We start from the raw sequence: 55,776 nt of genomic DNA, 5'->3' as shown, positions 1-55,776 counted from the left end.
ACGGTTCCAGCCCGGCGATGCGGTACATGCTGAAGGTGCCGTACTTGGAACTGCTCGCCACCAGTACGACCTGGGACGCCGATTGCATTGCCACTTGCTTGACCTCGACTTTCAGCGCTGAGGGGGTGGTGATGCCTCGGTGCAAATCCCAGGAGCTGGTGGACACAAAGGCGATGTCCGTGACTACCTGGCGCAAGGTCGCCACCGCCAGCCCGCCGACCGAAGAATGGTTGTCATGGTCCAGTTGGCCGCCGGTGTGGATCACAGTGACCTGCGTCGCATCCATCAAGGCCTGTACGATCCCGAAGTCGTTGGTGACCACCGTCATCCCCGACAGCGCCTTGATGTAAGGGACGATCTCCAGCGTGCTGGTGCCTGCATCCAGGTACACCGTCATGTCCGCGTGCAGCAACCGCGCGGCCAGTCGTGCCATCGCCTGCTTTTGCGGCAATTCCACCACGGCTTTGGATTGATGGCTGGGCTCGCTGTGCAGCTGGCTGGCGATCCTGACCCCTCCGGTGACGGAGTACGCCCGGCCTTCCTGCTCCAGCAGTGCAATATCACGGCGCACGGTCATGTGCGAGCAGTCGAACATCTCCATCAACTGGTGCACGCTCATCACCTGATGCTTGCGCAACTGCCGCAGGATTTGTTCGCGACGCTGCTCGGGGATCATCGGGGTGCTGCTGTCGGCGGCCGTGTCCTTGGGGGTGGGCATTAAGGCTCCAAAGGTAAGGTGCGGGGGAGTGCGTGGCTATAGTAGCCAATACACGCCCCCGCAAGCGACCCCGGTGTGACGGCGGTTAGAACTTGAACCGCCCCACCAAGCCCTTGAGCTGACCCGAAATATCCGTCAACCGACCTGACCCGGTCTGCGCCGAGTGGGCGAATTCTTCAACCAATTGCGCATCGGCATGGATCTGCGCGATGTGCCGGTTGATCTCTTCGGCCACTTGGTGTTGTTCCTCGGCGGCCGTTGCGATCTGGGTATTCTGGTCGCGGATCGAGTCCACCGAGCCACGGATCTTGTCGAAGCTGTCGCGGGCCTGCTGGATGCGTTCCACGCTGGTGTGGGACACCTGCAGGCTGCCTTGCATCTGCTGCGTGACTTCCTGGGTGCGGCGGGCGAGGTTACCGAGCAGGCTGTCGATTTCACCGGTGGAGTCGGCGGTGCGGCGCGCCAGGGCGCGGACTTCGTCGGCGACCACGGCGAAGCCTCGGCCCTGGTCACCGGCGCGCGCGGCTTCAATCGCGGCGTTGAGCGCCAGCAGGTTGGTCTGTTCGGCAATCGAACGGATGGTGTCGAGGATGGTGTTGATGTTTTTGCTGTCCTGCTCCAGCAGTTGCATGGTCTGGGTCGACTTCTGCAGGTCCTCGCTGAGCTTGAGCACGCTGCCGGTGGCTTCGCCGATGTGCTGCTGGCCGTCGTGCACGTCGCGGTAGCCTTCGTCGGCACTGGTGGCGGCGGCGCTGCAGGAACGGGCGACTTCGTTGGCGGTGGCCACCATTTCGTTGAACGCGGTGCTGACCAGCTCCACCGCTTCACGCTGGCGGCCGGCGGCCTGGTTCATATTGTGGGCGACTTCGCTGGTGTCGGCGGCGGCCGTTTGCAGGTCGGAAGAGGCGTTGCCGATGCGCTGCACCAGCTGCGCGATCATGCTCAGGAACTGGTTGAACCAGCCGGCCAGGCTGGCGGTTTCGTCCTTGCCTTGCACCTTGAGTTGGCGCGTCAGGTCGCCTTCGCCTTCGGCGATTTCTTGCAGGCCGTCGGCCACGCCGCGAATCGGGCGCACGATGACGCTGGCAAAACTGGCGCCGACAATCGCGAACACCAACGCCAATACTGCTGCGATGGCCGCGATCAACCAGGTCAGGCGGGTAGCGCCGGCCATCACTTCGTCGCGCTTGATCAGGCCGATAAACCGCCAGCCGAGGTCCTTGGAACTGACCATGTTGGCCATGTAGGCCACGCCATCAATGTCGATCTGGCTCACGCCGTCGCCGCGCTTGGCCAGTTCGGCGTAGTTGGGGCCCAGGTCGGCCAGGGGCTTGAAGTTGTGCTTGGCATCGCTGGGGTCGACCAGCACGTTGCCGTTGCCTTCCACCAGCATCAGGTAGCCGCTGTCGCCCAGCTTGATGTTGCGTACCAGCTCGGTGAGCTGCTTGAGCGACACGTCCAGGCCAACCACGCCGAGGATATTCCCGCTGCCGTCGGCGACGGTGTGTACGGTGCCGATCAGCGTCACATCGTCCGGCGCCCAATAGTAGGCGCCGGTGCGCACGGTTTTACCCGGCGCGGCGATGGCCGCCTGATACCAGGGGCGTACGCGCGGGTCGTAGTTGTTCAGTTTGGTGTCATCAGGCCAGCTGGCATAACCGCCGTCGGCGAGGCCCAACGACAAGTAGGCGGTGCTCGGGTGGCTTTTGGCGAACTGGTCGAAAATCGCCAGCAGGTCTTTGTTGGTCTGGGTCAGGGGGATTTGCGCGGCGTCGGCACCGGCGTAACTCTTGAGGTCCTTGGCCGCGACAACGCGCGGGTCCTTGGCGACGAAGTCGACGTTCTGGCTGATGCCGTCGAAGAACTGCTTCATGCCATTGTCGATCTGACGGATTTCGCGGCCGCTGCTGTCGAGGAAATTGGCCACGGCCCCCTCGCGCACATTCAGTACAACTAACACAGCGACCAAAATAACCGGGACGCACGCGATGGCGGCAAACGCCCAGGTCAGCTTTTGCTTGATATTCATGACTTCACCCGCGGGTATTTATATTTTTGGCAAGGAGAAAACAGTAGTGTCGAGCGTCGCATGTGTTGTTGTGAGGGGGATATGGCCCATGCGTACCCCCTGTATATCGACTGCGGGGGCAAGCACTTGAGGGCCGAGGGCAGGTTTAACCGATGCGCTCGCCACCGAGAGCGTCACGCTGCATCGACTGCAGGTTTTTCTCGATGGTTTCGCAGATGGTTTCCATCTGGATCTGGTGTTCGCTGGAGTTGAACGGGCTTTGCAGGTCGGTGCCGATGCGTTCGATGGCGAGCAGCATAAAACCGACCACCGTCGACGCCAGCGGGGTAAACCAACCCAGGGATTCCACCAGGCCCACCGGCACGATCAGGCAGAACAGCGAGATAAACAGCCGTGGGAAGTACACGTAAGGGTAGGGCAGTGGCGTGTTGGCGATGCGCTCCATGCCGCCCTGGGCGTTGGACAGATCCACCAGGGTCGACTCCAGCCGCGCCAGGCGGATGCTGTCCAGGTGCCCGGCCTTGTATTCCTTGGCCAGCAACGCCGCCGACCCGGTGAGTATGTCATTGGCAAAGTTATTGGTGGCACCGTTGCGCGCAAATTCCTCGGCCGGGATAAACGCCCGCACTTCTTCGGGGCATGGCTCGCCTTTAAGGTGGGCGGCCAGGCAATTCACGTAGGCCACATGGCGGCGCAGCAGGGTGGCCTTGACCGGGTTCACTTCTCCGTCGGGGTCGTCCAGCAGGGTCAGTACCTGGCGGGCAAAGCTGCGCGAGTTGTTGACCATCGCACCCCACAGGGTACGGGCTTCCCACCAGCGGTTATAGGCGCTGCTGTTACGGAAACTGATCAGCACCACCAGCGCCGAACCCAGCAGGGTGAGCGGCATCAGCGGCAGATTGATCTTGGCGGTGAGAAACAGCATGAAGTCCACGGTGACGGCGACGTCCCACAGCAACAGCCAGAACAGCGCCCAGCCCACGTAGCCCATGGTCTTGATGATCAAACGGTATTTTTTGATGATGGCGGCTTTCAAACGAGGCCCTCGCGGCGAGCAGTAAGCAACAGTGCTAAAGCTCGGACGTCGGCTTGCGGGGAAGGTTCGCTGCGGCGACTGAAACGGTTAAGCCATCGAGGTCTTTTTGGAACAATTTTGGTAGCGACGGTGTCCTCTACGCTAATCACGATAGATTGCGCTCAAGGCAAAACGCCATTATCGGTGCTGCAATTGAGATCAGTGAATCCAAGTTGTTTGATCAGGGCTCTTTCTCATGTGCAGTGGTTCGTTGAAGTTGGCGATAGAACAGTCGGCGCGGGCGTTTGAGCGTCATGTGGATTTTGAAGCGTGTATTCGTTCCCATTATTCGATTTTGTTGGAGTGCTATTCAAAAAGACCGTTTTTCTATAAGACCGCACTCAAGTTCAGTCGCTTGATGGTGTCCTTTACCTTATTGAGCACGTATTTCTCCAAGCCCGTTCCCTTACTGTCCGAGGTGAAAGCGTTTTGTGTGGCGCGCGGGTTCTGTTCCAGAAACAGCCTGGAGTCGATCTTCCTGCTGTTCAGGGCGCTGGGGTTCATGACGGTGTCCAGGCATCCGGATGACAGCCGTTTGCGGGTATTCAGCCCGTCATCCCAAGCCTGCGAGGAGATCCGGCGGATGCTCACCTCCGTGGTCGAGCCGCTGGGTGTGATGTGCTCGGGAACGGCGGTGTGCGGGTCAATGGGCGGGTTGGATGATCGCGCCTATCTGGCACGTTATTTCAAAGGATTTTCGGTCCTTCTCTCCCATAACGTGACCATCGACCTGTTGATGCCTGATTGTTATTGGCTGGTAAAACGCGATGCCGGGCATATGTTGATGCTGGCGATCTATAACGATGCGTGTGCGCTCGATAATCAAGGGGCAAGTTTCAGGTCTTCGTCCTACCTTTCCATCGCTGAGCAACTCTCGGTATCCAAGACCCACGTTATTCGTCTGGTTCAAGAGGGGGCCGACCGGGGCTATTTCAAGATTCATTCCAAGACATTGCTTGAAGTCCTGCCACCTTTTATGGTGTTGGTCAGGCGGTTTATGGCTTACTCGTTTGCGACCGGCCTCCACAGTCTTCAACTGAGTCATGCCGATAGCACACCGGCCACTCATTCACAGGGAGTGACGGGATGCCGGCTAATGTGAAGCTCAGGCCACGGATGCAAAGACTGTTGTCGCCCGCGATCGCCAAGGCTGAACTGATCGGGATTTTCGCCTGGCTGGCGGTGTTGCTGGTGGACCGCTGGGCGATGTTTGGCTGGCCGGTCGCGCTGGTCACGATCGGGCTGTGCGGGGTGTATGGGGTTCACCGAGTGGTGACTCATTATGTGCTGTGGCGGGCGCTGGGTGTGGCCTACATGGTGCTGCTGTCTGCGGGTTTTGCCTATGTGGTTCACGTCCATCCCGCGCTGCAGGTGTTTGCCTTGCCGCTGGCCGTGACCTTGGTGCTGAGCAGTGCAATCCTGTTTATCGTGGTTCAGGATTTTCTGGTCTGCGCCGCCTTGGTCTGGTTACTGACGTGGCCCAGCATTCAGATGAGCCTTTACGAAGGCGTCGATATCTACGTGTTTATCTTTTGTGCCGCGTCGGTGGCGATCGGCTTTATCTTGAATGTCTACTACCTGAAGAACCTGCGTTCGGTGTTAATGGTGGAGAGTGAGTTTAGGGAGTTGGCCGAGACCGATTACTTGACCTCCATCCTGAACCGGCGGGCCTTTATGGAGAGCTTTTCCAAACTGATTGCGGCCGGTGATACCGGCTACTTCATGATGCTGGATATCGACAGTTTCAAATTAAAGAATGACCAGTTCGGTCATGACGTCGGCGACAGGATTCTCTGCGCCATGGCCGCGTGCCTTAAATCCACCCCAGGCAGCCACAGTTTCGGCAGGATTGGCGGCGAAGAATTCGGAGTGTTGCTGGTGGGCGATGACCCTGGTCTCGCCACCGATTACGCGCTGCACCTGCTGCAAGCGATCCGCAGCAGTGTCGCGCCGCCCCATGACTACACCTGCAGTGCGGGCATGACGCATTTTACGCTCGGGGCCGATATGTCGGCGGTTCTCAAGCGTGCCGACCGCAACCTCTACACCGCCAAGGGCAACGGCAAGGATCGCGTGTACCTAGATGGCGCGCGGGTGTCTCACGGTTCGATTTCCACCCCGGAGGCCCTATGAAAGTTGGCGTGATTTCCGATACCCATGGCCTGCTGCGACCTGAAGCCGTGGTGGCTTTGCAGGGATGTGAGCAGATCATTCATGCCGGCGATATCGGCAGCCCTGAGATTCTTCAGCAATTGGCGCAGATCGCGCCCCTGCACGTGGTGCGCGGCAACAATGACCAGGACGCGCCGTGGGCAGAGCAGGTGCCCGACCATCTGCTGCTGGATGTGGACGGATGGCGGACGTTGGTGGTGCATGACATCGCCGACGTACCCGCCTTACTCGACACGTCTACTCGGCTGGTGATCACCGGCCATTCGCACAAACCCCTGATCGAATGGCGCGGCGCAACGCTGTATGTGAACCCCGGCAGTGCAGGGCGGCGGCGCTTCAAGTTGCCGGTGACGTTGGCGGTGCTGGAGGTGCTGGAGACGTCGATCGAGCCGAGCCTTATCGCGCTGCTGGACTGACAGGGTTTACCGCTGGGCAAGAATGCAGTGCAGTAACCCCGGGAACCGTTCCTCCAGCACATCACCGCGCAACGAATTCAGATGAGTGGTCCCCGCGCTGCGGGTGTGCACCAACCCGGCGTCGCGCAACACGCGAAAGTGATGGGACATGCTCGACTTGGGCCGCCCGCCATCCAGTTCGCCGCAGGTGGCTTCGGGCACACCGGCCAGGCAGCGCACGATTTCCAGGCGCACCGGGTCACTCAGCGCATATAGCAGGCGCTCGAGGGTCAGGTCTTCCAGAGGGGGATGTTTAAAGGCTCGCATGAAACGAATCATAACAGGGGGGTATCATCGAATACCATAGTTCGATTACCATCGAACTATCGAATCATCCACTCGCTCCCGGAGTTCTCAATGTCCGCTTTGTTCGAACCGTTCAAACTCAAAGATGTCACCCTGCGCAATCGCATCGCCATACCGCCAATGTGCCAATACATGGCGGATGACGGCATCGTCAACGACTGGCACCTCGTGCACCTGGCCAGTATGGCGCGTGGCGGCGCCGGTTTGCTGGTGGTTGAAGCCACCGCTGTAGCGCCCGAGGGGCGTATCACCCCCGGTTGCGCCGGTCTCTGGAGCGACGCCCACGCCGAGGCCTTCGTGCCCATGGTCAAGGCCATCAAGGCCGCCGGCTCGGTGCCAGGCATCCAGATCGGCCATGCCGGTCGCAAGGCCAGCGCCAACCGCCCGTGGGAAGGGGACGACCATATGCCTGCCTCCGATGCGCGCAGCTGGGAAACCATCGCACCGTCGGCCATCGCCTTTGGTGCCAACCTGCCGCAAGTGCCCCGCGCCATGACCCTGGACGACATCGCTCGGGTCAAGCAGGACTTCGTCGACGCCGCCCGCCGTGCCCGTGACGCCGGCTTTGAGTGGATCGAACTGCACTTCGCCCACGGTTACCTGGGCCAGAGCTTCTTCTCCGAGCACTCCAACCAGCGCACCGACGCCTACGGTGGCAGCTTCGACAACCGCAGCCGTTTCCTCCTGGAAACCCTGGCCGCCGTGCGCGAAGTCTGGCCGGAGAACCTGCCGCTGACCGCGCGTTTTGGCGTGATCGAATACGACGGCCGTGACGAGCAGACCCTCACCGAATCCATCGAACTGGCCCGCAACTTCAAAGCCGGTGGCCTGGACCTGCTGAGCGTCAGCGTCGGTTTTACCATTCCCGACACCAATATCCCGTGGGGCCCGGCTTTCATGGGCCCGATCGCTGAACGTGTACGTCGTGAAGCCGGTATCCCGGTGACGTCGGCCTGGGGCTTTGGCACACCGCAACTGGCAGAAGGCGCATTGCAGGCCGGGCATCTGGACCTGGTCTCGGTCGGTCGTGCGCACCTGGCTGACCCGCATTGGGCGTACTTTGCGGCCAAGGAACTGGGCGTGGAGAAATCCTCCTGGACCTTGCCTGCGCCTTACGCCCATTGGCTGGAGCGCTATCGCTGATCGGATCCTGACGTCGTATAGCAATCCAACTGTGGGAGGGGGCTTGCTTCCGATAGCAGTGTGGCAGTCACAACATCGGTGTCTGGCACACTGCTATCGGGCGCAAGCCCCCTCCCACATTGAGTTCGCATCAAACTTGCTGCTTATCGATACAAAGCTGTTACCTGAAAAATAGTGAATGAGAATAGATGTCAAACGCGAATGGATTGGTATACCATCCCCGCGAATTTTTGGCAGGTTTGCCGCCCCTTCTGGCTCATTCACTAGGTTCAACATCCATGCGTCGTACCTTGATTTCCCTCTGTGTGCTTCAGGCATTTTCGCCTTTTACTTGGGCTGAGGTTGTCCCTGCCGACAAAGCCAGTCTTGAGCTGCAAGCCACCAATGTCACGGGCGAGGCGGACTACGAGACGGCTCAAGGGCCGGTCAAGGGCTACCACGCGACACGTTCAGCCAGTGCGACGCGCACCGACACCTCCATTCATGAAACCCCGCAGTCCATCACCGTGGTGTCCAAGGCCGTGGTCGACGACATCGGCGCCACTCGCCTGCAGGACGCGCTGGATTACGCCGGCGGTGTCGGGCGTGCGAACAACTTTGGCGGCCAGGGGCTGACCACGTTCACCGTGCGCGGCTTTACCACCGGCGAGTTCTACCGCAACGGTTTCCCGATCAACCGCGGTTACCCGAACATGCCGGACGCCAACACCATCGAGCGCCTGGAAGTGCTGCGCGGCCCGGCGACCATGCTCTACGGCCGTGGTGATCCGGGCGGCACCTTCAACGTGGTGTCCAAGCAACCGCTGGCCGAACCCACCGTCACCCTCGGCAGCCAGTTGGATGACCAGGGCATGCAGCGCGCCACGCTTGACGCATCGGGCCCACTGGACGAGCAAGGTCGCCTGGCCTATCGCCTGAACGTGGTGGGCGAGGGCGGCGATACCTTCCGTGATCATGTCGAAACCGAGCGCTACGGCGTGACCCCGGTCATCACCTGGCAAGCCACCGACGACACCAAGGTGATCTTCGAAGGCGACTTCATGCGTAACAACCACCCGTTGGACCGTGGCTTGACGCGGTACCCGAACCAAAAAGGCACGCCTTCGCGCGACACCTTCTGGGGGGATAAAGATGTCGGTAAATTGCACAACGACAACAACATGGCTCAGTTGCGTTTCGAACATATGCTCAACGACAACTGGACCCTGGGCGGCGGTATGCAATGGTTGGATGGCACGCTGCAAGGCAACGCGATTGAGGCCAATGGTACGACCAGCCTCAACGCTGACGGCCGCACGCTGCAACGCAACTTCAATTACCGCAAGCTGGAATGGACCGACAAGGACTACCAGCTCAACTTGACCGGGCACTTCTCTACCGGCGGTTTTGATCACACGTTGCTGACCGGTATCGAGTACGAGGACTACGACTACAAGTCGATCATCCAACGTTCCAGCGCTGCCGTGGGTACTTACCCGATTGATATCTTCGACCCGGTCTACGGCCAGGCGCGTCCACCGCTGACCCGCACGCCGACACATGACAAGGAAAACCTCAAAACCTACGCGGCGTTTGTCCAAGACCAAGTGGCACTGACCGAGCGTTTGAAAGTGTTGGCCGGTGCGCGTTTCGAACGGTTTGAGCACGATTACGAGAGTTACGTGCCAGGCACCAAAAGCTGGCAAGCCGCTGATAACGCCGTCACCCCACGCGTCGGTGTGATCTACGACCTCACCGATACCGTCGCGGTGTACGCCGACGCCGCGCGCTCGTTCAAGCCCAACACCGGCGCCAGCCGCCAGGGCGGCGGTTTTGCGCCGGAAAAAGGCAAATCCTACGAGATGGGCGTCAAGTGGGAAGCCCTGGATCGCCAGTTGAGCGTCGACGCTGCGATCTACCAGATCGAGAAAAAAAACGTGCTCACCACCGACCCCCAGGACTCGACCTTCAGCGTCGCCGCCGGCCAAGTGCGCAGCCGAGGTTTCGACCTGAACGTGACGGGCAATATCACCCCCGAGTGGCGCGTGATCGGCGGCTATGCCTATGTGGACGCCGAAGTCACCAAGGACAACACCCTGCGCACCGGCACCCGTTTGCTGAACATCCCGCGCAACAGCTTCAGCTTGCTTAACGTCTACGAATTCCAGGACGGCGCCCTCAAAGGCCTGGGGCTGGGGGCGGGCGGCAAATACGTGGATGAGCGCGCCGGGCAGACGTCCAACACCGCGTTCTCGATGGATGCTTACACCGTGGTGGACTTGCTCAGCTACTACAAGGTCAACGACAAAGTGCGCCTGAACCTCGACGTGAAGAACCTGTTCAACCGCGAGTATGAAGAAGGCGCGTTCGGCAACGTCTACGCCTACCCAGGCGAGCCGCGCACCGTGCAGGTCGGAATCGCCTACACGCTATAACGGCGTACACCGCTTCAATGTGGGAGGGGGCTTGCTCCCGATAGCGGTGGATCAGTCAACGCAATATTGACCGGTCTACTGCCATCGGGAGCAAGCCCCCCTCCCACATGGGGTCCTGGGTATGCCTTGGAGTCAGAGCGGCGTGAGCACGTTCATCACCGTATCCAACGCCACTCGCGTGTCATCCAGCTGCACCAGCGACGCATGCCGTGCCCCGAGGGCGTCACGGTTCTGGATCGCGGTGAGGATTGCCTTGTGCCGGGGCAGGCTCAGGCCCTGGATATCCGGGCGGCGGTTGGTGATGTTGATCGACTCGCGCAACGGCAACGACAGCATGTTGCACATATAAGCGAGCAGGTCGTTGCGGGTGGCATCGGCAATCGCGCGGTGAAAATCCAGGTCGGCCTGCAACAGGTCTTCGTGGGTCTTCGCGGTTTCCATGCCCCGGTAGGCCTGTTCGATGGTGGCGATGTCTTCATCGGTGGCGGTAGTCGCGGCCATGGCGGCGATTTCCGGTTCGAGGATGCGCCGCACACCCGCCAAGGTATTGAAGAACTCACTGTGGGGCGTGGACTGCATCAACCAGGACAACACGTCCGGGTCGAGCAGGTGCCATTTCAACCGGGGCCGCACCACCGCGCCCACCCGAGGCTTGGAATACACCAGGCCCTTGGCGCTGAGCACCCGCGTGGCTTCACGCAGCACCGAACGGCTGACCTTGTACTCCTCGCAGAGCGTGGCCTCCATGGGCAGCCGCTCTTCAGGCTTGAAGCGACCGGAAACGATGTGCATGCCCAAGTCCTGAACGATCTGGGCATGCTGGCTCTTGCGCGGCTTGGACGGCTGTTGATCCATAACGACAGGGAGGCTCTGACTTAAATTCGCGGCATCATAGCATCCCAATTAGTGGGAATGCCGGGGGACTTCGGCCCCACGGCACCCTACCAGGAAGTCAAAGTCACAGCCCTGGTCGGCCTGCAGCACATGGTCGATATACAGCTGGCGATAGCCGCCGACGATCAGGTTTTGTGGCGGTTTCAGGTCGGCCATGCGCGCCGCCAGCTCTGCGTCGGGGATGTCCAAGTGCAGGCGGCCGTTGGCACAGTCCAGTTCGATCCAATCACCTTCCTTCACCGTGGCCAACGGCCCGCCGGCAGCGGCTTCGGGCGCCACGTGCAACACCACCGTGCCGTAGGCGGTGCCGCTCATGCGCGCATCGGAAATCCGCACCATATCCGTTACGCCCTGGGCCAGCAGCTTGGCCGGCAAGCCCATGTTGCCGACTTCGGCCATGCCTGGGTAACCCTTGGGCCCGCAGTTTTTCATCACCAGGATCGAGTTGGCGTCCACGTCCAGCTCCGGGTCGTTGATGCGCGCCTTGTACATGTCGAAATTCTCGAACACCACCGCGCGGCCACGATGCTGCATCAGCTCCGCGCTGGCGGCGGACGGCTTGAGCACCGCGCCCAACGGGGCGAGGTTACCGCGCAACACGCAAATGCCGCCGTCGGCGCGGATCGGGTTGTCGAGGGTGCGGATCACTTCGTCCTGGCCGTAGATCGGCGAGTCCTTGGTGTTCTCGCCCAACGATTTGCCGTTGACGGTCAGGGCATTCGGGTGCGGGATCAGGTTGGCCTCACCGAGGCGACGCAGCACGGCAGGCAGGCCGCCGGCATAGTAGAACTCTTCCATGAGGAAACGCCCTGACGGTTGCAGGTCGACGATGGTCGGCATGCCACGGCCGATGCGGGTCCAGTCGTCCAGGTCCAGTTCGACGCCGATGCGCCCGGCGATGGCTTTCAAGTGAATCACGGCGTTGGTCGAGCCGCCGATGGCCGCATTCACGCGGATCGCGTTTTCAAACGCTTCTTTGGTGAGGATTTTCGACAGTTTCAAGTCTTCGCGCACCATCTCTACCGCACGCATGCCGGACATATGCGCCAGCACATAACGCCGTGCATCCACTGCCGGGATCGCCGCGTTGTGGGGCAGGGAGGTGCCCAATGCCTCGGCCATGCAGGCCATGGTCGACGCGGTGCCCATGGTGTTGCAGGTGCCCGCCGAACGCGACATGCCGCCCTCGGCCGCGAGGAAGTCGTCCAGGGTGATGGTGCCGGCCTTGACCTGTTCACTTAATTGCCACACCACGGTGCCGGAGCCGATGTCCTGGCCCTTGTGCTTGCCGTTGAGCATCGGCCCACCGGTCACGACGATGGCCGGTACGTCGCAACTGGCGGCGCCCATCAGCAGGGCGGGGGTGGTCTTGTCGCAGCCGGTCAGCAGCACCACACCGTCAATCGGGTTGCCGCGAATGGCTTCTTCCACGTCCATGCTCGCCAGGTTGCGCGTGAGCATCGCAGTGGGCCGCAGGTTGGATTCGCCGTTGGAGAACACCGGGAACTCCACCGGGAAGCCGCCGGCCTCGATCACGCCACGCTTGACGTGCTCGGCGATCTGGCGGAAATGCGCGTTGCACGGGGTCAGCTCCGACCAGGTGTTGCAGATGCCGATGATCGGCTTGCCATGGAACTGATGGTCGGCAATGCCCTGGTTCTTCATCCAGCTGCGGTACATGAAACCGTTTTTGTCGGCGGTACCAAACCACTGGGCGGAGCGTAGGCCGGGCTTTTTATCAGACATGATCGATTCTCTTATTGTATGACTATATGTTCTATGCGTGCTTAAACATAAGCGCAAAATCGATGCTTTGGAAGAGTTGTTTTGCAAATAGTCATACTATATAGTCGGTCTCAACTGAGGTATGACCCTGGCGGATTTTCGCGAGAGGCGTCCCCCGAGCTTCTATAAAAACAACAATCGGAGATCGACCCCCATGAGCCAGGAACTGCGGCTTATTCGGCGCATCACGCTGAAACTGATTCCCTTCCTGATCCTGCTGTACCTGATCGCCTACGTGGACCGCTCCGCCGTGGGCTTCGCCAAATTGCACATGGGCGCCGACGTGGGTATCGGTGACGCCGCCTATGGTTTGGGCGCGGGGTTGTTCTTCATTGGCTACTTCCTGTTCGAGATCCCCAGCAACCTGATGCTCGACCGCTTCGGCGCGCGGCGCTGGTTTGCGCGGATCATGATCACCTGGGGTGCCATCACCATCGGCATGGCCTTTGTACAGGGCCCGCACAGCTTCTACGTGATGCGCTTTCTGCTCGGCGCGGCGGAGGCGGGGTTCTTTCCGGGCGTTCTGTACTACATCACCCAGTGGTTCCCGGTGCGTCATCGCGGCAAGATCCTCGGGCTGTTCATCCTGTCGCAACCCATCGCGATGATGATCACCGGCCCGGTGTCCGGCGGTTTGCTGGGCATGGACGGCATCCTTGGCCTGCACGGCTGGCAGTGGCTGTTCATCGTCATCGGCACCCCGGCGATCCTGCTGACCTGGCCGGTGCTGCGCTACTTGCCGGACGGCCCCAAGCAGGTCAACTGGATGAGCGATGACGAAAAGGCTTGGCTCACCGGCGAACTGGCTAAAGACCTGCAAGCCTACGGCCAGACCCGTCACGGCAACCCGCTGCATGCCCTCAAAGACAAGCGCGTGCTGCTGTTGGCGCTGTTCTACCTGCCGGTGACCCTGAGCATCTACGGCCTGGGCCTGTGGCTGCCGACCCTGATCAAGCAATTCGGCGGCAGCGATCTCACCACCGGCTTTATCTCGGCCGTGCCGTATATCTTCGGCATCATCGGCCTGCTGATCATCCCGCGCAGTTCCGACCGATTGAATGACCGCTACGGCCACCTCGCCGTGCTCTATGTGCTCGGTGCCATCGGCCTGTTCTTCAGTGCCTGGCTGAGTGTGCCGGTGCTGCAAATGGCGGCGCTGTGCCTGGCGGCGTTCGCGATGTTTTCCTGCACGGCGGTGTTCTGGACCCTGCCGGGGCGCTTCTTTGCCGGCGCCAGTGCGGCGGCGGGCATTGCCTTGATCAACTCGGTGGGCAACCTCGGCGGCTACATTGGCCCGTTCGTGATCGGCGCGCTCAAGGAATACACCGGCAACCTGGCTTCGGGCTTGTACTTCCTGTCCGGGGTGATGGTGTTCGGGCTGCTGCTGACCTTTGTGGTCTACCGTGTGCTTGAGCGCAAGCACGTATTGCCTGCCGACCAGTTCGCCGCCAGCGCCCGTGGCGCCACACGTACTTAATCTGGGAGAAGTTTCATGCGTTTAGTTCAGTTCGAATTGCACAACGGTGAGCGCCGCGTCGGCGTGGTGGAAGGCAGCACATTGCGTGAAGTGAACACGGCGCGCAGCGTACGCGAACTGGCCCTGGCCGCCATCGAGGCCGGTATCAAGTTGCAGCAGCAGGTCGAGACCCTCGGCCTGGGCGACAGCCATGACTACGCCACACTGCTGGCCGACCTGAAAGTCCTGCCGCCGCTGGATCACCCGGACCCGGCCCATATGCTGATCAGCGGCACCGGCCTGACTCACCTGGGCAGTGCCTCGGCACGCGACAAAATGCACCAGGCCGGTTACGAGACCGCACTGACCGACACCATGCGTATCTTCAAATGGGGCGTCGAGGGCGGCAAGCCCGCAGCCGGCCAAGCCGGTGTGCAGCCGGAGTGGTTCTACAAGGGCGATGGCAGTATCGTCGTGCGCCCTGGCGAAGCCTTCCCGGTGCCGCCGTTTGCCGAAGACGCCGGTGAAGAGCCGGAAATTGGCGGCCTTTACGTCATCGGCCCGGACAGCAAGCCCTATCGCCTGGGCTTTGCGGTAGGCAACGAGTTCTCCGACCACATCATGGAGCGCAAGAACTACCTGTACCTGGCCCACTCCAAACTGCGCAGCTGCAGCTACGGTCCCGAGTTGCGCGTGGGCGAATTGCCCCAACACCTGGCCGGCACCAGCCGTATCCTGCGTAACGGCGAGGAAATCTGGCGGAACGAATTCCTCAGTGGCGAGGCCAATATGTGCCACAGCCTGGAAAACCTCGAATACCACCACTTCAAATACCGTCAGTTCCTCAAGCCCGGCGATGTGCATATTCATTTCTTCGGCACCGCCACGCTGTCATTCGCCGACGGTATACGTACTCAACCGGGCGATGTGTTCGAGATCAGCCAAGCCGAGTTCGGCGCGCCGCTGGTCAACCGTGTCGGCAGTGCCGATGCGGCCTTTGAACCCGGTAACGTCATCACCCTTTGAAGGAGACCCCCATGACCCAGTTCCTCGGCCACAACTACATCGGCGGCCAGCGCAGCGCCAACGGCAGCGTCAAGCTGCAAAGCGTCGACGCAGCCACCGGCGAAGCCTTGCCCCAGGACTTCTACCAGGCCACCCCGCAGGAAGTCGACGCCGCCGCCAAGGCCGCTGCGCAGGCCTATCCCGCGTACCGCGCCTTGAGTGCGGCGCGTCGCGCGCAGTTTCTGGACGCGATCGCAGACGAACTGGATGCCCTGAGCGACAACTTCATTGAATTGGTCTGCCGCGAAACCGCATTGCCGGCCGCGCGTATCAAGGGCGAGCGCGGGCGTACCAGCGGTCAGATGCGCCTGTTTGCCACCGTGTTGCGTCGCGGTGATTTCTACGGCGCGCGCATCGACAAAGCGTTGCCCGATCGCCAACCGCTGCCACGTCCGGACCTGCGCCAATACCGCATCGGCCTGGGCCCGGTCGCGGTGTTTGGCGCGAGCAATTTCCCCCTGGCGTTTTCGACGGCGGGCGGCGACACCGCCGCAGCGCTGGCCGCAGGTTGCCCGGTCGTGTTCAAGGCTCACAGCGGCCACATGGCCACGGCGGAACAGGTCGCCAATGCGATCATCCGTGCCGCCGAGGCCACCGAGATGCCGGCGGGCGTATTCAATATGATCTTCGGCGGTGGCGTCGGTGAAGCGCTGGTCAAGCACCCGGCGATCCAGGCGGTCGGCTTCACCGGTTCGCTCAAGGGCGGTCGTGCGTTGTGCGATATGGCCGCGGCGCGCCCGCAACCGATCCCGGTATTTGCCGAGATGTCGAGCATCAACCCGGTGATCGTATTGCCCCAGGCGTTGCAGGCCAGGGCCGACACCGTTGCCCGCGACCTCACCGCCTCGGTGGTGCAAGGCTGTGGCCAGTTCTGCACCAACCCTGGCTTGGTGATCGGGATTGCTTCGCCAGCCTTCACCGCGTTCACCCAACAGGTGGCGCAACTGATCGGCGAGCAACCGGCGCAGACCATGCTCAATGCCGGCACCCTGAGCAGCTACGGCAAAGGCCTGGAAAAACTCCTGGCGCACCCCGGCATCCAGCACCTGGCGGGCAATGCCCAGGCAGGCAACCAGGCGCAGCCGCAGCTGTTCAAGGCGGATGTGGGCTTGTTGATCGACGGCGATGACGTGCTGCAGGAAGAAGTCTTCGGCCCCACCACCGTGTTTGTCGAAGTGGCTGACCAGGCGCAACTCAGCGCTGCCTTGCAAGGCCTGCACGGCCAACTCACCGCCACGATCATTGGCGAGCCGGGCGACTTTCAGCAGTTCGCCGAACTCACGCCACTGCTCGAACAGAAAGTCGGGCGCATCCTGCTCAACGGTTACCCGACCGGTGTCGAAGTCTGCGATTCGATGGTTCACGGCGGGCCGTACCCGGCGACGTCGGATGCCCGTGGCACTTCGGTGGGCACCCTGGCCATCGACCGTTTCCTGCGCCCGGTGTGCTTCCAGAACTACCCGGACAGCCTGCTGCCCGACGCGTTGAAAAACGCTAACCCGTTGCGGATCCAGCGGCTGGTGGATGGCACGCCATCGCGCGATTCGCTGTAAAAAAACCAGGAGGCGTCATGTCGTGTACCGCCGTCACCGCGCACCGCGCGCAACTGGGGGAGGGCCCGTTCTGGGACGCGCCCACCCAGGCCCTGTATTGGGTCAACATTGCCGGCAAACAGGCGCTGCGCCTGATGGACGGGCAGTTGCAGATCTGGCAGTTGCCCGAGCATGTCTCGGCCTTTATCCCGTGTGAAAGCGGCGATGCGTTGGTGACCTTGAGCAGCGGCGTGTACCGGCTGGACCTGGCCACCGAGGCCCTGACCTTGCTGTGCGTGGCCGACCCGCACGCGGGCAACCGTGGCAATGAAGCACGCTGCGATGCCCAGGGCCGGCTGTGGCTGGGCACCATGCAGAACAACATCGGCGAACACGGTGAAGACGTGCCGATCACCCGACGTTCCGGCGGCCTGTTTCGCATCGATGCCGATGCACAGGTGACGCCGTTGCTGAGCGGGCTGGGCATTCCCAACACCTTGCTGTGGAGTGATGACGGCTGCCAGGTGCATTTCGGCGACAGCCTGGATGGCACGCTGTACCGGCATGCGATCCACGCGGACGGCCAGCTCGGTCCGGCGCAAACGTGGTTTGGTCCACACGAGCGCGGCGGGCCGGACGGCTCGGCGATGGACGTTGAAGGCTACCTCTGGAACGCGCGCTGGGACGGCAGTTGCCTGCTGCGCCTCACGCCCGCAGGAGAGGTGGACCGCATCATCGAACTGCCCGTCAGCCGTCCCACCAGTTGCGTATTCGGTGGCCCCAACCTCACCACCCTGTATATCACCAGCGCTGCCAGCCCATTGGATCACCCCCTGGATGGTGCGGTATTGGCCATCGAGGTCGACGTACCAGGCAAACCCTGTCACCGCTTTGCCGGATAACCCTAATGGGAGTGGGTTCCTTGCCAGCCCGCTTCTAGAGTTCTACCTAAAAACAACAACAAGGAGTCACCCGTATGAATCGTCGTCGTGGTATCCGTTCCCTGTGCTGCGCCGCTGTGGCGGTCTCGGCCATGAGCCTGAGCGGGCTGTTGCTGGCCGCTGAAGAAGTGAAGATCGGTTTTCTGGTCAAGCAGGCTGAAGAGCCGTGGTTCCAGACCGAGTGGGCGTTTGCCGAAAAAGCCGGCAAGGAACATGGCTTCACTGTGATCAAGATCGCCGTGCCCGATGGCGAGAAAACCCTCTCGGCCATTGACAGCCTGGCGGCCAACGGCGCCAAGGGTTTTGTGATCTGCCCGCCGGACGTGTCCCTCGGCCCGGCCATCGTCGCCAAGGCCAAAGCCAATGGGCTGAAAGTCATCGCCGTGGACGACCGCTTCGTCGACGCCAAGGGCGCCTTCATGGAAGACGTGCCGTACCTGGGCATGGCCGCCTTCGAAGTGGGCCAGAAGCAGGGCGCGGCCATGGCGGCTGAAGCGAAAAAACGTGGCTGGGACTGGAAAGACACCTACGCCGTGATCAACACCTTCAACGAACTCGACACCGGCAAGAAACGCACCGACGGCTCGGTCAAGTCCCTGGAAGAAGCCGGCATTCCCAAGGATCACATCCTGTTCACCGCCGCCAAGACCCTGGATGTACCGGGCAGCATGGACGCCACCAACTCGGCCCTGGTCAAGCTGCCCAGCGGCGCGAAAAACCTGATCATCGGCGGCATGAACGACAACACCGTACTCGGCGGCGTGCGCGCCACCGAAAGCGCCGGCTTCAAAGCCGCCAACGTGATCGGTATCGGCATCAATGGCACCGATGCCATCGGCGAACTGAAGAAACCCAACAGCGGCTTCTTCGGCTCCATGCTGCCTAGCCCACATATCGAGGGCTACAACACGGCGCTGATGATGTACGAGTGGGTCACCAAAGGCACCGAACCACCGAAGTACACCGCCATGGACGAAGTGACCCTGATCACCCGCGAGAACTTCAAGGAAGAACTGACCAAGATCGGGTTGTGGAACTGAGTGTTTGGCATGGCGGCCCCCACAACGGGGCCGCCGGTTTGGTGTGACGAGGTGGTTATGCACGCGCAATTACAGACACACAACGCCGCTGCCCAGTTGAGCTTCAACGGCATCGGCAAAACCTTTCCTGGGGTCAAGGCGCTGGATGGCATCAGCTTCACCGCCTACCCAGGGCAAGTGCACGCCTTGATGGGCGAAAACGGCGCGGGCAAGTCGACGCTGCTGAAAATCCTCGGCGGCGCCTACATCCCCAGCAGTGGCACGCTGCAGATCGGCGAGCAGACCATGGCCTTCAAAAACGCCGCCGACAGCATTGCCAGCGGCGTGGCGGTGATCCACCAGGAACTGCACCTGGTGCCGGAAATGACCGTGGCCGAGAACCTGTTCCTCGGGCATTTGCCGTCGCGTTTCGGTGTGGTCAATCGCAGCCTGTTGCGCCAGCAGGCACTGGCCTGCCTTAAAGGCCTGGCCGATGAAATCGACCCGCAGGAAAAGCTCGGCCGCCTGTCCCTGGGCCAGCGCCAACTGGTGGAAATTGCCAAGGCGCTGTCCCGTGGTGCCCATGTGATTGCCTTTGACGAACCCACCAGCAGCCTCTCGGCGCGCGAGATCGACCGCTTGATGGCGATCATCACGCGCCTGCGCGACGAGGGCAAAGTGGTGCTCTACGTGTCCCACCGCATGGAGGAGGTGTTCCGCATCTGCAACGCCGTGACGGTGTTCAAGGACGGCCGCTACGTGCGCACCTTCGATGACATGAGTGCGCTGACCCACGACCAGTTGGTCACCTGCATGGTCGGCCGCGATATCCAGGACATCTACGACTACCGTCCGCGTGAACAGGGCGAAGTGGCGCTCAAGGTCGACGGTTTGCTCGGCCCAGGCCTGCGTGAGCCGATCAGTTTCAATGTGCGCAAAGGCGAGATCCTCGGCCTGTTCGGGCTGGTGGGCGCCGGGCGTACCGAGTTGTTCCGCCTGCTCAGCGGCCTGGAACGTGCCAGCGCCGGTCAACTGGAACTCTGCGGGCAAGCCTTGCAACTGCGCTCACCGCGCGATGCCATCGCCGCCGGTGTGTTGCTGTGCCCGGAAGACCGCAAGAAGGAGGGCATCATTCCGCTGTCCAGCGTGGCGGAGAACATCAATATCAGCGCGCGCGGCGCCCATTCGGCGTTTGGCTGGCTGTTGCGCGAAGGCTGGGAAAAACGCAACGCCGACCAGCAGATCCAGGCGATGAAAGTCAAAACGCCGAATGCGGCGCAGAAAATCATGTACCTGTCCGGCGGCAATCAGCAGAAGGCGATCCTGGGTCGCTGGCTGTCGATGCCGATGAAAGTCCTGCTGCTGGACGAACCCACGCGTGGCATCGATATCGGCGCCAAGGCCGAGATCTACCAGATCATCCATAACCTCGCGGCCCAAGGCATTGCGGTCATCGTAGTGTCCAGCGACCTGATGGAAGTGATGGGTATCTCCGACCGCATCCTGGTGCTGTGCGAAGGCGCGATGCGCGGCGAACAAACCCGCGAACACGCCACTGAATCCAACCTGCTGCAGCTGGCTTTGCCGCGTAGCCTGGCGAACTGAGAGACGATCATGACAATCCAAAACAATGCGCTGCCGACCGCGCGCAAACCCCTGGACGTGCGTGCACTGCTGGACAACTGGGCCATGCTGCTGGCGGCGGTGAGCATCTTTTTGCTCTGCGCCTTGCTCATCGACAACTTCCTCTCCCCGCTGAACATGCGCGGGCTGGGCCTGGCGATTTCCACCGTGGGCATTGCCGCCTGCACCATGCTGTTCTGCCTGGCGTCGGGGCACTTCGACTTGTCGGTGGGCTCGGTGATTGCCTGCGCCGGGGTGGTCGCGGCGATTGTGATGCGCGATACCGACAGCGTCATGCTGGGCATTGGCGCCGCGCTGCTGATGGGCCTGGTCGTGGGGCTGATCAACGGCATCGTGATCGCCAAGCTGCGGGTCAACGCGTTGATCACCACCTTGGCGACCATGCAGATCGTGCGCGGCCTGGCGTACATCTTTGCCAACGGCAAGGCGGTGGGGGTGTCCCAGGATCAGTTCTTTATCTTCGGCAACGGCCAACTGCTGGGCGTGCCGGTGCCGATCATCATCACGATCCTGTGCTTCATGTTTTTCGGCTGGTTGCTCAACTACACCACCTACGGGCGCAACACCATGGCCATCGGCGGCAACCCGGAAGCGGCGTTGCTCGCGGGGGTGAACGTCGACCGTACCAAGATCCTGATCTTTGCCGTACACGGTGTGATCGGCGCATTGGCCGGGGTGATCCTGGCGTCACGCATGACCTCGGGCCAGCCGATGATCGGGCAGGGTTTTGAACTGACCGTGATCTCGGCCTGCGTGCTGGGCGGGGTGTCGTTGAGCGGTGGGGTCGGGATGATCCGTCATGTGATCGCCGGGGTGTTGATTTTGGCGATCATCGAGAATGCGATGAACCTGAAGAACATCGACACCTTCTACCAGTACGTGATCCGTGGCTCGATCCTGCTGCTGGCCGTGGTCATCGACCGCATGAAACAACGCTGAGTCATGCCATGTGAGGATTAAATGTGGGAGGGGGCTTAGCCCCTCCCACATGTTTAGTTTGCGGAGAATTTGAAGACGGTGCTCTGGGTGTAGGTTTGCCCTGGGTTCAGGCGGGTGGAGGCAAATGTCGGTTGGTTAGGCGCATCCGGAAAGTGCTGGGTCTCCAAGGTGAAACCACTCCAGTGCAGGTAGGTCTTCCCAGCCTTGCCCTTCACCGAACCGTCGAGGAAGTTACTGGTATAGAACTGCACCCCTGGCTCGCTGGTGTACAGCTGCAAGCGCCGACCTGACTCAGGATCATGCACCTCGGCGGCCAATTGCTTGACGTCGCCTTTGGTGTCCAGCGCCCAGTTGAAGTCAAACCCGCCTTGTTTCGGCTCGGCAAATTTGAGCTGCGGATGATCCTCCTTGATGTGCTGGCCGATCGGCGTCGGTTTGAGGAAGTCCATCGGCGTGCCCTTGACGGGGGCCAGTTCGCCGGTCGGAATCAAGGTGGCGTTCACCGGGGTGTAATGGCTGGCATGCAAGGTGGCGACCTGCTTGAGAATGTCGCCATTCCCCGCGCCGGCGAGGTTGAAGTAGCTGTGGTTGGTGAGGTTGAGCACTGTGGGTTTGTCGGTGGTGGCCTTGTAGTCGATGTGCAGTTCGTTTTTATCGTTGAGGCGGTAGGTGACTTCGGTTTTCAGGTTGCCGGGGAAGCCCATTTCACCGTCCTTGGACAGGTAGGTGAGGGTGACGCCGACCGAGTCCTTGGATTTGACGGGCGAGGCCTTCCAAACATGCTTGTCGAAGCCTTGTGCGCCACCGTGCAGCGAGTTGGGGCCGTCGTTGAGTGGCACTTGGTAGCGCTTGCCGTCGAGCTCAAAGGCACCGCCCGCGAGGCGATTGCCGAAACGCCCGATGGTCGCACCGAAAAACGCGGTGCCAGCCTGGTAGCCCTGCACGTCGTCGAAGCCGAGTACCACGTCGTCGACCTTGCCGTTTTTATCCGGCACTTTCAGCGACTGCAGCACGCCGCCATAGGTGATCACCGTGGCTTGCATGCCGTGGCTGTTGCGCAAGATGTACTGTTCGACGGCGGTGCCGTCGTTGGTTTTACCAAACGGTTTGTGTTCGCTGGTGAGCCCTGCGGCCTGGGCGCCGCCACTGGCGATCAGCAAGGACATGGCCAGGCCCGAGAGCAGGTATCGAGGGTGCTTCATGATCGAACTTCCTTTTGTTGTTTTGAGTGGAATAGTTCTACTAATGTGCGATATTTTGTCGATAAGACAGCGAATTTATAGCCTTTAACGCCGTATTTGCAAAATAAAATAAGACTAATTGAGCGAGGCACCTGTTCTATGAGTACTCAACACGCCGTTTACCCCGACCTTGAAGGCAAGACCGTCCTGATTTCCGGAGGCGCCTCGGGCATTGGCGAATTCATGGTGCGCGCCTTCGCTGCACAAGGCGCCAAAGTCGGGTTTGTGGACCGCGCGCAAAGCCAGGGCGAACGCCTGGCGGCGCTGCTCAGTTCGCGCGGGCACACCGTGGAGTTCGTGAACTGCGACATCACCGATGAAATCGCCTACAAGGCGGCCATCGGGCGTTTCGAACACTCCCTGGGGCCGATCACCGTGCTGGTGAACAACGCCGCCAATGACGTGCGCCACACCCTGGAAGAAGTCGACTCGGAGATGTTCGACCGGCTGATCTCCGTCAACCTCAAGCACGCCTTCCTGGCCGCCAAGGCCGTGGTGCCGATGATGAAAGGCGCGGGCGGCGGGGCGATCATCAACCTCGGCTCGGTCGGCTGGATGATGGCTTCCGCCGGCTACCCGGTGTACGCCGCCAGTAAAGCCGCCGCCCACGGCATGACCCGCGCCCTGGCCCGGGAACTGGGGCCGAGCCGCATCCGTGTGAACACGCTGGTGCCGGGTTGGGTGATGACCGAGAAACAACTGGCGATGTGGGTCGATGATGCCGCCAAGGAACTGATCAGCCGCAGCCAGTGCCTGCCGGGCAGTGTGCTGCCGGAGCACATCGCCAATATGGCGTTGTTTCTCGCCTCTGACGCCTCGGCGATGTGTTCGGCGCAGAACTTTATTGTGGATGGCGGCTGGGTCTGAGCCGGCCTGCACAGGCCGAATGTGGGAGGGGGCTTGCCAGTTAAGAAGCAGCAAGAGCGAAAAGTACCCCGTGGCGAGGGAGCTTGCTCCCGCTGGACTGCGCAGCAGTCCCAGTCTTTTGAAACAAAGCGCTGGGGCCGCTTCGCGACCCAGCGGGAGCAAGCTCCCTCGCCACAGGTACGGTGCTCACCCTTAACTGACTGGCATTAGGGCAAGCCCCCTCCCACATTGGATAGGTGGGGTTATTCGATCGGGTACTTCTTGAAAGCCGGGTGCTGTTCGAGGCGCTCGGCATGGCGCTTGAGGTTGAGAAACGCATCCGCCTTGACCACCGACGCCACGGTGAATTGGCTGAACGACCAGGCCACTGCCGCGGTAATCGAGGCCTGGCTCAGTGCTTCACTGTCGCTCAGCTGTTTTTCCAATAACGAATAAGCGGCCAGCAACTGCCCGCTGACGCGGTCGAGCCAGGGCGCATGCAGCTTCTCGGCCGGGCGCAGGTTGTGTTCATAGACGATCTGCACGCTTTTCTCACAGGCCGCCAGCGCCAGCCCGAGTGTTTGCAGGTCGCGGGCACGCGCGGCGGGTTGCGACGGGAGCAGCTTTTTATCCGCCGGGGCCAGGGTTTCCAGGTAGTCCAGGATCAGGCTGGAGTCCATCAGCACCGTGCCATCGTCCAGCACCAGCGTCGGCGCCTTGACCACCGGGTTGATCAGGGAAAACTCGGTGAACGTGCGGAACACCGACAGCGGCTCATGCACAAAATCCACCCCGTATAACTCCAGGGAAATGGCCACGCGGCGTACGTAGGGCGAGTCCAGCATACCGATCAGTTTCATGAAGCCTCCATTGCTCACAAGGTGATGGACTCAAGAGATTAAGGGCGCGGGGTCGACGGGCGCAATGGCCTCGCGCAGGGACTGATACGCCTCCACCAATTGCTCCAGGCTGAACGCCAGGTTGCGTCCGCTCGGGTTGGGCAACACCCACACCGACGCACCGCCCAGCCGCTGCGGCTGCAACCCCCAGCCGATCTCGCGTTGACCGGACAGCGCGCTGTAGCCGGCCTTGCCGAGAAATGCCACGAAACGCGGTGCGTGGCGGTGGATTTTCTGTTCAAACGCTGCCGCCGCGTCGGTGAATTCATGCCGTGCCAGCTCGCCCGCGCTCGCGGTAGGGCGCTCGACCACGGTGGTCAAGCCGCAGTGATAGTCCAGTAACGTACGGCCGTCCTCCGGGCGGATTTCTTGGGGCGTGAAGCCCGCCCGGTGCAAGGTGCGCCAGAAGCGATTGCTGCGATTGGCAAAGTGCAGGCCCAGGGCGGCGGAGCCCTTGCCGGGGTTGATGCCGCAGAACACCACGTCCAGGCGGTCGGCCAGGATGTCGTCGAGGCGAGCGTTCATGCCGGGCTCCGCAGGGTGTGGCGGCTGGCCCCCGGTGGCTGGCCGGTGATGCGCTTGAATGCACGGCTGAACGCCGCCTGGGAGGTGTAGCCCAGGCGCAGTGCGACGTCTTCGATGGGCAACCGCTCCAGGGTCAGCCATTGGCTGGCCAGGCGCATGCGCAGTTCCGTCACGTAGCGCAAGGGCGGGATACCCAGGGTGGCCTGGAAGCGCTCGGCGAACACCGAACGGGAGGTGTGACAGTGCGCGGCCAGCTCGGCCACGCTCCAAGCGCGGCCGGGTTGCTGGTGCAGGGCGAGCAGGGCACCGGCCAACCGTGCGTCACGCAGCGCCGCCACCAGCCCCGACGCATTGCCGCAGGCGCATTCCACCCAGCCGCGCACGATCATCGCGGCCACCACATCGGCCAGACGCGCGAGGATGCCGGAGTAGCCGACGCGAGCGGCGCTGACTTCGCGTTCCATCACCGCCAGGATCGGCATCAGGCCGGGGTAACGCTGGCCCTGAGCGTCGATCAGCATCAAGGCCGGCATCAGGCTGCCGAGCCCCTGGATACTGCCAAGCTCGAACGCCATGCAGGCGCTGAACAGCAAGGTGCTCGGGAGCGTGTCGGGCGATGCATCCACCGCGCAGACGGTCTCGCCCAGCGGCGTGGCGTCAAAGCCCTTGATGTCCTGCACCGGCCCGTCCGCGGTGGATGACAGCGCATGGGCGCCGCCGTGGGAGATGAACACCGCATTGCCCGCCGACAACTCAAACAGGCTGCCGTCGTCGGTACGCAGGGTGGCCGTCCCTGCAGCCAGGAAGTGGAAATAGGCGTGTCCAGGTTTGGCCTCAAAGCCCATACCGAAGCTCGGCCCGGCCTGGATGCGCCGGTACTGCACCCCGCGCAGGCGCATGCCGCGCAGCAGCTCGTCGATAAGGTCGGAAGACAGGTTGAAAGGGGCCGCTATCGTCATGTTCGGGGTTTCGGTCAAAAACTCAAGGGTTTGCATCATAGATCATCCGATGTGACGAACCTAGACTGGCCGTCGCGCTAATTTCCCGAGGATGTCGTGTGATGAATGATTGTGTAGCTCAACCCTCTGTCCATTCGCAGGCGGAGCCCACAGACCCGGCCTGGATGGCGGTGTTTTCCCTGGCCATGGGGGTGTTCGGATTGTTGACGGCGGAATACCTGCCGGCCAGCCTGTTGACGCCGATGGCGATGGACCTTGGCGTGTCAGAGGCGCTCGCCGGCCAGGCGGTGACCGTGACGGCCGTGGTGGCGTTGTTCGCCGGGTTGCTGGTGCCCGGCCTGACGCGTGGCATCGACCGACGCGTGGTGCTGTTGGGTTTTTCCTTGCTGATGATTGCGTCCAACCTGTTGGTGGCGCTCTCTTCCAGCCTGGCGGTGCTGCTGTTGATGCGCATCCTGCTGGGCGTCGCCCTGGGCGGTTTCTGGAGCATGGCGGCAGCGGTGGCGATGCGCCTGGTGCCGGCGGCGCTGCTGCCCCGTGCGCTGTCGATCATCTTCAGTGGCATTGCGGTGGGCACGGTGGTCGCCGTGCCGCTGGGCAGCTTCCTTGGTGGTTTGTATGGCTGGCGCAGTGCGTTCGTCGCCGCAGCCGCCGTCGGTGTGATCACGCTGGCGTTCCAGCTGTTCACACTGCCACGCCTGGCCCCCACGGGCACCGCACGTTTGCGCACGATACTGGATGTGCTGCGGCGTCCGGGCATCGCCATCGGCATGTTTGGCTGCGTATTGGTGCACACCGGGCATTTCGCGCTGTTCACCTACATCCGGCCATTCCTGGAAAGCACCACAGGCGTGGGCACCGAAGGGCTGGCCTTGATGCTGCTGGGGTTCGGCGCCGCCAACTTCGTCGGCACGCTGTTGGCCGGATGGATGCTGGTGCGTTATCCACGCGGCACGTTGGTGCTGATGCCGATCTTGGTGGGCGTCGCGGCGCTCGCCCTGGTGCTGCTGCCGGCCTCGCTGCCGAGCCAGGCGTTGCTGCTGGCGCTGTGGGGCATGGCCTTTGGCGGGGTGCCGGTGGCGTGGTCGAACTGGGTGGCCCGCGCGGTGCCGGATCAAGCTGAAAGTGCCGGTGGCATGGTGGTGGCGTCGGTGCAATCCGCTATTGCGGCAGGGGCTGCGGGGGGTGGCGTGATGTTCAGCCTCAGCGGTATCGACGGCGTGTTTATCGGTGCCGGTGTCTTGATGCTGCTGGCCGCCTTGTTGATCGCGTTACGGGTGCAGGTGCCTCGGCAGCATGCGGCGGCGGGTAAAGCGCTGCAGGTGTGACGCGCCATCAACCTTTGGTTTAGTCTGGAGCGCTTCGCTGATCGCAAGCACGCCTGGAGCAGTAAGCATGACCGATTACGTACCCCCAACAGTGTGGACCTGGGACACCGAAAACGGCGGCACCTTCGCCAGTATCAACCGACCCATCGCCGGCGCCACCCATGACAAGGCACTGCCGGTGGGCAAGCACCCGCTGCAGCTGTACTCCTTGGCCACGCCCAATGGACAGAAGGTCACGATCCTGCTGGAGGAGTTGCTCGCGCTGGGCCACACCGGTGCGGAATACGACGCCTGGCTGATCAAGATCGGCGACGGTGACCAGTTCGGCAGTGGCTTTGTCGGGGTCAACCCGAACTCCAAGATCCCGGCCCTGCTGGACCGCAGCGGCGCCACGCCGATTCGGGTGTTCGAGTCGGGCGCGATTTTGCAGTACCTGGCGGAAAAATTCGGCGCGTTCTTCCCGACTGAGCCTGCGGCGCGTGCGGAATGCCTGTCGTGGTTGTTCTGGCAGATGGGCAGCGCGCCGTACCTGGGCGGTGGCTTCGGGCACTTCTATGCGTATGCGCCGAGCAAAATGGAATACGCGATCAACCGCTTCGCCATGGAGACCAAGCGTCAGCTCGACGTACTCGACCAGCGCCTGGCAGTGAGCGAGTACATTGCGGGTGATGAATACACCATCGCCGATATCGCGATCTGGCCCTGGTATGGCGGGTTGGTCAAAGGCCGCTTGTATGGCGCGGCGCAGTTCCTGTCGGTGCATGAGTACACGCACGTGTTGCGCTGGGCGGAGGCGATCGAAGCGCGGCCGGCGGTGCAGCGGGGGCGGCGGGTGAACCGGGTGTCTGGCGAGGAACAGTTACCCGAACGGCATGACGCAAGCGACCTGGACTGAGTGTGGGAGGGGGCTTGCTCCCGATAGCGGTGGGTCAGGCACGGATGTATCAACTGACCCACCCTCATCGGGAGCAAGCCCCCTCCCACAGTGTGCGCTGGGTACGACAGGCTATTTGTAACGCTGCTCGAACACCGCCACCTGTTCAGGCTTGATCAGCTCAAACGGCACCCACACTTCCGACTCAATCGCCTCACCCTTGATCATCCGCACCGCGGCGTGCACCGCCTGGGTCGCCTGGGCTTTCGGGTCCTGGAACACCGACGCCGTGAGCATCCCACGCTTGATCGCCGCCAGGCCGTCGGGCAAACCATCGATGCCGACAATCGCGATCTCGCCCTTGGCTTTGCCGGCCTGCTGCAAGGCCATGGCGGCGCCAATCGCCATTTCATCGTTATTGGCCACGATGGCATCGAACTGGGTGCCCGCCAGCAGCCAGTTGCTGGTCAGGTCCATGCCCTTGCTGCGTTGCCATTCGGCGCTTTGCTGCTCGACCACCTTGATACCGGGAAAATCCTTGAGCACCTGTTTGGCGCCTTCGGTGCGGTCATGGGTGGCGTTCTGCGCGAGGTCGCCCATGATGATCGCCACATTGCCCTTGCCGCCGAGCTTTTCCGCCAGGTAGCGCATCTGCAACTGCCCGGCTTCGATGTCGTTGGAGGCCACGGTGACCACGCCCTTGGGCAGGGTGCGTTCGTCCGGGTGACGGTTGACGTACACCAGCGGTGTCTTCGCCGCCACGGCGGCGCGGGTCATGTTGGCGGTGGCGGCGGTGTCCACCGGCAGTACGATCACCGCGTCGACCTTCTGGTTGAGGAAACCTTCGACCTGATTGAGCTGGCGCACCACATCGCCCTGGGCGTCTTCGAACTGGATCTGCACATCCTGCTGCTTGGCGGCGCCTTCCAGGCCGGTGCGCACGTAGGTCATGAAGTTATCGTCGACCCGGGCAATGCTCACGCCGATGCGATAGGCGGCGAAGGTCCATTGGCTGAACAGCAACACCAGCGTGGCAACGATCAATGAATAGCGGTTCATAAGGGTGTTCCTTTTATTGTTATAGGGTGAACGCTTGGCGAAATCGCTCCAGGGCCAACTCGCTGTCGCCGCTGGCCCAGCCTTCCAGGCCGACCACGCCGCGGTAGCCCATGGCGTGCAGGGCCCTGGCTATGGCTGGGTAGTGGATTTCACCGGTGCCGGGCTCCTGGCGTCCCGGCACGTCGGCCACCTGGATTTCACCGATGTGTGTACCGGCGCGCTGGATCAGCTCGATCAGGTTTCCTTCGCCGATCTGCGCGTGGTACAGGTCCAGGTTCATCTTCAAGTGGGGGCTGCCCACGGCCTCGACCAGCGCCAGGGTGTCGTCGGCGCGGGCAAAGGGCGTGCCGGGGTGGTCGACCTCGGTGTTGAGGTTTTCCAGCAGGAACACACGGCCGGCGTCTTCCCCCAGGCGGGCGATTTTTTCCAGGGTCTTGCAGGCGCTCAGCCACATGCGGCCGGTGGTCTGGCTCATGGGTTGAACGGGCAGGCCGCCGTCACCCAGGCCGGTACCGTGCAGGTTGAGGCTGGGGCAATTCAATTGCTCGGCGACCCCTAAGGATTCGCGGGCGCTGTCGAGCAACTGGCGGATGCCGTCGGGGTCGGTCAGGGTGCCGCTGATGTAGCCGGTCATGGACGTAAAGTCGGCACCGGTGGCGGCGAGGGCGGCGATGTCCTTGTGGGTCCAGTCCCAGATTTCAACGCTGAAGCCCAGCGCATGAATACGCTGTACGCGCTCGATGAAGGGCTGGTCGAGAAACACCATCTCCGCGCTGATCGCGAGCTTGAACGGGCTCATAGGGTCACCGCCTTGCCCGTTTCGAACGATTCGATACAGGCGCGGGCAATCGCCAGCGCCGCGCGTGCGTCTTCACCGCTGGCCAGGGGCTTGGCGCCGCTGCGCAGGCAATCGACAAAGTGGTTGAGCTCGGCGATGTAGGCGTCGCGCAACAGGTCGGTGTCCATGCGCTGGGTGTCGGCCTGGATGCCTTGGGCGAGGTAGCGCACCAAGTCGGAATCGTTAAGGCTGCCCATGCTCAGCATGCCGGCGCTGCCGAACACTTCGCCGCGCACGTCGTAGCCATACACGGCCTGGAAATTGGCTTCGGCAGTGGCGATGGCGCCGTTGTCGAAGCGGATCGCAACCACCGCGGTGTCGAGGAAGCCTTTGTTTTTGTAATCGGGCGCGATCAGTGCGTCAGCCATCACGTAGACCTGCACCGCCTCGGCGCCGGGATTGAGGTAGCGCAGCGTGTCGAAATCGTGGATCAGGGTCTCGAGGAAGATCACCCATTGCGGCGAAGCGGCCGGGTTGTTCAGCGCCGGGTCGCGGGTCAGCGAGCGCAGCAGCTGCGGGGTGCCGATGCGGCCGGCGGCGACGTTGAGGTGCGCGGTGCGAAAGCTCTTGGCGAAACGCCGGTTGAAACCGACCTGCAGCGGCACCCGCGCATCGGCCGCGGCCGCGATGGCTCGGTCGGCCTCATCCAGGGTGATGGCCATGGGTTTTTCGCAGAAGATCCCTTTGCCTGCGCGGGCGGCGCTGATCACCAGCTCGGCGTGGCTGCGGGCGGGGGCGGCGATGAGTACGCCGTCGATGTCCGGGTCGTCGAGCAATTGTTGAGGGTCGGTGTAAACCTTGCTCACGCCCAGTTCAGCGGCGAGGCGGGCGGCCTGGCCTGGCGTCGGGTCGGCAATCGCCGCCAGGCTGGCGCCGGGGATATGCCGAGCGGCGGTCAGGCCGTGGAAGCTGCCCATGCGACCGGCACCGATCAAACCCAGACGGATGTGCTGTGTACTCATGAAATAACCCCTTGTTGTTATTGGCCCCAGGACGGTCCTGGTGGGCGAAAGGGTAGGAGCAAGGCCTGTGCCAATTCATAACTCATTGATAAATAGCGATTTATTATTATTCACAAACAAATAGTGTTCATTTAATGAACATGTCTATACTGACATGTCAAAAACATGGACATGGATACCGCCCCAATGAGCATGGCGTTCAGCGTGCAAGACCTCGACTACCTCACAGACCTTGGGCCTGCTGCGCTGAATGATGGCCCGGTGGCCGCGCTGGAGCAGGCTTGGCGCGACTGCCTGGCCGGTCAGGTCGAGCGCCCGGCGCACGTGCGCCAAGTGATCTGGGATTCGTGGCGTCGCAGCGTCGCGGCCGGTATTGACCCGGCAGACAACGCGTACCGCTTCGTGGCCGCCGAAACCCTGGCCGCCACCCAGGCCACCCACCGCGTGCTGATCGCCGCCGCCGCGCAAGTCATGCGAGGCTTGCTGGCCTACAACCCGCGCGGCCATATCAACCTTACCGATGCCGACGGCACCACCCTGTATTTCTGCGGGCTGGACATCACCCCCGTGGGCAGTCGTCTGCTGGAATCGGTACAAGGCACCAACTGCACCGGCCTGGCGCTGGCCGAAGATCGCCTGGTGTACGTGCTGGCCGAGGAAAACTTCGGTATCGGCCTGCGCCAGCGCCGCATGCAGTGCGCCGCTGCGCCGATCAAGAATGCTCAAGGCCAGACCCTGGCCATGCTGACCCTCACCGCCGAGCCCGGCTGGTTTCACTTCCATACCCTCGGCACGGTGGAGGCTGCGGCCGACGCCGTATCGCGGCAGATGGCCCTGCAAGGTCTGTTGGAAGAACAGCAAACCGTCCTCGAAGTGCTCAACGAAGGCCTGGTGGTGCTGGATGAGCGTGGCTGCATCAAGGCGCTCAACCGCTATGCCCGGCACCTGTTCGGGGTGGGGCTGGAGCTGATCGGTCAGCCGTTTCAGCAGTTGGGGCGCAGCGAATTGAGCGACTCGATGGGCGAGGCCGTTCGCGACCTCGACTGCACCTTCCACCTGCACAACCGCAGCCAACTCGCCTGCCTGGTCTCGGTGTGCCCGCTGGAGCAGGGCGGGGTGATCGTGTCACTGCGGGAGAACCGCCGCATCCGCGAAATCACCCGACGCCTCATCGGCACCCAGGCCAGCTACACCTTCGACACCATCCAGGGGCACTCGCGGGCGATCCAGGACGCGCTGCACTTGGGGCGCATCGCCAGTCGCAGTGATTCCACCACGCTGATCCTGGGTGAAAGCGGCACCGGCAAGGAGCTGTTCGCCCAGGCCATCCACAACGGCAGCGACCGCTGCAACGGCCCGTTTGTGGCGGTCAACTGCGGCGCGATTCCACGCGACCTGGTGCAAAGCGAGCTGTTCGGGCATGTCCAAGGCGCGTTTACCGGCTCGGCGCGTGGCGGCTCGGCGGGTAAGTTTGAACTGGCGGATGGCGGTACGATTTTTCTGGATGAGATTGGCGACATGTCCTTCGATGCCCAGGTGAGCTTGCTGCGGGTGTTGCAGGAAGGTGAGATCACCCGTGTCGGCGCGAAAAATTCGCGGCAAGTGGACGTGCGCATCATCGCCGCCACCCACCGCAACCTCAGCCAGGCGGTAGCGGAAGGCGCGTTTCGCGAAGACCTCTACTACCGCCTCAATGTGCTCAACCTGACCGTGCCGCCACTGCGCATGCGCCGTGAAGACATTCCGCTGCTGGCGCGGCACTTTTTGGCCCGCTGTGCGCGCTCGTTGCGTAAGTCGGTGCAGGGCTTTTCACCGGAGGCGATGGCATTGCTCTCGGCCTATGGCTGGCCGGGCAATGTGCGCGAGTTGGAAAACAGCATCGAGCGGGCGACCAACTTGGCGACGGGGGCGCTGATCGAACCAGTGGACCTGCCCTTGGAAAACCGCCAACGCGCCCCGCTGCGCGGCTACGAACCGCACCCCGCCCAGGACCTGAGCAGCCACGAAATGCACGCCATCGTCGCCGCGCTTAAAAGCACCGGTGGCAATATCCGCCTGGCTGCGCGGCAACTGAACGTGTCGCGGGGCGGGCTGTACAACAAGATGAGTCGGTTTGGGCTGAATGCCGGGGATTTTCGTGGCGACTGAGATTTAAGTCTGGCGCAGTTCAAATGTGGGAGGGGGCTTGCTCCCGCCGGCGGCCTGACAGCTGACCACAATCTAACTGTTACCCCGCGATCCAAATGTGGGAGGGGCTTGCCCCCGATAGCGGTGTGTCAGTCGATTCATCAGGTGACTGATTCAGCGCCATCGGGGCCTGGGTATCTACACAATTCTGGGGCTGGCGCTGGACCTGTGGGAGGGGGCTTGCTCCCGCCGGCGGCCTGACAGCTGACCGCCATCTAACTGTTAGGCTGCGATCCAAATGTGGGAGGGGGCTTGCCCCCGATAGCGGTGTGTCAGTCGATTCATCAGGTGACTGATTCAGCGCCATCGGGGCCTCGGTATCTACACAATTCTGGGTATGGCGCAGGACCTGTGGCGAGGGGGCTTGCTCCCGCTGGCGGCCTGACAGCCGAGCGCCATTTAACGGTTAGACCGCGATCCAAATGTGGGAGGGGGCTTGCCCCCGATAGCGGTGTGTCAGTCGGTTCATCTGGTGACTGATTCAGCGCCATCGGGGCCTCGGTATCTACACAATTCTGGGTATGGCGCTGGATCTGTGGCGAGGGAGCTTGCTCCCGCCGGCGGCCTTGCAGACGACCAGGATGTTGGATCAGACCGGGTACATATCCGTTATTTAGGTAACGGCTGCTATGGGTTCCGCCCTTACGGCGGCTCACTTTTGAAGAGCGCAAAAGTAAGCAAAACGCTCTTGCCCCAACACTCGGCACCTCGCTCACGCTCGGTGTGCCCGTAATCCGACAGGGATTTGGGGGGCCGCCGCCACGCGCCATCCATGGCGCGGGGCGGCTAAACCGGCATCCCTGCCGGTTTACCCCCCAAATCCCTGTCGAATTCCGGCCAGCGTGTTTGACGGGGCGCCTCAGATCAAAAGCGGGATCAAGATCAAGAGCGGCTCGCTTCGCATCGTGGTTAGCGTTGGTTGCTGCAGCGTTGTGTCGGTACCTATGGCCATCGCAGGCAAGCCAGCTCTCGCAGGGTTAATCGTATTTAGGTGGTTGTCTTGGGGGGCGTCAGGCACTCGATGGAGCGATCCACGGTGGTCTTGGCAATCTCCAGTAAATGCCACACCGCCAGGATCTTCGCCCGCTCGGGATTATCCAGTGTCTCTCCACAATCCAGCGCGGTCGCCGATGAACTGTCGAGCAAGCTGGCGGTGTAGAGCAGAGCGTCTTCGAAGCTCAGGTCTTCGTTGATGGAGTGAAAGCCCTGGGTGGGCAGGTAGTGATCGATGGCGCGGTTGAAGGCGGCGCGGTCTTTGGTGGGGTCGTTTGCGTCTTTGTTCATTGTTTAGCTTCCTTTTGGACTCAGGGAGCCGAACCTTCCGCGACTAAACGTAGGGTGGCGGCTGTACGCAGGTTAGTCGACCGGCCAAAAGGCAAAATCCGGCGCACCCAAGGGCGCCCTGCGCACAGCCACCATTAAACCTCATGGAGGATCATGCGCCTTTTGGAATACCGGGCGACTAAACCCGATCACTGAATTGGCAGCGACGGACCGCAGACTAGCCACCGATTCCAGCAGGCACAAGGCGGCGAGGATTGTCTAGGAAACGTCCTGCAATTAAAAGGGACCTGCCTTGCTGGCCCTTTACAAACCATGACCAAATGCCACTAACCGCTCGCTGGCGGGTCGTCTCGCAGGCCTATGGCTTCAACTGTTTCCATTCAATGGCAAAGCGGGCCAGGTATTTGGTGGTGGTCGCTTCACCACGCCGCACATGAGCGACCATCTGCACAGCAATATGCAGGTGGTCCAACGCTTCCTGCCCGTGGTGATCGAGAGTCGCGTGCGCGAGGAGGGTGGCTTGATCATCGAGTGCCGCGCCCGCTAGAGGTTTTCCGACGTCACAATCTGCGGCGATATATACACCCGATGCCGCACCGGATCGAACCCCTCGGTGCGCTCCCGTTCCTCACTCTGCAAGGCCACCAGCAACTGCACCAGTGCGGTCGCCGTCTGCCCCGGCTGCGAATCCATCACCACATCGATCAACCCCTGGCGCAGCGCCTGGCGTGACAGCTCGGTCGACTCCTGCAAGATGCAGCACAGCGCTGGTCGCTTGGGCAACTGCGCCAGGGCGCTGATGATGCCGTCACCGCCGCCGCCCACCACGCACAGGCCGCGCAGGTCGCTGTGGCGGCTGATCAGGTCGAGAGTGGCTTCCTCGGTGATGTCGCAGTTATCCAGGTTGATCAACGGCTCGAGCGGCTTGAGCCCCGGCGCGTGTTCGGCCAGGTAGCTGTGCAAGCCTTCGACCCGCGCCTGGTGGCCGAGAAAACGATGGCCGCCGAGCAGGATCCCCACGCTGCCTTTGCGCGCGCCGCCAGTGCGCGCGAGCAACCAGCCCATGGTGCGGCCGACCACGTGGTTGTCCTGGCCCACGTAGGGCTCCAGGGCTTGCTCGTGGATATCCGAGAGCAGGGCGACCACGGGCACGCCGGCTTCGCGGATCTGCTTGAGGCAGGCGTTGATCAGCGGATGGGCAAAGCTGACCACCGCGAGGCCATCGCATTGCACGGCCAACTGTTCGATCTGCGCAACGATCGCGCTGGGGGTGCGATCCACGATGTATTCGAACTGGCACGTCAGGTTGGCCGTGGCGTGATGCTGCGCCGCGGTGCTGATCGACTGCGCCAGGTTGGCATAGAACGCTTGGGCGGTCCCCAGCAAGAGGATGCCGAAACGATAAGTCGGCCGACGTTCGCGAATGCGCTGGCCGATCAGCCGCGCGGCAAAATAGCCCACGGCTTCGGCGGCCTGGAACACCTGCTCGGCGGTGTCCGGGTTGACCGGCGCACGCGCATTCAATACGCGGTCGACGGTGGCCACACTCAGCCCTGCATGGGCGGCAACGGTGGCGATGGTTGGGCGTTTATTGTTGTTCATGACAAGCCCTTTGAACGTCTTGATAGAAAACTATCAAGCTCCGCTAGGCCTGGATGATAGCTTGATAGGGAATGGAATCAAGGCCTTGAGGGGCATTTACCGGTTCTCTATGGTGGGTTTCGTAAAGCACTAGAAACCACCGCTTGCGGAGAACAATAACAATGCCTGAACACACCGCTCACACCGCCCGTCGCGACTACAGCCTCACCGGCCCCGAAGCCGCCCGCGCCGCTGAAAAAGGCCTGGTCTCGGCCAACTGGTACCAGTCGCCCATCTCGCGTAAACGCATGAAAGAACTGATGCAGCGCCGTGACGGCCCGGCCTTGCTCGACACCGCCATCTGGGTGGTCGCGCTGTTGGCCACAGGCTTCGGGGCTTATTGGTTCTGGGGCACCTGGGCCTGCGTGCCGTTCTTCCTCGTCTATGGCGTGCTGTACGGCACCGCGTCCAACCCGCGCTGGCACGAAACCGGCCACGGCACCGCATTCAAGACCCGTTGGATGAACGACGTGCTGTACCAGGTCGCCAGCTTCATGTGCATCTTCGAACCCCACGTGTGGCGCTGGAGCCATGCCCGTCACCACACCGACACCATCGTGGTCGGCCGCGACCCGGAGATCGTCGAGCCGCGTCCACCGAGCTTCTTGATGATGTTCCTGAGCCTGTTCAATTTGCCCTTGGCCTGGAAGACATTCGGCGGCGTCGCGCGCCATGCCATTGGCAAGATGAGTGCCCAGGAAGCGGACTTCATCCCTGAATCCGAATGGCCCAAAGTGTTTCGCGCGGCGCGGATCTGGGTCGGCATTTATGCCGTGGTGATTGGCACCGCCTTGTACCTGCACAGCTGGTTGCCGCTGATGCTGATTGGATTGCCGAGTCTCTACGGCGCCTGGCTCGGCTACGTCTTCGGCCTTACCCAACACGTCGGCCTGGCCGAAGACGTGCTGGACCACCGCAGTAACTGCCGCACCATCTACATGAACCGCGTGCTGCGTTTTATCTACATGGACATGAACTACCACCTCGAACACCACATGTACCCGATGGTGCCGTACCACGCGCTCAAGCACCTGCACGAAGAAATCCGCAGCGACTGCCCGCCGCCGTACGCCAACCTGTTCGAAGCGTACAAAGAGATCCTGCCGACGATCTGGAAACAGCGCAGCGACCCGACCTATTTCGTCCAGCGCCCACTGGCGAACGACGCTGAGGGTGGCGAGGGAGCTTGCTCGCGCTGGGCTGCGCAGCAGCCCCAATAAAACCACCGCATTCATTCAGACATAACTCGACTGCCGATCTTGGGGCCGCTTCGCCGCAGCCCAGCGCGAGCAAGCTCGCTCGCCACAACAAGCGCGCTTGCCACAGGGGCAGTCAGTCATTTGGAGACAAACGCCATGAACGATCAATGGATCGACGTCTGCGCCGTGGGCGAAATAGACGAAGAAGACGTGCTGCGCTTCGACCACGGGCCGCATACCTACGCGGTGTACCGTTCGGCCGAGAATGAGTTTTTCGCCACCGCCGGTCTGTGCACCCACGAGAAAATCCACCTGGCCGACGGCCTGGTGATGGACCACGTGATCGAGTGCCCCAAGCACAACGGGCGCTTCGATTACCGCACCGGCAAAGCCATGGGCGCGCCGGTGTGCGTCAACCTCAAGACCTACCCGGTGCGGGTCGAAGCGGGGCGAGTGTTGCTCGCCGTCACGGCGTGACCATGAGCGCACCCCTGATCATCGTCGGCGCCGGCCATGCCGGTGGCCGTGCGGCGCTGACCCTGCGCGAAGAGGGTTACACCGGGCGCCTGATCCTGATCGGCGATGAGCCGCACTTGCCCTACGAGCGACCACCGCTGTCCAAGGCTGTGCTGCAGGGCACGGCGGATCTGGCCGGGTGCAGCCTGTGCGACAGCGCACGGCTGGCGGAGTTGGGTATCGAGCATATCGCCGGTCACCCGGTGACCCAATTGGAGCCGGAACACCATCGCCTGCAACTCGCCGACGGCCAGTGGCTGCCGTATGCCGGTCTGCTGTTGGCCACTGGCGGACGGGCACGACGCTTGCCCCAAGAGCAAGCCCATGTGCTTTACCTGCGCACCCACGATGAAGCGCTGGCCCTGCGCAACGCGCTAAAGGCCGGGACGCGGCTGGTTGTGATCGGTGGCGGTTTTATCGGCCTGGAAGTGGCAGCCACGGCACGTGGCTTGGGCTGTGAAGTCACGCTGCTCGAAGCCGGACCGCGTTTGGCGGGGCGGGTATTGCCGCCGGTCATCAGCGAGGCGCTGCTGGCGCTGCATCGCCAACACGGCGTGGATGTGCGCTTGAATGTGGCCTTGGAGTCCATCCAGGCCGACGCCGTGCTGCTGGTGGACGGGCAACGGTTGCCGTGCGATCTGGTCGTCGTCGGCATCGGCATGCAGCCCAATATCGAGTTGGCCACGGCGGCGGGGCTGGACGTGGGGCAGGGCATTCGTGTCGATACGCACCTGCGCACCAGCGCGCCCGACATCTATGCCGCCGGTGACGTGTGTGAGTTTCGCCTGGGCGGTCTCTACCAGCGCCAGGAAACCTGGCGCAACGCCGAGGTCCAGGGGCGGCATGCGGCGTTGAATCTGCTGGGGCACGACGTGCCGTTCGACGCGCTCCCCGGTTTCTGGTCCGACCAGTACGACTGGGGGTTGCAGACCGTTGGCGTGATCACGCCCTTGACGGTCAGCCGCCCATTGGCGGGCGGCGGCGTGCTGCTGTTCTACCTGGATGCCGAGCACCATTTGCACGGTGCCTGCGGTTGGGCGCCGGGCAACAGCGTGGCCAAAGACATCAAGCTGTGTGAGCGCCTGATCAGCGCACGTAGACCGCTCAACGCGGCCAGCCTGGCCGACCCCGAGCTGTCCCTCAAACACCTGCTGCGAGGCTGATATGCGCCAATTCCTGGTGTTCCAATCCCTGTGGGCGATGCAAACCGAGCCCGGCACCCTCGACGACCAACTCGACCGCATCAAGGCCGCCGGTTTCGACGGCATTACCGACCATTACTACACACCCGCCGACGTGGCCCGCTTGCACGCCGCCGCCACGGCCAGGGGCCTGCAGATCGAAGGCCAGCTGTTCCCGCAATCGGTGGATGACCTGGCGGCCGCGCTGGATGTGGTCAGCGGCTACGGCTGTCACCACCTCACCCTGCAAGCCGACGTGCGCCCGCGTACTCAACGCGAAGCGGCGCGACTGGTCGAAGGCTGGCAACGCCTGGCCGAGCAGGTGGACTTTCCGGTGCTGCTGGAAACCCACCGTTATCGGCTCACCAATGACCTGCTGTTCACCCTCGACTTGCTGGCGCAGATGCCCGACTTGAAACTGCTGGCCGATCTGTCCCACTACGTGGTCGGGCGTGAACTGCCGGAGCCTGGTGCCGCCGAGGACGATGAACAGATCCGCACTGTCCTGCGCCACAGCTGGGGGTTTCACGGCCGCGTGGCCAGCAGCGAACAGGTGCAGGTGTCGTTGGATTTCCCCCAGCATCACGCCTGGGTGCAACGTTTCACCGAGTGGTGGCGCTACGGGATTGAACACTGGCTGGCGCGGCCCGAGGCACCGCAGAGCCTGTCGTTCACCTGTGAACTGGGCCCGCCGCCCTATGCGATCACCGGCGCAGATGGCCGTGAAATCAGCGATCGCTGGGCCGAAGCGCTGAAGATGCAGGCGTTGATTCGACAGGTGTGGCAGCGCTGTCAGTGATGACCTTGAACCCGCTCAGTCATGAGCACTGTGTTCAAGACCAAGCAGTTCGAATTGCGATAACCCTAGGTATCTACGCATCTTTTGACTGTAGTGAGCGGGCTTGCCCCGCGCTGGGCTGTGGAGCAGCCCCAAAAAGGAGGAACCTGGTGTATCAGATACGCTTCATCGGTCGGTTTTAGGGCCGCTTTGCAGCCCAGCGCGGGGCAAGCCCGCTCACTACAGTGTCGTACTGGGGGTGTGGCGAGGGAGCTTGCTCCCGTGGCCGCTGCTTTCAGCTCAGCAGCCCGGTGCTGACCGCCACAATCAGAAACACCCCCAGCAGCGCGCGGTAGATCACGAACGGCCAGGTGGAGAACCGCTCCAGGAACTTCATCAGCCCCCAGATCGCAAAAAATGCCGAGATGCTCGCCACCACCAGGCCGAACAGCAGGTGCGGCCAGGCATGCACGGGCATATCGGCATGCAGCAACACCCACAGTTCCTTCAAACCGGCGAGGGCAATGGCGGGCAGGCCCAGCAGGAAGGAAAACCGCGCGGCTTCCTCACGCTTGAAGTTGAGGAACAGCGCGGCGGTCAGCGTGGAGCCGGAACGCGAGACGCCAGGAATCAACGCACCAATTTGCGCAATCCCCACGATCAACGCATCCCGCAGGCGCATTTCACTCACTTCGCGGGTGTGGCGTGCACGCACTTCCGCCACCGCCAACAGCACCGCCATGACCACGCAGGAAATACCGATCACCATCAACCCGCGCAACGGCGAGTTGCAGGCATTCAACGTCGACGACAACGCCAGCCCGGCAATGCCGATGGGGATCGTCGCCAGCACAATCGCCACCGCCAGCTTGAACCAGGGGTCGTTGTAGTCGCCCCGGCGCACGGCGCCGATGCTGCCGGTGGTCACCTGGCGCACATCCCGCCAGAAGTAACTGACCACCGCCGCCAGCGCCGCCAACTGCATGGCCGCGGAAAACGCCGAGCCGGGATCTTGCCAGCCGAGCAGGGCGGGTACCACGCGCATATGGGCGGTGGACGACACCGGCAACAGTTCGGTAATGCCCTGGATCACGCCCAGGATGAAGATCTGCAGGTAGTCCAGGGAGGCAAACCCCACATCCAGGCCGGCGGAACAGACGTTGCTCACAATGCGTGTCCTTGAAAAAGAGAGGCAATTTCGCGGAGTTTATTCGAAATGTTTCAGGGTTTCGGGGGAGGCAACGCCTATTTGCAATCGGTTCAGCAAGTAGAAAGGTTGGCGACTCTATTGGACTGTCCCGGCGTTTTGTGAACAATGGCGCCCTGCATTTTTGACCGAGAGCCCCATGCCTGAAACCACCGTCGAACTGATCCAGACCGGCCCGGAGCACGCCGAGCTGATCCGTAATCTCTACCAGTACTACGCCTACGAGTCGTCGGACTGGGAACAGGAAGATGTCGAGGCGGATGGCCGCTTCTACATCCATGACGAACACCTGACCCGTTACTGGCAGGACCCGCAATGGAGCGCCAACCTGTTGCTGGTCGACGGCTACATCGCCGGTTTCCTGCTGATCGAAGGCAGCGAACTGCCGGGCATCGACGCCCTGGAACTGGCCGACCTGTTCATCCTCAAGCGCTACCGCCGCAAAGGGATTGGCCGCGCCATCGCCACCCAGGTGCTGTGCAGCGGCGAGGCCAATTGGCTGGTGCGGTTCTATGATCAGGACGAAGTGTCCCAGGCGTTCTGGCGCACGGTGCTGGATAACCTGCCGCGCCCGGTGCAGACGATTGAACTGGAGGATGACCCGCAGTTGGTGAGTTACCTGATTACGCGGGCGGCGCTGCATTAAAGGCTTGCTGCATCACCTGCGGCGGTTGCCCGAACGCCCTTAAAAACGCCTGGCGCATGCGCTCGCGATCACCAAACCCGGTTTCGCGGGCCACCACCTCGACCGGGTGGCGACTGGTTTCCATCAGCGCCCGGGCGGCTTCGACCCGCAGGGACTCGATGGCCTTGGCCGGTGTCTGCCCGGTTTCTTCACGGAACACCCGGCTGAACTGGCGCGGACTGAGCCGCGCGACATCGGCCAGGGCTTCCACCGAGAGGTCATGGGTCAGGTTCTCGCGGGCGTAGGCCAGGGCCAGTTGCACGCGGTCCGATTTAGGGTCCAACTCCAGCAGGGCGGACAACTGCGATTGCTCGCTGCCGCGACGCTGGGCGATCACCAGTTTGCGTGCAATGCGCCGCGCCAGGTCGCTGCCCAGGTCGTTCTCCACCATCGCCAACGCCAGGTCCACGCCGGCGCTCATGCCGGCGCCGGTCCAGATGTGGCCGTCGACGATAAACAGCTTGTCCTCTTCCAGGCGGATATCCGGGTAGCGCTTGCGAAAGGCCGGTGCGTGGATCCAGTGGGTGGTGGTGCGCTTGCCTTCGAGCAGACCGGCTTCGGCCAGCACGAAGATGCCCATGCACAGCGAGGCCACACGCCGCGACTGGACGGAGGCGGCCTTGACCAGTTCCAGCAGGTTGGCTTCCGGCAGGCGGAATTCCAGGTAGCCGCTGACGATCAGCGTGTCGTAACCCTCCGGCCGGATCGGTGTGGTGTTCACCGAAAAACCCTGGGACGTCATCACCGCGCCGCCGCTTTCCGACACCAGGTGAAACTCATAGGCCGGCTCACCGCGCAGCAGGTTCGCGCACTCGAATACCGAGCCCAGGCTGAGGCTCAGGGATTGGAAGTTCGGGTAAACCATCAGCGCAACGCTGTGCATCGCATGTCTCCAGGGGTGTGGTGGCAGGGATTGTCGGCGGCTGCCGGGAAAACGGCAACCCACTTTGGCGCATGTCCGAAATCCTTGCGGATCTGACATTGTGCGCGTTTCGCCTGGCTCCTAACATTCACTCAACGAACTAGACGACTGGTCTAATCGATCGAGATGAAGCATGAGCCGCGAAACTAAAAGTGCAAGGCAGGCGATTCTGGAAACGGCGCAGCCGATTGTGGGCGCCAAGGGATTTTCTGCGGTGGGGTTGAACGAAATACTTCACGCCGCCGATGTGCCTAAAGGCTCGTTCTATCACTACTTCAACTCTAAAGACGCGTTCGGGGTGGTATTGCTCGATATCTATTTCGATAACTACTTGAACGCTATGCAACAGCTGTTCAATCAGCCGGGCTTATCTCAACACGCCAAGTTGATGCGTTATTGGCAAAGCTGGATCAACAACCAGACCGGCTGCACCGACGCCGGCAAATGCCTTGCCGTCAAACTCGGTGCAGAGGTGTCAGACCTTTCAGAGCCGATGCGCCTGGCCCTGCAACGCGGCACCGCACGCACCATCGGGTTGCTCAGCGAGGCCTTGCAGCAGGGCGTCGAAGACGGCTCGGTAACGATCACGCAACACCCCGAAAGCCTGGCCCGGCGCCTGTATGCGTTGTGGCTGGGGACCAGCGTCATGAGCAAGATCACCCATACAGCGGCGCCGTTCGACGAGGCGCTGGGGCTGACCCGACAGTTGTTGGGGCAGCCGGAAGAAACTGACACTCACCCCTATCGAGGCACTGGAAAATGAAAGTATTAATGGTACTGACCTCTCACGACCAGCTCGGCGATACCGGGCGTAAGACCGGCTTCTGGCTCGAAGAATTTGCCGCTCCCTACTACGCGTTCAAAGACGCCGGTGCCGACGTGGTGCTGGCATCCCCGGCCGGCGGTCAACCGCCGCTGGACCCGGTCAGCGACCAGCCGGATGCCCAGACCGAACAGACCCGCCGCTTTGCCGCCGACCCGGCCGCCCAGCAAGCCCTGGCCACCACGGTGAAACTGGACACGGTCAACGCCGACGACTTCGACACCGTGTTCTACCCAGGCGGCCACGGCCCACTGTGGGACCTGGCGGAATCGCCGGTGTCGATCGCGCTGATCGAGTCCTTCGAGCGCGCCGGTAAGCCCATCGGTTTCGTCTGCCATGCACCGGGTGCCCTGCGTCACGTCAAGGCAGTCAATGGTGAGTCGTTGATCAAGGGCCGTCGTGTCACCGGCTTCTCCAACTCGGAAGAGGCGGCGGTGGAGTTGACCGATGTGGTGCCGTTCCTGATTGAAGACGAGTTCAAGAAACTCGGCGGCCACTATGAGAAGGGTGCCGATTGGCAATCCTTTGTGATTACCGATGGCCTGCTGGTCACCGGGCAAAACCCTGGCAGTTCCAGTGATGTGGCTAAAGCCCTGCTGACACTCACCGCTTAATTAACTAACCGCTTGATGCATTGGCGACTTTTATAAGTCGCTAATGCTTTAGCGCGCCCGCTATTTGGACAGTATTCAATGAATGACCCTATTTTAAGTACCCCGGTAAAACTGGGGCACCACACGCTGAACAACCGTATTGTGCTGCCGCCGTTGACGCGCCAGCGCAGTGCCCAGCCCGGCGATATCGCCACCGACTTGATGGCCGAGTATTACCGCCAGCGCGCCACGGCCGGTTTTATGGTCAGCGAAGGCACGCAGATTGAACCGCGTGGCCAGGGTTACGCGTGGACGCCGGGTATCTACACCCCGGCGCAGATCGACGGCTGGCGCACCGTCACCGAGGCTGTGCATGCCGAAGGCGGGGTGATCTTTGCCCAGTTGTGGCATGTCGGTCGCGTGTCCCACAACGCGTTGCAGCCAGACGGCGCCGCCCCTGTCGCGCCGTCGGCGATCCAGGCGTTGCAGGCCAAGGCCTTTATCGAAACCGGGCCTGGCATGGGCGAACTGAAGCAGCCGCCGGTGCCACGTGCATTGTCCGTGCTTGAGATCGAAGAATTGGTCGGGCACTACGCCCAGGCCGCCCGCAATGCGCTGGATGCCGGGTTTGACGGGGTGGAAATCCATTCGGCCAATGGTTACCTGGTCAACCAATTCATCTCCGCCCATTCCAACCAGCGCGAGGATGAATACGGTGGCTCGCTGCACAACCGCCTGCGCTTTCTGCGCGAGATCGTCGAAGCCGTGAGCGCCGTGGTCGGGCCGCAGCGTCTAGGCGTACGGTTCTCGCCGTTATTCAGCGGCACCGATCAGGACCGTGTCTACATCGGCCTGGTGGAAGACGACCCGCACCACACCTACATCGAAGCGATCAAAGTGCTGGAAGAGTCGGGCATCGCCTACGTTTCCATCGCCGAAGCCGACTGGGACAACGCCCCGGTGTTACCCGAGTCCTTCCGCCGAGCGGTGCGTGAGACCTTCAGCGGGCGGATCATCTACGCCGGTCGTTACACCGCTGAGCGCGGTGCTGATCTGGTCGAAGCGGGTCTGGCGGACCTGATTGCGTTCGGACGGCCGTTCATTGCCAACCCGGATCTGCCACAACGGATTTTCAATGGCTGGCCGTTGAACCCGCTGAAGGCGGAAGGGCTGTATGGCGGGACGGAAGCGGGTTACATCGATTACCCGGCCTACCGCCCAGTAGCCCAGTAGCGCTGTAACGCTGAACCCTGTGGGCGCTGGCTTGCCTGCGAAAGTATCACCTGGGTACGCCTGACTCACCACGTTGCCTGCATCGCCGGCAAGACTGCCTTTGCTCCACACCACTCAAGCCGGCTGTCAGGCCGCTGTGCTTTTGCTTTTGATCTTGATCTCAAGCGCCCCGTCAAACACGCTGGCCGGAATTCGGCAGGGATTTGGGGGGTAAACCGGCAGGGATGCCGGTTTAGCCGCCCCGCGCCATGGATGGCGCGTGGCGGCGGCCCCCCAAATTCCTGTCGGATTACGGGCACACCGAGCGTGAGCGAGGTGCCGAGTGTTGGGGCAAGAGCGTTTTGCTTACTTTTGCGCTCTTCAAAAGTGAGCCGCTGTAAAAGCGGAACCCATAGCGGCCGTTACCTAAATAACGGATATGTACCCGGTCTGATCCAACATCCAAGTCAGCTGTCAGGCCGCCAGCGGGAGCAAGCTCCCTCGCCACAGGTTCGCCGCCATACCCGAAATTGTGTAGATACCGATGCACCGCTATCGGGGGCAAGCCCCCTCCCACATTTGGATCGCGGTCTAACCGTTAGATGGCGGTCGTCGGTCAGGCCGCCAGCGGGAGCAAGCTCCCTCGCCACAGGTTCGCCGCCATACCCGAAATTGTGTAGATACCGATGCACCGCTATCGGGGGCAAGCCCCCTCCCACATTTGGATCGCGGTCTAACCGTTAGATGGCGGTCGTCGGTCAGGCCGCCACGGGAGCAAGCTCCCTCGCCACAGGTTCGCCGCCATACCCAAAATGGTGTAGATACCGATGCACCGCTATCGGGAGCAAGCCCCCTCCCACAGTTGGATCGCGGTCTAACCGTTAGATGGCGGTCCTCGGTCAGGCCGCCACGGGAGCAAGCTCCCTCGCCACAGGCCCGACGCCATACCCAGAATTGTGTAGATACCTATGGGTATCGCAGGCAAGCCCGCTCCCTGTATTACTCCACCCGCAACACAATCTTGCCAATATGATCCCCACCCTCCATCCGCGCATGAGCCTGGGCCGCGTCGGTGTAGGCGTACACCTTGTCAATGATCGGCAAGCAACGCCCGGCGGCCAGCACCGGCCAAATGTACTCGCGCAACTGTTCAGCGATGGCGGCTTTTTCGTCTTTGCTGCGTGCTCGCAGAAGTGATCCAGTAATCACCGCGCGTTTGGCGAGAATGCTCAGCAGGTCGACATCATTGGCCTTGCCACCGCCGAGAAAGCCCAGCATCACCAGGTGACCGTCCATGGCCAGGGCCTTGAGGTTGTTGTTGAGGTAGGAGGCGCCCATGATGTCAAGGATGACATTCACGCCCTGGTCATCGGTCTTCTGGGCGATGACCTCGGCAAAATCCTGCTCGCGGTAATTGATCGGCTCAGCGCCCAGCGTGGCAATGGCTGCGCATTTGTCGGCGCTGCCGGCGGTGGCGAAGGCCTGGATGCCGAACTCGCGGCACAGCATCAGCGCGGTGGTGCCGATACCGCTGGTGCCGCCATGGATCAGCACGCGCTGACCGGTGTGCGCATCGCCAAGGCCAAACAGGTTGGCCCAGACGGTGAAGAAGGTTTCCGGCACAGCGGCGGCTTGGATCCAGTCCATGCCCTCGGGGATCGGCAGGGCCTGGCTGGCCGGTACGCTGCAGAACTGCGCGTAGCCACCGCCATTGGTCAGGGCGCAAACCTTGTCGCCCAACTGGTATTCGCTCACGCCATCGCCCAACGCCACCACTTCACCGGCCACCTCCAACCCTGGGATCGGGCTGAAGCCGGGTTTCATCGGGTACTTGCCGGCGCGTTGCAGGGCGTCAGGGCGGTTGACCCCGGCGGCATGCACGCGGATCAGCATCTCGCCGGGGCCTGCGACAGGCACCTCGGCGCGGCGCGGTTGCAGCACTTCAGGCCCGCCGGGGGTGGTGATTTCGATCAGGGTCATTTCTTGAGGAAGCGTCATTTCAGAGTACCTGCAGCGATGAGCGTATGGGTTGGGACCGTACCAAGCGGTCGACGGTTCAGCATAATCATGCCCAGTTCCAGGGCCAGCGCGACCACGATGGCCCCGGCGGCGATCATGAACAACAGCGCATGCTGGCCGCCGCTGCCGTTGAACAGCGCCGAGTAGGCAAACCCGGACAGCGCCTGGAACGTCGCGAAGGACACAGTAGCGCGGCTCCAGGCCACTTGCTGCTGGTGATGATTGGGCAGCAGTTCATGCACCCGCGCCAGTGCCAGCGGCACGATGCCCGGCGGGAAAGAGCCGAGGATCACCGCCAGCACCGCGAGGGCGCTGAACGAGCCGGCGAATGGCAACAACCCGACGGCAATCGCCTGCACCACCAGCACCACGCGGATACTCAAGCGTGCACCGAGTTTATCGGCGAGGAAACCGTAGGTCACCGGCCCCACAATCGCGCCCAGGCCGTACATCACCCAGATCATCGCGCCGACGTGTGCGCCGTCACCCAGGCCACGGGCCACGTAATCCACCAGGAACACCATCGCCGGCACCAGGCCCGCCGCCATGAAGGCGTATTGGGCAAACAACAGGTACACGCCGGACGGCGTCCGCGCTGAGGTGTCCGCGGGGCCCGCGGCTTCCTGCAGCGTACCGGTGGGCCAGGCGAACCAACTGGCGGCCGTCAACACCAGCGCCAACAGGCCCAGGCCAAACCAGGTCTGCTGCAACCCCAGGCTCAGCAGCGGCGGCACGAGGGTGCCGGAGCCGGCAATGCCCAGGCCGATGCCAAGGAAGATCGCGCCGCTGGCCAGGCCCCGACGCGCCGCCGGTACATGGGGCAGCACGGTCGCTGCTACCAGCACCATGATCGCGCCCCCGGCAATGCCCGAGAGCAGGCGCCAGGCAAAGAACCACACCACCGACAGTGGGAAGCCACAGGCGAAGAACGCCAAGGTCACCGCCACCATCATGGTGCGCAGGGCGGCCTTGTTGGAGGTGCGCTGGGCGATGGGCCGACCGATCAGCGCGCCGATCAGGTAACCCACCAGGTTGGCGGCACCGAGGTAGACCACGTCGCTGGCGGAAAACCACTGCGCCTGGATCAAGGTCGGGATCAACGGCGTATAGGCGAACCGCGCCAGGCCGATGCTGACCAGGCTGGCGCAGAGGCCAGCGAAGATCGGCAGCCAGACTGAGCGGCGAGTTGGAGTGGGGGTGTCGAGCATGATGGCGGTCCTGGGTATTTTTCTCTGGCGCCCAGCATATCCAGGTTTGTTGATGCAATAATGCTGCGATTACACACCATAGCGATGCATATATGCATCACAAGGGGCAGGTATGAATTGGGATGATGCGCGGGTGTTCCTGGCGGTCTGCCGCGAATCCACGCTGCGCGGTGCCGCAAGGGTGCTGGGCGTGGATCAGGCCACAGTGGGCCGGCGGGTCAACGCCCTGGAAAAGTCCCTGAGCGCCACGTTGTTCCTGCGCACGTCCGAGGGGTATGCGCTCACGGCGGTAGGCGAGGCAGCCTTGCTCTCGGTGGAGAAAATGGAGCGCTCGGCCCTCGACCTCGAGCGCCAGATCCAAGGCCTGGACGAGCGCTTGACCGGCACCGTGCGGGTCAGCACCACCGACTCCCTGGCCATCGATTTCCTGATCCCCGCGATCGCCTGCCTGCACGACAAACACCCCGACGTGCGTGTGCAGTTGGACGCCTCTACGCAGATCCTCAGCCTGGCCAAGCGTGAAGCCGATATCGCCGTGCGCAACACCCGCCCCGATAACCCCGACCTGATCGCACGGCGCATCGCCCGTTGGTCGGTCGGGCTGTTTGCCTCCCAGGGCTACATCGACCGCCACGGCGTGCCCGAGCCCGGCAGCCTGTTCGACGGGCATGACTTGGTCGTCTACCAGCCCTACCTGCAAAGCCAGAAGGACATGGCCTTGGTCTCTGAACCCCTGGGGCGCGGGCGTATCGTCGCGGCCTTGAGTTCCAGCCTGCTGGTGCGCCGCTCCATCGCTGCCGGCATCGGCATCGGCGAGATCCCGGTGTACACCGGCGAGCGCGACGGGCTGGTGCGCCTGTGGCCCGAGCGCACGCGGCCCTTGCCGTATGACGTGTGGCTGGTGACCCACGCTGACCTGCGCCACACGGCGCGGGTGCGCGTGGTGATCGACGAAATCGTCGCCGCCTTTGCCGGCACCGGGGGCTGAGGTCAGCACAGGCTTGCAAGCAGGTGGAGGGCTTGGTCGACACAATCGACGTTTGTAGCCACCCACCGAGAGCACGTATGAACGAATCGAAAAGTCAGGACTTGGGGCTGTTGTTTCTGCGGGTCAGCGGGGCGCTGTTCCTGCTGTGGGTACACGGTTTGCCCAAGTTATTGAATTACAGCGAACAACTGAAACTGATCGAGGACCCGTTTCACTTGGGCGCCCACGTCACGCTGCTGCTGGCAATATTCGCCGAAGTGCTGTGCCCGGTGCTGATCATTGCCGGGGTGTTGGTGCGCCTGGCGTGCCTGCCGATCCTGGCGGTGCTGTTGATCGCCATGGTGGTGGTGCACCCGGAGTGGACGTTGTTCGAAGGGCAGTTCGGCTGGTTGCTGTTGATCATTTTCACCAGCGTATTGATCGCCGGACCAGGGCGCCTGGTCTTGAGCCAGCGTTTCTCCTGAGCAAAAAAAAGGCCGGCAAGCCCTAATGTCAGTCAGTTAAGAAGCAGCAAGAGCGAAAAGTAACCTGTGGCGAGGGAGCTTGCTCCCGCTGGACTGCGCAGCAGTCCCAGTCTTTTGAAACAAAGAGCTGGGGCCGCTTCGCGACCCAGCGGGAGCAAGCTCCCTCGCCACAGGTACGGTGCTCACCCTTAACTGACTGGCATGACGGGCAAGCCCGGCCAAAATAAGGAGAGGGTGGTTCAGGCGTTTCAGCGGTTCAGGAACGCCAGCAGGTCTTCATTCAACTGCTGCGCGTGGGTCACGGCGAACCCGTGTGGCGCATCCTTGTAGACTTTCAGTTCGGCGCCCTTGATCGAGGCCGCGGCGACTTTACCGGTGGTTTCGAACGGAACGATCTGGTCGCCATCGCCGTGGATGACCAGGGTCGGCACGTCGATCTTGGCCATGTCCGGGCGGAAGTCGGTTTCAGAGAATGCAGTGACGCAATCCACGGTCGACTTCAGGGACGCCTGCAAGGCGATCTGCAGGGTCTGGGTCAACACGCCTGCGGAGACGGTCTGGCCCTTGTTGATGCCGAAGAACGGCGTATTGAAGTCGGCGATGAACTGCGCGCGATCCTTCAGCAGGCCAGCCTTGATGCCATCGAACACTTCAGTCGGCACGCCCTGCGGGTAATCCGGTTTCTGGCCGAAGAGCGGTGTCACCGCACCCAGCAGCACCAGGCCGGCAACCCGTGCGCTGCCGTGGCGGGCGATGTAGCGCGCGACGTCGCCGCCGCCCATGGAGAAGCCCACCAGGGTCACGTCCTTGAGGTCCAGGTGCTCGATCAACTGCGCGATGTCGTCGGCGAAGGTGTCGTAGTCGTTACCGGTCCAGGGTTGGTCCGAGCGGCCAAAGCCACGGCGGTCGAACGCGAGGGTGCGAAAGCCACGGCTGCTCAGGTATTCCATCTGGTATTCCCACATGTCGGCATCCAGCGGCCAGCCGTGGCTGAACAGCACGGGCTTACCGCTGCCCCAGTCCTTGAAGTAGATCTGGGTACCGTCTTTGGCAACAAATGTGCTCATGGAAAACTCCTTGGTAGCGGGAAAATGGCTCAGCGTCACTATGGGTATAAAGCGTGCGCCGGGCTTGTATGGGTGTGCTTGGTTGGGGCTACCAGCTGAATTTCAGCTCGACGCCCAGGTAATTGCTGTCATCACCGCCGGCATCGCGCAGGGTTCGGCCGACCGCGTAATGCACGGCTTCGACGGCGCCGGTGAGGTTCGGCGTAAACACATAGTCGGTACGCAGCTGACCGTAGGCGCCCGTCCAACGTTCACCTTGGCCGGCGGTTCCTGCGACGGGCAGGTTCGGTTGGGTATAAACCGCATCATGGGTGGTTTGTCGCCACAGTAGGCCGATGGCGGTTTGCACGCTGAGCTTGTCGATCGGCTTGACGGTGATCGACGGCTTGACGTGAATCAAGTTGCTGTAGCCGGTGTAGCCCGCGAGGGAAAAGTAATAGCCGTTGGGGAACAGCGGGTTGAACGTGCCGAGGGTGCCGTCCCCGGTTTTACGGTCGCCCGAGGCGATGTCCAGTTGCAGGCCCAGGCGCGGTTTCCAGGCCAGGCTGTCGAAGGTGTAGCCGGTGCGGCTGCCACTGGCCCAGGCGCGGATATCCTTGCTGCCCACCGAGCCGCTTTGCAGCATCGCTTCGACGTCCCAGTCAAACCCCATGGCCGCGCCGCCCAGACGAGCGTCGAACAGGTGGCGGGTCTCGTCGCCGTCCGCGTCGAGGTAATGCGCCGCGCTGCGTTCATACACGCCGTAGTAGGTCGACAGTTCGTTCTTGCCGCCCACCAGCCGCTCCACGCGCAGCATGTGGAAGCGCGCATCGCTGTTGGATTTGTCGTCGAAGTGCCGCCCGTCCTGGTACTGCACCGGCTGGCTGGCAATCCCGATAAAACGCCAGTTGGACGTCTCCCAGTCGGCCCACAGCGCATCGAAGGACTGCCGCACATTCGGACCGTCCCGCGACGAGATGAAACGCTGCAAATCGAAGGCGAAATCCTGGCGCCCGACGCGGGCCTTCAACGTGCCGCTGCTGAAGGTATTCACGTATTCGGCAAAGGCCAGGCGCAGGTCGACACGGTTCTGGTCGGCGCCGCCAATCGTGGTTTTGTCGTAGGCGCGCACGTCTTCGAGTTGGGTGAATACCCGCCAGTTTTCGTTCAGGTGCAGGTCGGCATGCACCTGGAAACGCTGGATCAGGTAGCGGTCACGCTTCACGTCGCGCACGCCGAAACCACTGGCGTCGTTCATCTCGAAGCGCTCGCGCAACGTCGCACCGAGGGACAGGTAGGTCAACGGGTCGGCACTCGACAACGGGATGTACTTCAAGGTGTCCAGCGGCTGCGTGCGCAGCGCCGGGTTCTGCAGCACCGACCAGTCTTCCTGCCAGCGGTTGGCCTTGATGGCCGGGCGTGTCGCTTGCTCATAGGCGTGGACGCTGCCGGCGAGCAGCGGCCACAGCACGGCCAGGCCCCAGCCTGTGCGGCGCGTCATTTTGCTGCGTTGAGTTGATGAATCTCCGCGACATAGCCGCCGGGGAATTCCACCAGTGCACTGCGACGGCCTTTACTCTCAAAGGCCGGCACCACCACGGTGGCGCCGGAACCGGTGGCTTTGCCCAGGGTGGCCGTCAGGTCAGCCACTTGATAGCCGGTGGTCTCGTGGCCGAACGGGTAGGGCAGTTGGCCGTTGGTGACCAGTACCGCCATGCGCCCGAACGGCGACTCGATGTCGACACGTCGATAGCTGCCGTTGGCTTGACCGATATCCACGCCCGGCGCGTGTTTGTCATCGGCCAGGACTTTGCCGTGGGAGAAGCCGAGGAACGCCTTGATAAAGCGGTCGGCACGGTCGGCGCTGAGGTACACGCGGTTTTCCGGCACGGTCTGGAACGCTGCGTAATCCGGGGTCTTGGTGTGCCAGTAGAGTTGCATGTTCACACCGCCTGGCCACTGCACCACCGCGTCACGGCCGATCGGGTCGGGAAAGTCGCTGACGATCACCGCCGCGCCGTTTTCCCGCGCGGCCTTGAGGGCGACGTCCATGTCCTTGACCAGGTAACCGTTGCGCTCCTGGCCGAACGGGTGCGGGATCGGCGTGGTGAAACCAAACAGCGACACCGTGCCCGCCGGCGTCTGCAGCAATTGCGAGGTGGTGCTGCTGGGCACCGGCAGCACATTCACCACCACCTGGGCGGTGCTTTTACCGCCGAAGGTGGCCAGGAAACTCTGGGCGAAACGGTCGACATCGGCCGGCGCTACATACACGTGGCTGGTGTCGTATTGCGGGGCCACGGCCACGCTCGGGGTTGCCGCGAAGGCATTGCCCATCATTGCGCTCGCCAGCAGCGTCAATGCCACAGATACCTTGATTGCTTTGCTACGCATGCCCACTCTCCAGCACTTCTACGCGATTGAAGCCGTGAGGTTAGGGGCACAGAGGCGAAGGAAATTGTACAGACGTGCTCGGTTGAACGGTTCAGCGTCTATGCTGGTCCACTGACTTCTACCGTCAGATCACACAGGTGAACGAAATGGCCAAGACTTACAGCTACGCCGCCCAGAACGCCAAGGATGCCCTCAAACCCTTCACCTTCGAGCGCCGCGCGCCGGGGGCGGATGACGTACAGATCGACATTCTCTATTGCGGCGTGTGCCACTCCGACCTGCACACCGCGCGCAACGAGTGGAAGAACACCCTTTACCCCTCCGTGCCGGGCCATGAAATTGTCGGCCGCGTGACGGCGGTCGGGGGCAATGTGACGACCTTCAAGGTCGGCGACCTGGCCGGTGTCGGCTGCATGGTCGACAGCTGCCAGCACTGCGCGTCGTGCGCCGAAGGCGAGGAGCAATACTGCGAGAGCGGCTTTACCGGCACCTACAACGGTCCGGTGTTCGGGGGTGAAAACACCTATGGCGGCTACTCGGACAGCATCGTGGTCAAGGAGAAGTTCGTGCTGCGCATCTCCCACGACGATTCCAACCTGGCCGCTGTCGCGCCGTTGCTGTGCGCGGGCATCACCACCTACTCGCCGCTGCATCACTGGAAGGTCGGCCCCGGCAAGAAGGTCGGTGTGGTGGGCCTCGGTGGGCTGGGGCATATGGCGGTGAAGATCGCCCACGCCATGGGCGCGCACGTCACGTTGTTCACCACCTCGCCGAGCAAGCGCGAAGACGGCCTGCGCCTGGGCGCCGACCAAGTGGTGGTGTCGAAGAACCCGGACGAAATGGCCAAGGTCGCCAACAGCCTGGACTTCATCCTCAACACCGTCGCCGCGCCGCACGACCTCGACGCCTTCCTCAACCTGCTCAAGCGTGACGGCACCATGACCCTGGTCGGCGCCCCCGACAGCCCGCACCCGTCGCCGACCGTGTTCAACCTGATCTTCAAGCGCCGCAGCCTGGCCGGTTCGCTGATCGGTGGGATCCAGGAGACCCAGGACATGCTGGACTTCTGCGCCAAGCACGGGATTGTCTCCGACATCGAGATGATCGATATCCAGGGCATCAACGAGGCCTATGAGCGCATGCTCAAGGGCGATGTGAAGTATCGGTTCGTGATCGACATGGACAGCTTGAAAAAGGAAAGCCACGCGGCTTGAAACGCACGCTATAAACCCCTGTAGAACCCCGTGGGAGGGGGCTTGCTCCCGATAGCGGTGTTCCGGTCAGAACGTCTGTGACTGACCCACCGCCATCGGGAGCAAGCCCCCTCCCACAATTTTATGGGCGCACTGCAGATCGAGAGAGGCTATCTGCCTGACGGCTTAAGGCCGCTGCGGTTTTACCGACGTACCGAAGGTGTTGCCCATCCGCACGCTGGTCGCCGCCGGCGTGGCTAGACCGACTTTATTGGGCAGGCGCTTTTCGACGGCAATGTGCTGCGCCTCGCGGTTTTTTTGCGTCGCTGTTGTCGCATTCGTTTCACTGCCCATCTGTTGGCTGAGGCAGCCATAGTCAGGCGCCTTGTAGCCATCCACCGTGACCTCTGCGCAAGTGTCGGCATGGGCGATCAAGGGCAGGGCAGTGCACAGCAACAGGCTGGCAATGGACGCTAACACTTTCATCGGAGCCTCCTGGCGGGCCCGCAGGAGTGGGCCAGTAAGGCTTGAGAGTCTAGTGCAGCTGGCTGCTCGTCACCGTGATGTTTTTTTTGCTATCACCGTAACATCAGGTTCATAAACTGGCCTCAGGATGACGGTTTTCTAGGGCGCGTCGGCCGTGCAGCGATGCAGAGCAGGGGGTGGACAGGGGGGCTGGCGGCGCGCCGTGTGCGCCCTGGTCTTGCTGTTGCTGCTGCTCGGTGGTCGCGCCGCGCAGGCCGAGGCTCCGCTGCTGTCGTTGAACCTTGCGGCGCAAGACCTGGAACACGCACTGCAAGCGTATAGCCGCGCCACCGGGATGGCCGTGCTGGTGGACCGCGAGTTGACGCGGGGCCGGCGCTCCATCGCGGTGCGCGGGCGCTTTACGGCGCAAGAAGCACTGGCAATGTTGCTGACAGGGAGTGGCCTGATGGCACGTTATGCACGCAGCGATGCATTTACCTTACAGCTGCCCGATGTCAGCCCGCCACCCCCGACCCAGGGGACGGCGGCACGGCATACAGCGCGGATCAACACCAGCTATGCGACGGCATTGCAGCACGCCATCGAGACCAGCCTGTGCCGTTCGCCGCTGACCCGGCCCGGCGGTTTTCGTG

At 62.4% G+C, this 55,776-nt stretch carries 50 protein-coding genes and 2 pseudogenes (2 of these 52 running past the window's edge); 28 read left to right on the top strand and 24 right to left on the bottom strand.

The genetic code is table 11. The features are described from left to right. From QCBJ_RS09190 to QCBJ_RS09180, 4 genes and pseudogenes are all read right to left on the bottom strand, one after another. A protein-coding gene (locus QCBJ_RS09190; protein WP_046035749.1) for a DeoR/GlpR family DNA-binding transcription regulator crosses the window boundary here: on the bottom strand, positions 1-718 show its 5' portion. The gene continues 104 nt to the left of window position 1, outside the view; the window shows 718 of its 822 coding nt (coding positions 1-718); its start codon is at positions 716-718; its stop codon lies beyond the left edge, outside the window. An 85-nt stretch (positions 719-803) separates the two neighbouring features. Continuing rightward, positions 804-1,571, bottom strand: a complete 768-nt coding sequence (locus tag QCBJ_RS30675; RefSeq protein WP_370636901.1) for a methyl-accepting chemotaxis protein — start codon at positions 1,569-1,571, stop codon at positions 804-806. Positions 1,572-1,667: 96 nt separating this feature from the next. After that, a pseudogene (locus tag QCBJ_RS30670) lies at positions 1,668-2,591 on the bottom strand (cache domain-containing protein); the annotation flags it as partial. 301 nt (positions 2,592-2,892) lie between these two features. Beyond that, on the bottom strand, positions 2,893-3,783 hold the full coding sequence (locus QCBJ_RS09180) for a bestrophin family protein (protein WP_012723584.1): 891 nt from the start codon (positions 3,781-3,783) through the stop codon (positions 2,893-2,895). A 235-nt stretch (positions 3,784-4,018) separates the two neighbouring features. Here QCBJ_RS09180 and QCBJ_RS09175 point away from each other — a divergent pair, with 235 nt between their 5' ends. The 3 genes from QCBJ_RS09175 to QCBJ_RS09165 are packed head-to-tail and all read left to right on the top strand — an operon-like array spanning position 4,019 to position 6,410. Beyond that, positions 4,019-4,924, top strand: a complete 906-nt coding sequence (locus tag QCBJ_RS09175; RefSeq protein WP_046035748.1) for a hypothetical protein — start codon at positions 4,019-4,021, stop codon at positions 4,922-4,924. Next, positions 4,909-5,955, top strand: a complete 1,047-nt coding sequence (locus tag QCBJ_RS09170) for a GGDEF domain-containing protein (protein WP_102060631.1) — start codon at positions 4,909-4,911, stop codon at positions 5,953-5,955. Before QCBJ_RS09175 ends, QCBJ_RS09170 begins: the two co-directional genes overlap by 16 nt. Beyond that, the gene (locus tag QCBJ_RS09165; protein WP_102060630.1) at positions 5,952-6,410 is read left to right on the top strand and encodes a metallophosphoesterase family protein; all 459 of its coding nucleotides are present in this window, start codon (positions 5,952-5,954) and stop codon (positions 6,408-6,410) included. The genes QCBJ_RS09170 and QCBJ_RS09165 overlap by 4 nt, the downstream gene beginning before the upstream one ends. 6 nt (positions 6,411-6,416) lie before the next feature. On the opposite strand, the gene QCBJ_RS09160 is transcribed toward QCBJ_RS09165, so the two are convergent. After that, positions 6,417-6,716, bottom strand: coding sequence for a helix-turn-helix transcriptional regulator (locus QCBJ_RS09160; protein ID WP_102060659.1), 300 nt, complete (start codon positions 6,714-6,716; stop codon positions 6,417-6,419). 90 nt (positions 6,717-6,806) lie between these two features. On the opposite strand from QCBJ_RS09160, the gene QCBJ_RS09155 reads away from it, so the two are divergent. Together QCBJ_RS09155 and QCBJ_RS09150 are read left to right on the top strand one after the other, a co-directional pair. After that, entirely contained in the window at positions 6,807-7,898 is a 1,092-nt protein-coding gene (locus QCBJ_RS09155; protein WP_064052610.1) for an NADH:flavin oxidoreductase/NADH oxidase, read from the top strand. A gap of 278 nt (positions 7,899-8,176) precedes the next feature. Further along, the gene (locus QCBJ_RS09150) at positions 8,177-10,312 is read left to right on the top strand and encodes a TonB-dependent siderophore receptor (protein ID WP_093546719.1); all 2,136 of its coding nucleotides are present in this window, start codon (positions 8,177-8,179) and stop codon (positions 10,310-10,312) included. Positions 10,313-10,444: 132 nt separating this feature from the next. Here the strand turns inward: QCBJ_RS09150 and QCBJ_RS09145 are convergent, their stop codons facing one another. Continuing rightward, a complete protein-coding gene (locus tag QCBJ_RS09145) occupies positions 10,445-11,167 on the bottom strand; it encodes a FadR/GntR family transcriptional regulator (RefSeq protein ID WP_046035745.1) in 723 nt (240 codons plus the stop codon). A gap of 48 nt (positions 11,168-11,215) precedes the next feature. Then, positions 11,216-12,952 carry an IlvD/Edd family dehydratase gene (locus QCBJ_RS09140; protein WP_012723592.1) on the bottom strand — a complete coding sequence of 579 codons (1,737 nt, stop codon included), beginning with the start codon at positions 12,950-12,952 and terminating at the stop codon, positions 11,216-11,218. Positions 12,953-13,145: 193 nt separating this feature from the next. Between QCBJ_RS09140 and QCBJ_RS09135 the strand changes: the two genes are divergently transcribed. The 7 genes from QCBJ_RS09135 (at position 13,146) to araH (ending at position 21,587) form a co-directional block, all read left to right on the top strand. Next, entirely contained in the window at positions 13,146-14,468 is a 1,323-nt protein-coding gene (locus tag QCBJ_RS09135) for an MFS transporter (protein WP_012723593.1), read from the top strand. A 15-nt stretch (positions 14,469-14,483) separates the two neighbouring features. Further along, positions 14,484-15,473 (top strand): AraD1 family protein, encoded by a 990-nt coding sequence (araD1, locus tag QCBJ_RS09130; protein WP_102060629.1) that lies wholly within the window; start codon positions 14,484-14,486, stop codon positions 15,471-15,473. Positions 15,474-15,484: 11 nt separating this feature from the next. Next, complete coding sequence (locus tag QCBJ_RS09125) at positions 15,485-17,065, top strand: aldehyde dehydrogenase (NADP(+)) (protein WP_102060628.1); 1,581 nt, start codon at positions 15,485-15,487, stop codon at positions 17,063-17,065. 17 nt (positions 17,066-17,082) lie between these two features. Then, positions 17,083-17,946: an SMP-30/gluconolactonase/LRE family protein gene (locus QCBJ_RS09120; RefSeq protein ID WP_102060627.1), complete on the top strand. Its 864-nt coding sequence runs from the start codon at positions 17,083-17,085 to the stop codon at positions 17,944-17,946. A gap of 74 nt (positions 17,947-18,020) precedes the next feature. Further along, the gene (locus QCBJ_RS09115; RefSeq protein ID WP_012723597.1) at positions 18,021-19,025 is read left to right on the top strand and encodes a substrate-binding domain-containing protein; all 1,005 of its coding nucleotides are present in this window, start codon (positions 18,021-18,023) and stop codon (positions 19,023-19,025) included. A gap of 57 nt (positions 19,026-19,082) precedes the next feature. After that, a complete protein-coding gene (araG, locus tag QCBJ_RS09110) occupies positions 19,083-20,609 on the top strand; it encodes an L-arabinose ABC transporter ATP-binding protein AraG (RefSeq protein ID WP_102060626.1) in 1,527 nt (508 codons plus the stop codon). A 9-nt stretch (positions 20,610-20,618) separates the two neighbouring features. Continuing rightward, positions 20,619-21,587, top strand: a complete 969-nt coding sequence (gene araH, locus QCBJ_RS09105) for an L-arabinose ABC transporter permease AraH (protein ID WP_064052942.1) — start codon at positions 20,619-20,621, stop codon at positions 21,585-21,587. 53 nt (positions 21,588-21,640) lie between these two features. Here araH and QCBJ_RS09100 read toward each other — a convergent pair whose 3' ends face one another. Beyond that, a complete protein-coding gene (locus QCBJ_RS09100; RefSeq protein WP_012723600.1) occupies positions 21,641-22,789 on the bottom strand; it encodes an aldose epimerase family protein in 1,149 nt (382 codons plus the stop codon). Positions 22,790-22,927: 138 nt separating this feature from the next. Between QCBJ_RS09100 and QCBJ_RS09095 the strand changes: the two genes are divergently transcribed. Continuing rightward, positions 22,928-23,695, top strand: a complete 768-nt coding sequence (locus QCBJ_RS09095; RefSeq protein ID WP_012723601.1) for an SDR family NAD(P)-dependent oxidoreductase — start codon at positions 22,928-22,930, stop codon at positions 23,693-23,695. A gap of 242 nt (positions 23,696-23,937) precedes the next feature. Here QCBJ_RS09095 and QCBJ_RS09090 read toward each other — a convergent pair whose 3' ends face one another. From QCBJ_RS09090 to QCBJ_RS09080, 3 genes are read right to left on the bottom strand one after another with little or no spacing between them, the layout of a single operon-like run. Next, a complete protein-coding gene (locus tag QCBJ_RS09090) occupies positions 23,938-24,534 on the bottom strand; it encodes a glutathione S-transferase family protein (protein ID WP_102060625.1) in 597 nt (198 codons plus the stop codon). Between the two features lie 30 nt (positions 24,535-24,564). Further along, entirely contained in the window at positions 24,565-25,098 is a 534-nt protein-coding gene (gene mug, locus QCBJ_RS09085) for a G/U mismatch-specific DNA glycosylase (RefSeq protein ID WP_012723603.1), read from the bottom strand. Further along, positions 25,095-26,093 (bottom strand): AraC family transcriptional regulator, encoded by a 999-nt coding sequence (locus QCBJ_RS09080; protein ID WP_102060658.1) that lies wholly within the window; start codon positions 26,091-26,093, stop codon positions 25,095-25,097. Before QCBJ_RS09080 ends, mug begins: the two co-directional genes overlap by 4 nt. A 65-nt stretch (positions 26,094-26,158) precedes the next feature. On the opposite strand from QCBJ_RS09080, the gene QCBJ_RS09075 reads away from it, so the two are divergent. Both QCBJ_RS09075 and yghU read left to right on the top strand, forming a co-directional pair. Beyond that, on the top strand, positions 26,159-27,385 hold the full coding sequence (locus tag QCBJ_RS09075; RefSeq protein ID WP_043205176.1) for an MFS transporter: 1,227 nt from the start codon (positions 26,159-26,161) through the stop codon (positions 27,383-27,385). Positions 27,386-27,452: 67 nt separating this feature from the next. After that, positions 27,453-28,280: a glutathione-dependent disulfide-bond oxidoreductase gene (gene yghU / locus QCBJ_RS09070; protein ID WP_102060624.1), complete on the top strand. Its 828-nt coding sequence runs from the start codon at positions 27,453-27,455 to the stop codon at positions 28,278-28,280. A 111-nt stretch (positions 28,281-28,391) separates the two neighbouring features. Here the strand turns inward: yghU and QCBJ_RS09065 are convergent, their stop codons facing one another. From QCBJ_RS09065 to QCBJ_RS09055, 3 genes are read right to left on the bottom strand one after another with little or no spacing between them, the layout of a single operon-like run. Beyond that, on the bottom strand, positions 28,392-29,318 hold the full coding sequence (locus QCBJ_RS09065; RefSeq protein ID WP_102060623.1) for a sugar ABC transporter substrate-binding protein: 927 nt from the start codon (positions 29,316-29,318) through the stop codon (positions 28,392-28,394). Positions 29,319-29,337: 19 nt separating this feature from the next. Continuing rightward, complete coding sequence (locus tag QCBJ_RS09060; RefSeq protein ID WP_102060622.1) at positions 29,338-30,117, bottom strand: TIM barrel protein; 780 nt, start codon at positions 30,115-30,117, stop codon at positions 29,338-29,340. Then, complete coding sequence (locus tag QCBJ_RS09055; protein ID WP_102060621.1) at positions 30,114-31,118, bottom strand: Gfo/Idh/MocA family oxidoreductase; 1,005 nt, start codon at positions 31,116-31,118, stop codon at positions 30,114-30,116. The genes QCBJ_RS09060 and QCBJ_RS09055 overlap by 4 nt, the downstream gene beginning before the upstream one ends. A 186-nt stretch (positions 31,119-31,304) precedes the next feature. On the opposite strand from QCBJ_RS09055, the gene QCBJ_RS09050 reads away from it, so the two are divergent. Further along, positions 31,305-33,266, top strand: a complete 1,962-nt coding sequence (locus QCBJ_RS09050; protein WP_102060620.1) for a sigma-54-dependent Fis family transcriptional regulator — start codon at positions 31,305-31,307, stop codon at positions 33,264-33,266. A gap of 1,026 nt (positions 33,267-34,292) precedes the next feature. Here the strand turns inward: QCBJ_RS09050 and QCBJ_RS09045 are convergent. Beyond that, positions 34,293-34,589, bottom strand: coding sequence for a DUF6124 family protein (locus QCBJ_RS09045; protein WP_102060619.1), 297 nt, complete (start codon positions 34,587-34,589; stop codon positions 34,293-34,295). Between the two features lie 543 nt (positions 34,590-35,132). Beyond that, the gene (locus QCBJ_RS09035) at positions 35,133-36,191 is read right to left on the bottom strand and encodes a LacI family DNA-binding transcriptional regulator (protein WP_012723612.1); all 1,059 of its coding nucleotides are present in this window, start codon (positions 36,189-36,191) and stop codon (positions 35,133-35,135) included. Between the two features lie 161 nt (positions 36,192-36,352). Here QCBJ_RS09035 and QCBJ_RS09030 point away from each other — a divergent pair, with 161 nt between their 5' ends. From QCBJ_RS09030 to QCBJ_RS09015, 4 genes are all read left to right on the top strand, one after another. Next, a complete protein-coding gene (locus QCBJ_RS09030) occupies positions 36,353-37,450 on the top strand; it encodes a fatty acid desaturase family protein (protein ID WP_102060618.1) in 1,098 nt (365 codons plus the stop codon). Between the two features lie 135 nt (positions 37,451-37,585). Next, entirely contained in the window at positions 37,586-37,906 is a 321-nt protein-coding gene (locus tag QCBJ_RS09025; RefSeq protein WP_046036525.1) for a MocE family 2Fe-2S type ferredoxin, read from the top strand. A gap of 2 nt (positions 37,907-37,908) precedes the next feature. Next, the gene (locus QCBJ_RS09020) at positions 37,909-39,108 is read left to right on the top strand and encodes an NAD(P)/FAD-dependent oxidoreductase (RefSeq protein ID WP_102060617.1); all 1,200 of its coding nucleotides are present in this window, start codon (positions 37,909-37,911) and stop codon (positions 39,106-39,108) included. Between the two features lies 1 nt (position 39,109). Next, positions 39,110-39,925: a sugar phosphate isomerase/epimerase gene (locus tag QCBJ_RS09015; RefSeq protein ID WP_102060616.1), complete on the top strand. Its 816-nt coding sequence runs from the start codon at positions 39,110-39,112 to the stop codon at positions 39,923-39,925. 274 nt (positions 39,926-40,199) lie between these two features. Here QCBJ_RS09015 and QCBJ_RS09010 read toward each other — a convergent pair whose 3' ends face one another. Continuing rightward, on the bottom strand, positions 40,200-41,072 hold the full coding sequence (locus QCBJ_RS09010) for an undecaprenyl-diphosphate phosphatase (RefSeq protein WP_012723617.1): 873 nt from the start codon (positions 41,070-41,072) through the stop codon (positions 40,200-40,202). A 140-nt stretch (positions 41,073-41,212) separates the two neighbouring features. Here QCBJ_RS09010 and QCBJ_RS09005 point away from each other — a divergent pair. Beyond that, positions 41,213-41,757 (top strand): annotated as a pseudogene (locus tag QCBJ_RS09005) (GNAT family N-acetyltransferase). Here the strand turns inward: QCBJ_RS09005 and QCBJ_RS09000 are convergent. Then, complete coding sequence (locus QCBJ_RS09000) at positions 41,735-42,679, bottom strand: GlxA family transcriptional regulator (protein ID WP_102060615.1); 945 nt, start codon at positions 42,677-42,679, stop codon at positions 41,735-41,737. The pseudogene QCBJ_RS09005 and the gene QCBJ_RS09000 overlap by 23 nt on opposite strands. Before the next feature lie 172 nt (positions 42,680-42,851). Here QCBJ_RS09000 and QCBJ_RS08995 point away from each other — a divergent pair, with 172 nt between their 5' ends. From QCBJ_RS08995 to QCBJ_RS08985, 3 genes are all read left to right on the top strand, one after another. Further along, complete coding sequence (locus QCBJ_RS08995) at positions 42,852-43,481, top strand: TetR/AcrR family transcriptional regulator (protein WP_102060614.1); 630 nt, start codon at positions 42,852-42,854, stop codon at positions 43,479-43,481. Next, positions 43,478-44,155 carry a type 1 glutamine amidotransferase domain-containing protein gene (locus QCBJ_RS08990; protein WP_102060613.1) on the top strand — a complete coding sequence of 226 codons (678 nt, stop codon included), beginning with the start codon at positions 43,478-43,480 and terminating at the stop codon, positions 44,153-44,155. The genes QCBJ_RS08995 and QCBJ_RS08990 overlap by 4 nt, the downstream gene beginning before the upstream one ends. Positions 44,156-44,233: 78 nt before the next feature. Next, positions 44,234-45,367 (top strand): alkene reductase, encoded by a 1,134-nt coding sequence (locus QCBJ_RS08985; protein ID WP_102060612.1) that lies wholly within the window; start codon positions 44,234-44,236, stop codon positions 45,365-45,367. A gap of 978 nt (positions 45,368-46,345) precedes the next feature. On the opposite strand, the gene QCBJ_RS08980 is transcribed toward QCBJ_RS08985, so the two are convergent. Further along, complete coding sequence (locus tag QCBJ_RS08980; RefSeq protein ID WP_102060611.1) at positions 46,346-47,344, bottom strand: NAD(P)H-quinone oxidoreductase; 999 nt, start codon at positions 47,342-47,344, stop codon at positions 46,346-46,348. Continuing rightward, complete coding sequence (locus QCBJ_RS08975) at positions 47,341-48,573, bottom strand: YbfB/YjiJ family MFS transporter (protein WP_102060610.1); 1,233 nt, start codon at positions 48,571-48,573, stop codon at positions 47,341-47,343. Before QCBJ_RS08975 ends, QCBJ_RS08980 begins: the two co-directional genes overlap by 4 nt. A 112-nt stretch (positions 48,574-48,685) precedes the next feature. Between QCBJ_RS08975 and QCBJ_RS08970 the strand changes: the two genes are divergently transcribed. Both QCBJ_RS08970 and QCBJ_RS08965 read left to right on the top strand, forming a co-directional pair. Beyond that, on the top strand, positions 48,686-49,561 hold the full coding sequence (locus QCBJ_RS08970) for a LysR family transcriptional regulator (RefSeq protein WP_102060609.1): 876 nt from the start codon (positions 48,686-48,688) through the stop codon (positions 49,559-49,561). 77 nt (positions 49,562-49,638) lie between these two features. Beyond that, positions 49,639-50,025, top strand: a complete 387-nt coding sequence (locus QCBJ_RS08965) for a DoxX family protein (protein WP_046036222.1) — start codon at positions 49,639-49,641, stop codon at positions 50,023-50,025. Positions 50,026-50,273: 248 nt separating this feature from the next. Here QCBJ_RS08965 and QCBJ_RS08960 read toward each other — a convergent pair whose 3' ends face one another. From QCBJ_RS08960 to QCBJ_RS08950, 3 genes are all read right to left on the bottom strand, one after another. After that, positions 50,274-51,092 (bottom strand): alpha/beta fold hydrolase, encoded by an 819-nt coding sequence (locus QCBJ_RS08960; protein ID WP_046036221.1) that lies wholly within the window; start codon positions 51,090-51,092, stop codon positions 50,274-50,276. A gap of 88 nt (positions 51,093-51,180) precedes the next feature. Continuing rightward, positions 51,181-52,572, bottom strand: coding sequence for an alginate export family protein (locus QCBJ_RS08955; RefSeq protein ID WP_102060608.1), 1,392 nt, complete (start codon positions 52,570-52,572; stop codon positions 51,181-51,183). Further along, positions 52,569-53,465: a VOC family protein gene (locus QCBJ_RS08950; RefSeq protein WP_064055248.1), complete on the bottom strand. Its 897-nt coding sequence runs from the start codon at positions 53,463-53,465 to the stop codon at positions 52,569-52,571. Before QCBJ_RS08950 ends, QCBJ_RS08955 begins: the two co-directional genes overlap by 4 nt. A gap of 146 nt (positions 53,466-53,611) precedes the next feature. Here QCBJ_RS08950 and QCBJ_RS08945 point away from each other — a divergent pair, with 146 nt between their 5' ends. Next, positions 53,612-54,679, top strand: a complete 1,068-nt coding sequence (locus QCBJ_RS08945) for an NAD(P)-dependent alcohol dehydrogenase (protein ID WP_102060607.1) — start codon at positions 53,612-53,614, stop codon at positions 54,677-54,679. Between the two features lie 165 nt (positions 54,680-54,844). Here the strand turns inward: QCBJ_RS08945 and QCBJ_RS08940 are convergent, their stop codons facing one another. Continuing rightward, positions 54,845-55,144, bottom strand: a complete 300-nt coding sequence (locus QCBJ_RS08940) for a hypothetical protein (protein ID WP_102060606.1) — start codon at positions 55,142-55,144, stop codon at positions 54,845-54,847. 202 nt (positions 55,145-55,346) lie between these two features. Between QCBJ_RS08940 and QCBJ_RS08935 the strand changes: the two genes are divergently transcribed. Then, positions 55,347-55,776 carry the 5' portion of a secretin and TonB N-terminal domain-containing protein gene (locus QCBJ_RS08935; protein WP_370636195.1) on the top strand. The gene runs 230 nt beyond the window's last position, so 430 of the gene's 660 nt are visible here — the first part of the coding sequence; the start codon lies at positions 55,347-55,349; the stop codon falls past the right edge of the window.

Source organism: Pseudomonas sp. QC2, assembly GCF_002859085.1.
GTDB classification, from domain to species: Bacteria; Pseudomonadota; Gammaproteobacteria; order Pseudomonadales; family Pseudomonadaceae; genus Aquipseudomonas; species Aquipseudomonas petroselini.
The sequence above is the reverse complement of the archived record's forward strand: the minus strand, read 5'-3'. Positions and strand labels throughout refer to the sequence as shown.

What these genes read in the sequence shown, in the direction of transcription:
- QCBJ_RS30675 (WP_370636901.1), bottom strand. Translation starts at nt 1,571, where the DNA reads ATGAACCAGGCCGCCGGCCGCCAGCGTGAAGCGGTGGAGCTGGTCAGC.
- QCBJ_RS09175 (WP_046035748.1), top strand. Translation starts at nt 4,019, where the DNA reads ATGTGCAGTGGTTCGTTGAAGTTGGCGATAGAACAGTCGGCGCGGGCG.
- QCBJ_RS09170 (WP_102060631.1), top strand. Translation starts at nt 4,909, where the DNA reads ATGCCGGCTAATGTGAAGCTCAGGCCACGGATGCAAAGACTGTTGTCG.
- QCBJ_RS09165 (WP_102060630.1), top strand. Translation starts at nt 5,952, where the DNA reads ATGAAAGTTGGCGTGATTTCCGATACCCATGGCCTGCTGCGACCTGAA.
- QCBJ_RS09160 (WP_102060659.1), bottom strand. Translation starts at nt 6,716, where the DNA reads ATGCGAGCCTTTAAACATCCCCCTCTGGAAGACCTGACCCTCGAGCGC.
- QCBJ_RS09155 (WP_064052610.1), top strand. Translation starts at nt 6,807, where the DNA reads ATGTCCGCTTTGTTCGAACCGTTCAAACTCAAAGATGTCACCCTGCGC.
- QCBJ_RS09150 (WP_093546719.1), top strand. Translation starts at nt 8,177, where the DNA reads ATGCGTCGTACCTTGATTTCCCTCTGTGTGCTTCAGGCATTTTCGCCT.
- QCBJ_RS09145 (WP_046035745.1), bottom strand. Translation starts at nt 11,167, where the DNA reads ATGGATCAACAGCCGTCCAAGCCGCGCAAGAGCCAGCATGCCCAGATC.
- QCBJ_RS09140 (WP_012723592.1), bottom strand. Translation starts at nt 12,952, where the DNA reads ATGTCTGATAAAAAGCCCGGCCTACGCTCCGCCCAGTGGTTTGGTACC.
- QCBJ_RS09135 (WP_012723593.1), top strand. Translation starts at nt 13,146, where the DNA reads ATGAGCCAGGAACTGCGGCTTATTCGGCGCATCACGCTGAAACTGATT.
- araD1 (WP_102060629.1), top strand. Translation starts at nt 14,484, where the DNA reads ATGCGTTTAGTTCAGTTCGAATTGCACAACGGTGAGCGCCGCGTCGGC.
- QCBJ_RS09125 (WP_102060628.1), top strand. Translation starts at nt 15,485, where the DNA reads ATGACCCAGTTCCTCGGCCACAACTACATCGGCGGCCAGCGCAGCGCC.
- QCBJ_RS09120 (WP_102060627.1), top strand. Translation starts at nt 17,083, where the DNA reads ATGTCGTGTACCGCCGTCACCGCGCACCGCGCGCAACTGGGGGAGGGC.
- QCBJ_RS09115 (WP_012723597.1), top strand. Translation starts at nt 18,021, where the DNA reads ATGAATCGTCGTCGTGGTATCCGTTCCCTGTGCTGCGCCGCTGTGGCG.
- araG (WP_102060626.1), top strand. Translation starts at nt 19,083, where the DNA reads ATGCACGCGCAATTACAGACACACAACGCCGCTGCCCAGTTGAGCTTC.
- araH (WP_064052942.1), top strand. Translation starts at nt 20,619, where the DNA reads ATGACAATCCAAAACAATGCGCTGCCGACCGCGCGCAAACCCCTGGAC.
- QCBJ_RS09100 (WP_012723600.1), bottom strand. Translation starts at nt 22,789, where the DNA reads ATGAAGCACCCTCGATACCTGCTCTCGGGCCTGGCCATGTCCTTGCTG.
- QCBJ_RS09095 (WP_012723601.1), top strand. Translation starts at nt 22,928, where the DNA reads ATGAGTACTCAACACGCCGTTTACCCCGACCTTGAAGGCAAGACCGTC.
- QCBJ_RS09090 (WP_102060625.1), bottom strand. Translation starts at nt 24,534, where the DNA reads ATGAAACTGATCGGTATGCTGGACTCGCCCTACGTACGCCGCGTGGCC.
- mug (WP_012723603.1), bottom strand. Translation starts at nt 25,098, where the DNA reads ATGAACGCTCGCCTCGACGACATCCTGGCCGACCGCCTGGACGTGGTG.
- QCBJ_RS09080 (WP_102060658.1), bottom strand. Translation starts at nt 26,093, where the DNA reads ATGCAAACCCTTGAGTTTTTGACCGAAACCCCGAACATGACGATAGCG.
- QCBJ_RS09075 (WP_043205176.1), top strand. Translation starts at nt 26,159, where the DNA reads ATGAATGATTGTGTAGCTCAACCCTCTGTCCATTCGCAGGCGGAGCCC.
- yghU (WP_102060624.1), top strand. Translation starts at nt 27,453, where the DNA reads ATGACCGATTACGTACCCCCAACAGTGTGGACCTGGGACACCGAAAAC.
- QCBJ_RS09065 (WP_102060623.1), bottom strand. Translation starts at nt 29,318, where the DNA reads ATGAACCGCTATTCATTGATCGTTGCCACGCTGGTGTTGCTGTTCAGC.
- QCBJ_RS09060 (WP_102060622.1), bottom strand. Translation starts at nt 30,117, where the DNA reads ATGAGCCCGTTCAAGCTCGCGATCAGCGCGGAGATGGTGTTTCTCGAC.
- QCBJ_RS09055 (WP_102060621.1), bottom strand. Translation starts at nt 31,118, where the DNA reads ATGAGTACACAGCACATCCGTCTGGGTTTGATCGGTGCCGGTCGCATG.
- QCBJ_RS09050 (WP_102060620.1), top strand. Translation starts at nt 31,305, where the DNA reads ATGAGCATGGCGTTCAGCGTGCAAGACCTCGACTACCTCACAGACCTT.
- QCBJ_RS09045 (WP_102060619.1), bottom strand. Translation starts at nt 34,589, where the DNA reads ATGAACAAAGACGCAAACGACCCCACCAAAGACCGCGCCGCCTTCAAC.
- QCBJ_RS09035 (WP_012723612.1), bottom strand. Translation starts at nt 36,191, where the DNA reads ATGAACAACAATAAACGCCCAACCATCGCCACCGTTGCCGCCCATGCA.
- QCBJ_RS09030 (WP_102060618.1), top strand. Translation starts at nt 36,353, where the DNA reads ATGCCTGAACACACCGCTCACACCGCCCGTCGCGACTACAGCCTCACC.
- QCBJ_RS09025 (WP_046036525.1), top strand. Translation starts at nt 37,586, where the DNA reads ATGAACGATCAATGGATCGACGTCTGCGCCGTGGGCGAAATAGACGAA.
- QCBJ_RS09020 (WP_102060617.1), top strand. Translation starts at nt 37,909, where the DNA reads ATGAGCGCACCCCTGATCATCGTCGGCGCCGGCCATGCCGGTGGCCGT.
- QCBJ_RS09015 (WP_102060616.1), top strand. Translation starts at nt 39,110, where the DNA reads ATGCGCCAATTCCTGGTGTTCCAATCCCTGTGGGCGATGCAAACCGAG.
- QCBJ_RS09000 (WP_102060615.1), bottom strand. Translation starts at nt 42,679, where the DNA reads ATGCACAGCGTTGCGCTGATGGTTTACCCGAACTTCCAATCCCTGAGC.
- QCBJ_RS08995 (WP_102060614.1), top strand. Translation starts at nt 42,852, where the DNA reads ATGAGCCGCGAAACTAAAAGTGCAAGGCAGGCGATTCTGGAAACGGCG.
- QCBJ_RS08990 (WP_102060613.1), top strand. Translation starts at nt 43,478, where the DNA reads ATGAAAGTATTAATGGTACTGACCTCTCACGACCAGCTCGGCGATACC.
- QCBJ_RS08985 (WP_102060612.1), top strand. Translation starts at nt 44,234, where the DNA reads ATGAATGACCCTATTTTAAGTACCCCGGTAAAACTGGGGCACCACACG.
- QCBJ_RS08980 (WP_102060611.1), bottom strand. Translation starts at nt 47,344, where the DNA reads ATGACGCTTCCTCAAGAAATGACCCTGATCGAAATCACCACCCCCGGC.
- QCBJ_RS08975 (WP_102060610.1), bottom strand. Translation starts at nt 48,573, where the DNA reads ATGCTCGACACCCCCACTCCAACTCGCCGCTCAGTCTGGCTGCCGATC.
- QCBJ_RS08970 (WP_102060609.1), top strand. Translation starts at nt 48,686, where the DNA reads ATGAATTGGGATGATGCGCGGGTGTTCCTGGCGGTCTGCCGCGAATCC.
- QCBJ_RS08965 (WP_046036222.1), top strand. Translation starts at nt 49,639, where the DNA reads ATGAACGAATCGAAAAGTCAGGACTTGGGGCTGTTGTTTCTGCGGGTC.
- QCBJ_RS08960 (WP_046036221.1), bottom strand. Translation starts at nt 51,092, where the DNA reads ATGAGCACATTTGTTGCCAAAGACGGTACCCAGATCTACTTCAAGGAC.
- QCBJ_RS08955 (WP_102060608.1), bottom strand. Translation starts at nt 52,572, where the DNA reads ATGACGCGCCGCACAGGCTGGGGCCTGGCCGTGCTGTGGCCGCTGCTC.
- QCBJ_RS08950 (WP_064055248.1), bottom strand. Translation starts at nt 53,465, where the DNA reads ATGCGTAGCAAAGCAATCAAGGTATCTGTGGCATTGACGCTGCTGGCG.
- QCBJ_RS08945 (WP_102060607.1), top strand. Translation starts at nt 53,612, where the DNA reads ATGGCCAAGACTTACAGCTACGCCGCCCAGAACGCCAAGGATGCCCTC.
- QCBJ_RS08940 (WP_102060606.1), bottom strand. Translation starts at nt 55,144, where the DNA reads ATGAAAGTGTTAGCGTCCATTGCCAGCCTGTTGCTGTGCACTGCCCTG.